This is a genomic window from Pseudomonas sp. Ag1 (genome assembly GCF_000278565.1).
Taxonomy (GTDB): Bacteria; Pseudomonadota; Gammaproteobacteria; order Pseudomonadales; family Pseudomonadaceae; genus Aquipseudomonas.
In genome coordinates this window covers 1-56,230 of the sequence record NZ_AKVH01000082.1, presented here as the reverse complement: position 1 = coordinate 56,230, position 56,230 = coordinate 1, and the positions used below count along the sequence as shown (strand labels likewise).

56 protein-coding genes and 2 pseudogenes (1 of these 58 cut by a window edge) are annotated in these 56,230 nt (G+C 61.4%); 31 read left to right on the top strand and 27 right to left on the bottom strand.

Features of this window, described 5'->3' with window-relative positions:
- The 9 genes from nuoH to A462_RS24325 all read left to right on the top strand — a co-directional run.
- A protein-coding gene (gene nuoH, locus A462_RS24285; protein WP_003219563.1) for an NADH-quinone oxidoreductase subunit NuoH crosses the window boundary here: on the top strand, positions 1–30 show its final stretch. 978 nt of this gene lie to the left of the window's left edge; only the last 30 of its 1,008 coding nucleotides appear in the window; its start codon lies off the left edge, out of view; it ends in the stop codon at positions 28–30.
- 11 nt (positions 31–41) lie between these two features.
- Positions 42–590, top strand: a complete 549-nt coding sequence (nuoI, locus tag A462_RS24290) for an NADH-quinone oxidoreductase subunit NuoI (protein WP_003174725.1) — start codon at positions 42–44, stop codon at positions 588–590.
- Positions 591–599: 9 nt separating this feature from the next.
- On the top strand, positions 600–1,103 hold the full coding sequence (gene nuoJ / locus A462_RS24295; protein ID WP_003219561.1) for an NADH-quinone oxidoreductase subunit J: 504 nt from the start codon (positions 600–602) through the stop codon (positions 1,101–1,103).
- Between the two features lie 2 nt (positions 1,104–1,105).
- A complete protein-coding gene (gene nuoK / locus A462_RS24300) occupies positions 1,106–1,414 on the top strand; it encodes an NADH-quinone oxidoreductase subunit NuoK (RefSeq protein ID WP_003219560.1) in 309 nt (102 codons plus the stop codon).
- Complete coding sequence (nuoL, locus tag A462_RS24305; RefSeq protein WP_003219559.1) at positions 1,411–3,264, top strand: NADH-quinone oxidoreductase subunit L; 1,854 nt, start codon at positions 1,411–1,413, stop codon at positions 3,262–3,264. The genes nuoK and nuoL overlap by 4 nt, the downstream gene beginning before the upstream one ends.
- Before the next feature lie 49 nt (positions 3,265–3,313).
- Entirely contained in the window at positions 3,314–4,846 is a 1,533-nt protein-coding gene (gene nuoM / locus A462_RS24310) for an NADH-quinone oxidoreductase subunit M (RefSeq protein ID WP_003219558.1), read from the top strand.
- A gap of 7 nt (positions 4,847–4,853) precedes the next feature.
- The gene (gene nuoN / locus A462_RS24315; RefSeq protein WP_003219557.1) at positions 4,854–6,317 is read left to right on the top strand and encodes an NADH-quinone oxidoreductase subunit NuoN; all 1,464 of its coding nucleotides are present in this window, start codon (positions 4,854–4,856) and stop codon (positions 6,315–6,317) included.
- 238 nt (positions 6,318–6,555) lie between these two features.
- Positions 6,556–6,906 carry a toxin gene (locus A462_RS24320; protein WP_032899042.1) on the top strand — a complete coding sequence of 117 codons (351 nt, stop codon included), beginning with the start codon at positions 6,556–6,558 and terminating at the stop codon, positions 6,904–6,906.
- Positions 6,896–7,210, top strand: coding sequence for a helix-turn-helix domain-containing protein (locus A462_RS24325; protein ID WP_003219555.1), 315 nt, complete (start codon positions 6,896–6,898; stop codon positions 7,208–7,210). The genes A462_RS24320 and A462_RS24325 overlap by 11 nt, the downstream gene beginning before the upstream one ends.
- Positions 7,211–7,269: 59 nt before the next feature.
- Here A462_RS24325 and A462_RS35200 read toward each other — a convergent pair whose 3' ends face one another.
- The 3 genes and pseudogenes from A462_RS35200 to A462_RS24335 form a co-directional block, all read right to left on the bottom strand.
- Positions 7,270–8,025 carry a methyl-accepting chemotaxis protein gene (locus A462_RS35200; protein WP_371132964.1) on the bottom strand — a complete coding sequence of 252 codons (756 nt, stop codon included), beginning with the start codon at positions 8,023–8,025 and terminating at the stop codon, positions 7,270–7,272.
- A gap of 102 nt (positions 8,026–8,127) precedes the next feature.
- Positions 8,128–8,949: pseudogene (locus A462_RS35195) on the bottom strand (cache domain-containing protein); the annotation flags it as partial.
- Between the two features lie 70 nt (positions 8,950–9,019).
- Positions 9,020–10,339: a Na+/H+ antiporter family protein gene (locus A462_RS24335; protein WP_161635727.1), complete on the bottom strand. Its 1,320-nt coding sequence runs from the start codon at positions 10,337–10,339 to the stop codon at positions 9,020–9,022.
- Positions 10,340–10,772: 433 nt separating this feature from the next.
- Between A462_RS24335 and A462_RS35190 the strand changes: the two are divergent.
- Positions 10,773–12,062, top strand: a pseudogene (locus tag A462_RS35190) (HAMP domain-containing protein); the annotation flags it as partial.
- A 102-nt stretch (positions 12,063–12,164) separates the two neighbouring features.
- A complete protein-coding gene (locus tag A462_RS35185; RefSeq protein WP_371132963.1) occupies positions 12,165–12,920 on the top strand; it encodes a methyl-accepting chemotaxis protein in 756 nt (251 codons plus the stop codon).
- 89 nt (positions 12,921–13,009) lie between these two features.
- Here the strand turns inward: A462_RS35185 and A462_RS24345 are convergent, their stop codons facing one another.
- From A462_RS24345 to A462_RS24360, 4 genes are read right to left on the bottom strand one after another with little or no spacing between them, the layout of a single operon-like run.
- Positions 13,010–14,326 carry a sensor histidine kinase gene (locus A462_RS24345; RefSeq protein WP_008432791.1) on the bottom strand — a complete coding sequence of 439 codons (1,317 nt, stop codon included), beginning with the start codon at positions 14,324–14,326 and terminating at the stop codon, positions 13,010–13,012.
- On the bottom strand, positions 14,323–14,991 hold the full coding sequence (locus A462_RS24350; protein ID WP_003219550.1) for a response regulator transcription factor: 669 nt from the start codon (positions 14,989–14,991) through the stop codon (positions 14,323–14,325). Before A462_RS24350 ends, A462_RS24345 begins: the two co-directional genes overlap by 4 nt.
- Positions 14,991–15,314 carry a PepSY domain-containing protein gene (locus tag A462_RS24355; RefSeq protein ID WP_008432790.1) on the bottom strand — a complete coding sequence of 108 codons (324 nt, stop codon included), beginning with the start codon at positions 15,312–15,314 and terminating at the stop codon, positions 14,991–14,993. The genes A462_RS24350 and A462_RS24355 overlap by 1 nt, the downstream gene beginning before the upstream one ends.
- Entirely contained in the window at positions 15,314–15,622 is a 309-nt protein-coding gene (locus A462_RS24360; protein ID WP_008432789.1) for a PepSY domain-containing protein, read from the bottom strand. The genes A462_RS24355 and A462_RS24360 overlap by 1 nt, the downstream gene beginning before the upstream one ends.
- Positions 15,623–15,781: 159 nt before the next feature.
- Between A462_RS24360 and A462_RS24365 the strand changes: the two genes are divergently transcribed.
- The 7 genes from A462_RS24365 (at position 15,782) to codA (ending at position 22,521) form a co-directional block, all read left to right on the top strand.
- Positions 15,782–16,861, top strand: a complete 1,080-nt coding sequence (locus A462_RS24365) for a hypothetical protein (RefSeq protein WP_003219547.1) — start codon at positions 15,782–15,784, stop codon at positions 16,859–16,861.
- 180 nt (positions 16,862–17,041) lie between these two features.
- Positions 17,042–17,398 carry a 6-carboxytetrahydropterin synthase QueD gene (gene queD / locus A462_RS24370; RefSeq protein WP_003190259.1) on the top strand — a complete coding sequence of 119 codons (357 nt, stop codon included), beginning with the start codon at positions 17,042–17,044 and terminating at the stop codon, positions 17,396–17,398.
- Positions 17,399–17,487: 89 nt separating this feature from the next.
- Positions 17,488–17,940: a GNAT family N-acetyltransferase gene (locus tag A462_RS24375; RefSeq protein ID WP_008432780.1), complete on the top strand. Its 453-nt coding sequence runs from the start codon at positions 17,488–17,490 to the stop codon at positions 17,938–17,940.
- Positions 17,941–17,950: 10 nt separating this feature from the next.
- Positions 17,951–18,574 carry an NUDIX hydrolase gene (locus tag A462_RS24380; protein WP_008432778.1) on the top strand — a complete coding sequence of 208 codons (624 nt, stop codon included), beginning with the start codon at positions 17,951–17,953 and terminating at the stop codon, positions 18,572–18,574.
- Positions 18,575–18,775: 201 nt separating this feature from the next.
- Complete coding sequence (gene codB, locus A462_RS24385; RefSeq protein WP_003219542.1) at positions 18,776–20,044, top strand: cytosine permease; 1,269 nt, start codon at positions 18,776–18,778, stop codon at positions 20,042–20,044.
- Positions 20,041–21,258 carry a PucR family transcriptional regulator gene (locus A462_RS24390; RefSeq protein WP_003219540.1) on the top strand — a complete coding sequence of 406 codons (1,218 nt, stop codon included), beginning with the start codon at positions 20,041–20,043 and terminating at the stop codon, positions 21,256–21,258. The genes codB and A462_RS24390 overlap by 4 nt, the downstream gene beginning before the upstream one ends.
- A gap of 27 nt (positions 21,259–21,285) precedes the next feature.
- Positions 21,286–22,521, top strand: coding sequence for a cytosine deaminase (codA, locus tag A462_RS24395; protein WP_008432776.1), 1,236 nt, complete (start codon positions 21,286–21,288; stop codon positions 22,519–22,521).
- A gap of 2 nt (positions 22,522–22,523) precedes the next feature.
- Here codA and A462_RS0132345 read toward each other — a convergent pair whose 3' ends face one another.
- From A462_RS0132345 to A462_RS24420, 6 genes are all read right to left on the bottom strand, one after another.
- Positions 22,524–24,674: a lipase family protein gene (locus tag A462_RS0132345; protein ID WP_032899041.1), complete on the bottom strand. Its 2,151-nt coding sequence runs from the start codon at positions 24,672–24,674 to the stop codon at positions 22,524–22,526.
- An 11-nt stretch (positions 24,675–24,685) separates the two neighbouring features.
- Complete coding sequence (locus A462_RS24400) at positions 24,686–25,480, bottom strand: hypothetical protein (protein WP_008432772.1); 795 nt, start codon at positions 25,478–25,480, stop codon at positions 24,686–24,688.
- The gene (locus A462_RS24405; protein WP_008432771.1) at positions 25,473–26,315 is read right to left on the bottom strand and encodes a DUF4123 domain-containing protein; all 843 of its coding nucleotides are present in this window, start codon (positions 26,313–26,315) and stop codon (positions 25,473–25,475) included. The genes A462_RS24400 and A462_RS24405 overlap by 8 nt, the downstream gene beginning before the upstream one ends.
- Positions 26,315–28,357: a type VI secretion system Vgr family protein gene (locus A462_RS24410; RefSeq protein ID WP_032899039.1), complete on the bottom strand. Its 2,043-nt coding sequence runs from the start codon at positions 28,355–28,357 to the stop codon at positions 26,315–26,317. The genes A462_RS24405 and A462_RS24410 overlap by 1 nt, the downstream gene beginning before the upstream one ends.
- 311 nt (positions 28,358–28,668) lie before the next feature.
- Positions 28,669–29,658, bottom strand: coding sequence for a diaminopimelate epimerase (locus A462_RS24415; RefSeq protein WP_008432769.1), 990 nt, complete (start codon positions 29,656–29,658; stop codon positions 28,669–28,671).
- Positions 29,655–30,416 carry a FadR/GntR family transcriptional regulator gene (locus A462_RS24420; RefSeq protein ID WP_008432767.1) on the bottom strand — a complete coding sequence of 254 codons (762 nt, stop codon included), beginning with the start codon at positions 30,414–30,416 and terminating at the stop codon, positions 29,655–29,657. Before A462_RS24420 ends, A462_RS24415 begins: the two co-directional genes overlap by 4 nt.
- Positions 30,417–30,650: 234 nt before the next feature.
- Here A462_RS24420 and A462_RS24425 point away from each other — a divergent pair, with 234 nt between their 5' ends.
- From A462_RS24425 to A462_RS24455, 7 genes are read left to right on the top strand one after another with little or no spacing between them, the layout of a single operon-like run.
- Complete coding sequence (locus A462_RS24425; RefSeq protein ID WP_008432765.1) at positions 30,651–31,391, top strand: SDR family oxidoreductase; 741 nt, start codon at positions 30,651–30,653, stop codon at positions 31,389–31,391.
- A gap of 28 nt (positions 31,392–31,419) precedes the next feature.
- A complete protein-coding gene (locus A462_RS24430; protein WP_008432763.1) occupies positions 31,420–32,265 on the top strand; it encodes an ureidoglycolate lyase in 846 nt (281 codons plus the stop codon).
- A gap of 20 nt (positions 32,266–32,285) precedes the next feature.
- Positions 32,286–33,563: an L-fuconate dehydratase gene (locus A462_RS24435; RefSeq protein WP_008432761.1), complete on the top strand. Its 1,278-nt coding sequence runs from the start codon at positions 32,286–32,288 to the stop codon at positions 33,561–33,563.
- Between the two features lie 37 nt (positions 33,564–33,600).
- A complete protein-coding gene (locus A462_RS24440) occupies positions 33,601–34,461 on the top strand; it encodes an amidohydrolase family protein (RefSeq protein WP_032899036.1) in 861 nt (286 codons plus the stop codon).
- Complete coding sequence (locus A462_RS24445) at positions 34,458–35,231, top strand: SDR family oxidoreductase (protein WP_003219518.1); 774 nt, start codon at positions 34,458–34,460, stop codon at positions 35,229–35,231. The genes A462_RS24440 and A462_RS24445 overlap by 4 nt, the downstream gene beginning before the upstream one ends.
- The gene (locus A462_RS24450; protein WP_008432755.1) at positions 35,228–35,575 is read left to right on the top strand and encodes an L-rhamnose mutarotase; all 348 of its coding nucleotides are present in this window, start codon (positions 35,228–35,230) and stop codon (positions 35,573–35,575) included. Before A462_RS24445 ends, A462_RS24450 begins: the two co-directional genes overlap by 4 nt.
- 51 nt (positions 35,576–35,626) lie before the next feature.
- On the top strand, positions 35,627–36,847 hold the full coding sequence (locus A462_RS24455; protein ID WP_008432753.1) for a sugar MFS transporter: 1,221 nt from the start codon (positions 35,627–35,629) through the stop codon (positions 36,845–36,847).
- On the opposite strand, the gene A462_RS24460 is transcribed toward A462_RS24455, so the two are convergent.
- Positions 36,789–37,610, bottom strand: a complete 822-nt coding sequence (locus A462_RS24460) for an AraC family transcriptional regulator (RefSeq protein ID WP_032899034.1) — start codon at positions 37,608–37,610, stop codon at positions 36,789–36,791. The two genes, A462_RS24455 and A462_RS24460, sit on opposite strands and share 59 nt — an antisense overlap.
- Before the next feature lie 92 nt (positions 37,611–37,702).
- Between A462_RS24460 and A462_RS24465 the strand changes: the two genes are divergently transcribed.
- Both A462_RS24465 and A462_RS24470 read left to right on the top strand, forming a co-directional pair.
- A complete protein-coding gene (locus A462_RS24465; RefSeq protein WP_008432748.1) occupies positions 37,703–37,948 on the top strand; it encodes a hypothetical protein in 246 nt (81 codons plus the stop codon).
- A gap of 278 nt (positions 37,949–38,226) precedes the next feature.
- Positions 38,227–39,378: an MFS transporter gene (locus A462_RS24470; protein WP_008432746.1), complete on the top strand. Its 1,152-nt coding sequence runs from the start codon at positions 38,227–38,229 to the stop codon at positions 39,376–39,378.
- 46 nt (positions 39,379–39,424) lie between these two features.
- On the opposite strand, the gene A462_RS24475 is transcribed toward A462_RS24470, so the two are convergent.
- From A462_RS24475 to A462_RS24500, 6 genes are all read right to left on the bottom strand, one after another.
- Complete coding sequence (locus A462_RS24475; protein ID WP_008432744.1) at positions 39,425–40,039, bottom strand: hypothetical protein; 615 nt, start codon at positions 40,037–40,039, stop codon at positions 39,425–39,427.
- A 497-nt stretch (positions 40,040–40,536) separates the two neighbouring features.
- Positions 40,537–40,881: a hypothetical protein gene (locus A462_RS34820; RefSeq protein ID WP_238544218.1), complete on the bottom strand. Its 345-nt coding sequence runs from the start codon at positions 40,879–40,881 to the stop codon at positions 40,537–40,539.
- An 84-nt stretch (positions 40,882–40,965) separates the two neighbouring features.
- Positions 40,966–41,937, bottom strand: a complete 972-nt coding sequence (locus A462_RS24485) for a hypothetical protein (RefSeq protein WP_008432741.1) — start codon at positions 41,935–41,937, stop codon at positions 40,966–40,968.
- Positions 41,938–42,159: 222 nt separating this feature from the next.
- Positions 42,160–44,565: a TonB-dependent siderophore receptor gene (locus tag A462_RS24490; protein ID WP_008432739.1), complete on the bottom strand. Its 2,406-nt coding sequence runs from the start codon at positions 44,563–44,565 to the stop codon at positions 42,160–42,162.
- A gap of 96 nt (positions 44,566–44,661) precedes the next feature.
- Positions 44,662–45,636, bottom strand: a complete 975-nt coding sequence (locus tag A462_RS24495; protein WP_008432738.1) for a FecR family protein — start codon at positions 45,634–45,636, stop codon at positions 44,662–44,664.
- A 32-nt stretch (positions 45,637–45,668) separates the two neighbouring features.
- Positions 45,669–46,169 (bottom strand): sigma-70 family RNA polymerase sigma factor, encoded by a 501-nt coding sequence (locus tag A462_RS24500; RefSeq protein ID WP_003219490.1) that lies wholly within the window; start codon positions 46,167–46,169, stop codon positions 45,669–45,671.
- Between the two features lie 147 nt (positions 46,170–46,316).
- Here A462_RS24500 and A462_RS24505 point away from each other — a divergent pair, with 147 nt between their 5' ends.
- Positions 46,317–46,874 carry a GNAT family N-acetyltransferase gene (locus tag A462_RS24505; RefSeq protein ID WP_008432737.1) on the top strand — a complete coding sequence of 186 codons (558 nt, stop codon included), beginning with the start codon at positions 46,317–46,319 and terminating at the stop codon, positions 46,872–46,874.
- On the opposite strand, the gene A462_RS24510 is transcribed toward A462_RS24505, so the two are convergent.
- Positions 46,852–47,736 carry an amino acid metabolite efflux pump gene (locus A462_RS24510; protein ID WP_008432736.1) on the bottom strand — a complete coding sequence of 295 codons (885 nt, stop codon included), beginning with the start codon at positions 47,734–47,736 and terminating at the stop codon, positions 46,852–46,854. The two genes, A462_RS24505 and A462_RS24510, sit on opposite strands and share 23 nt — an antisense overlap.
- Before the next feature lie 115 nt (positions 47,737–47,851).
- Here A462_RS24510 and A462_RS24515 point away from each other — a divergent pair, with 115 nt between their 5' ends.
- From A462_RS24515 to A462_RS24525, 3 genes are all read left to right on the top strand, one after another.
- Entirely contained in the window at positions 47,852–48,631 is a 780-nt protein-coding gene (locus A462_RS24515; RefSeq protein WP_008432735.1) for an AraC family transcriptional regulator, read from the top strand.
- 165 nt (positions 48,632–48,796) lie between these two features.
- The gene (locus tag A462_RS24520; RefSeq protein WP_008432734.1) at positions 48,797–49,768 is read left to right on the top strand and encodes a GlxA family transcriptional regulator; all 972 of its coding nucleotides are present in this window, start codon (positions 48,797–48,799) and stop codon (positions 49,766–49,768) included.
- Positions 49,769–49,840: 72 nt separating this feature from the next.
- Positions 49,841–50,302 (top strand): DUF4440 domain-containing protein, encoded by a 462-nt coding sequence (locus A462_RS24525; protein ID WP_008432732.1) that lies wholly within the window; start codon positions 49,841–49,843, stop codon positions 50,300–50,302.
- 124 nt (positions 50,303–50,426) lie between these two features.
- Here the strand turns inward: A462_RS24525 and A462_RS24530 are convergent, their stop codons facing one another.
- From A462_RS24530 to fmdA, 6 genes are read right to left on the bottom strand one after another with little or no spacing between them, the layout of a single operon-like run.
- Entirely contained in the window at positions 50,427–51,782 is a 1,356-nt protein-coding gene (locus tag A462_RS24530) for an MATE family efflux transporter (protein WP_008432730.1), read from the bottom strand.
- Between the two features lie 22 nt (positions 51,783–51,804).
- Positions 51,805–52,368: a DUF2239 family protein gene (locus A462_RS24535; protein ID WP_008432729.1), complete on the bottom strand. Its 564-nt coding sequence runs from the start codon at positions 52,366–52,368 to the stop codon at positions 51,805–51,807.
- Positions 52,369–52,418: 50 nt separating this feature from the next.
- A complete protein-coding gene (locus A462_RS24540; protein WP_008432728.1) occupies positions 52,419–53,375 on the bottom strand; it encodes an AAA family ATPase in 957 nt (318 codons plus the stop codon).
- 3 nt (positions 53,376–53,378) lie between these two features.
- Positions 53,379–54,422 carry an aliphatic amidase gene (locus A462_RS24545; RefSeq protein WP_003218599.1) on the bottom strand — a complete coding sequence of 348 codons (1,044 nt, stop codon included), beginning with the start codon at positions 54,420–54,422 and terminating at the stop codon, positions 53,379–53,381.
- A gap of 15 nt (positions 54,423–54,437) precedes the next feature.
- The gene (locus A462_RS24550; RefSeq protein WP_008432727.1) at positions 54,438–54,785 is read right to left on the bottom strand and encodes an FmdB family zinc ribbon protein; all 348 of its coding nucleotides are present in this window, start codon (positions 54,783–54,785) and stop codon (positions 54,438–54,440) included.
- 2 nt (positions 54,786–54,787) lie between these two features.
- Positions 54,788–56,017 carry a formamidase gene (fmdA, locus tag A462_RS24555; RefSeq protein WP_008432726.1) on the bottom strand — a complete coding sequence of 410 codons (1,230 nt, stop codon included), beginning with the start codon at positions 56,015–56,017 and terminating at the stop codon, positions 54,788–54,790.
- Between the last annotated feature and the right edge of the window lie 213 nt (positions 56,018–56,230).

Genomic DNA, 56,230 nt, shown 5'->3' with positions numbered 1-56,230 from the left:
TTGAACACGCCAGCGGGCGCGGTTCAGTGAGGATTTGACCCATGTTCAAATATATTGGCGACATCGTTAAGGGTACCGGTACCCAGTTGCGAAGCCTGGTGATGGTGTTCGGTCACGGCTTTCGCAAACGCGACACCCTGCAATACCCGGAAGAAGCGGTGTACCTGCCGCCGCGTTATCGCGGCCGCATTGTCCTGACCCGCGACCCCGACGGCGAAGAGCGCTGTGTGGCCTGCAACCTGTGCGCCGTGGCGTGCCCGGTGGGTTGCATCTCGCTGCAGAAAGCTGAAACCGAAGACGGTCGCTGGTACCCGGACTTCTTCCGCATCAACTTCTCGCGCTGCATTTTCTGCGGCCTCTGCGAGGAAGCTTGCCCGACCACCGCGATCCAGCTGACACCGGATTTCGAGATGGCCGAGTTCAAACGTCAGGACCTGGTGTACGAGAAAGAAGATCTGCTGATCTCTGGTCCCGGTAAAAACCCTGATTACAACTTCTATCGTGTTGCAGGTATGGCCGTTGCCGGTAAGCCGAAAGGCGCCGCACAAAACGAAGCCGAGCCGATCAACGTGAAGAGCTTGCTGCCTTAAGGAAGAAAGATGGAATTCGCTTTCTATTTCGCATCGGGTATTGCAGTGGTGTCCACGCTTCGCGTGATAACCAACACTAACCCTGTGCACGCCCTGCTCTACCTGATCATTTCGCTGATCGCCGTGGCCATGACCTTCTTCAGCCTCGGCGCACCGTTCGCCGGTGTGCTGGAAGTGATCGCCTACGCCGGCGCCATCATGGTGCTGTTCGTGTTTGTGGTGATGATGCTCAACCTGGGGCCGGCGTCTGTCGCCCAGGAACGCGTCTGGCTCAAGCCCGGCATCTGGCTCGGCCCGGTGATCCTCGCAGCCCTGCTGCTGGGTGAACTGCTGTATGTGCTGTTCGCTCACCAGAGCGGCCAGGCCATCGGCCACACCACCGTAGACGCGAAAGCCGTGGGCATCAGCCTGTTCGGCCCGTACCTGCTGGTGGTCGAACTGGCTTCGATGCTGCTGCTCGCTGCAGCCATCACCGCCTTCCACTTGGGCCGCAACGAAGCCAAGGAGCAATGACGATGCCTGCTATCCCTTTGGAGCATGGTCTGGCGGTCGCCGGCATCCTGTTCTGCCTTGGCCTGGTCGGCCTGATGGTTCGCCGCAACATTCTGTTCGTGTTGATGAGCCTGGAAATCATGATGAACGCCGCGGCACTCGCGTTCATCGTGGCCGGTAGCCGTTGGGGCCAGCCGGATGGACAAGTGATGTTCATCCTGGTGATCAGCCTGGCAGCCGCCGAGGCCAGTATTGGCCTGGCGATCCTGCTGCAACTGTATCGTCGCTTCCACACGCTTGATATCGACGCTGCCAGTGAGATGCGCGGATGAACATGATCTTTCTGACTTTCGTATTTCCCCTGATCGGTTTCCTGCTGCTGTCGTTCTCCCGTGGACGCTGGTCGGAAAACCTCTCGGCCCTGGTCGGCGTAGGTTCCATTGGCCTGTCGGCAATTGTCGCCGCCTACGTCATCTGGCAATTCAACGTCGCACCGCCTGAAGGCGGTCACTACACCCTGGTGTTGTGGCAGTGGATGTCGGTGGAGGGCTTCAAGCCCAACTTCGCCCTCTACGTCGACGGCCTGTCGATCACCATGCTCGGCGTGGTGGTGGGTGTGGGCTTCCTGATCCACCTGTTCGCGTCCTGGTACATGCGCGGTGAAGCCGGTTACTCGCGCTTCTTCGCCTACACCAACCTGTTTATCGCCAGCATGCTGTTCCTGGTGCTGGGCGATAACCTGTTGTTCCTGTACTTCGGCTGGGAAGGTGTGGGCCTGTGCTCGTACCTGTTGATCGGTTTCTACTACAGCAACCGCAACAACGGTAACGCCGCACTCAAAGCCTTTATCGTGACCCGGATCGGTGACGTGTTCATGGCCATCGGCCTGTTCATCCTGTTCCAACAGGTGGGCACGCTGAACATCCAGGAACTGCTGGTGCTGGCACCGCAGAAATTCCAGGTCGGCGACTTCTGGATCACCCTGGCGACCCTGATGCTGCTGGGTGGCGCTGTCGGTAAATCCGCACAACTGCCGCTGCAAACCTGGCTGGCGGATGCGATGGCCGGCCCTACCCCGGTTTCGGCACTGATCCACGCCGCAACCATGGTAACCGCCGGTGTCTACCTGATTGCCCGTACCCACGGCCTGTTCACCCTGGCGCCGGAGATTCTGCACCTGGTGGGCCTGGTGGGTGGCGTGACCCTGGTACTGGCAGGTTTTGCTGCCCTGGTTCAAACCGACATCAAGCGTATCCTCGCCTACTCGACCATGAGCCAGATCGGCTACATGTTCCTGGCCCTGGGCGTTGGCGCCTGGGACGGCGCGATCTTCCACCTGATGACCCACGCCTTCTTCAAGGCCCTGCTGTTCCTTGCTTCCGGTGCGGTGATCGTTGCCTGCCACCACGAGCAGAACATCTTCAAGATGGGCGGCCTGTGGAAGAAACTGCCGTTGGCCTACGCCAGCTTCATCGTCGGCGGCGCGGCCTTGTCGGCCCTGCCACTGGTGACCGCAGGTTTCTACTCGAAAGACGAAATCCTCTGGGAAGCCTTTGCCAGCGGTAACCACGGCCTGCTGTACGCCGGCCTGGTAGGTGCGTTCATGACCTCGCTGTACACCTTCCGCCTGATCTTCATCACGTTCCACGGTGAAGCCAAGACTGAAGCCCACGCAGGCCATGGCATTTCCCACTGGCTGCCACTGTCGGTGCTGATCATCCTGTCGACCTTCGTCGGCGCCATGATCACCCCGCCACTGGCCGGTGTTTTGCCGGAAAGCGCCGGCCATGCCGGTGGTGCAGCCAAGCACAGCCTGGAAATCGCCTCGGGCGCCATCGCCATCGCGGGTATCCTGCTGGCGGCCCTGCTGTTCCTCGGCAAGCGCCGCTTCGTCACCGCCATCGCCAACAGTGGCATTGGCCGCTTCCTTTCGGCCTGGTGGTTCGCTGCCTGGGGCTTCGACTGGATCTACGACAAACTGTTCGTCAAACCGTACCTTGCGATCAGCCACGTACTGCGCAAAGACCCGCTCGACCAAACCATCGGTTTGATCCCGCGTGCCGCCAAGGCCGGTCACACCGCCCTGAGCCGCAGCGAGACCGGCCAATTGCGCTGGTATGCAGCTTCCATGGCGGCCGGTGCCGTCCTGGTAATCGGCGCCATCATCGTGGTCGCGGTCTGACTATGCACATTGCGAACTTTGCGAACTTGCGAAAGGAAACGAGCCCGTCATGATTCTGCCCTGGCTAATCCTGATCCCCTTTATCGGCGGCCTGCTCTGCTGGATGGGTGAACGCTTCGGCGCCACCCTCCCCCGCTGGATTGCGTTGCTGACCATGTCCCTGGAACTCGCGCTCGGCCTCTGGCTGTGGGCCCACGGTGACTATTCATTTGCTCCGGCACCGGGTGTCGATCCCACCTTCGCGCTTGAATTCAAGCACGTGTGGATCCAGCGCTTCGGCATCAACGTGCACCTGGCCCTCGACGGCCTGTCGCTGTTGATGATCCTGCTGACCGGCCTGCTGGGTATCCTCTCGGTACTCTGCTCCTGGAAAGAGATCCAGCGTCACGTGGGCTTCTTCCACCTGAACCTGATGTGGATCCTGGGCGGCGTTGTCGGCGTGTTCCTCGCACTCGACCTGTTCATGTTCTTCTTCTTCTGGGAAATGATGCTGGTGCCGATGTACTTCCTCATCGCGCTCTGGGGTCACAGTTCTTCGGACGGCAAGAAAACCCGGATCTACGCGGCGACCAAGTTCTTCATCTTCACCCAGGCTTCCGGCCTGATCATGTTGGTGGCGATCCTGGGCCTGGTACTGGTCAACTTCAACAGCACGGGCGTGATCACGTTCAACTACGCCGACCTGTTGAAAACCAAGATGTCCCTGACCACCGAGTACATCCTGATGCTGGGCTTCTTCATCGCGTTCGCGGTGAAGCTGCCGGTGGTGCCGTTCCACTCCTGGTTGCCTGACGCTCACGCCCAGGCGCCGACTGCGGGTTCCGTCGACCTGGCCGGTATCCTGTTGAAGACGGCGGCCTACGGCCTGCTGCGTTTCGCCCTGCCGCTGTTCCCGAATGCCTCGGCCGAGTTCGCGCCGATCGCCATGACCCTCGGTCTGATCGGGATCTTCTACGGTGCGTTCCTGGCCTTCGCCCAAACCGACATCAAGCGTCTGATTGCCTTCTCGTCCGTTTCCCACATGGGCTTCGTACTGATCGGCATCTACTCCGGCAGCCAACTGGCGCTGCAAGGCGCCGTGATCCAGATGCTGGCGCACGGTGTGTCGGCTGCGGCACTGTTTATCCTCAGCGGCCAACTGTACGAGCGCCTGCACACTCGTGACATGCGCGAGATGGGTGGCGTGTGGTCACGTATCGCCTACCTGCCGGCCATCAGCCTGTTCTTCGCCGCCGCATCCCTGGGCTTGCCGGGTACTGGTAACTTCATCGGCGAGTTCCTGATCCTGATGGGTGCCTTCGTGCATACGCCGTGGGTCAGTGCGATCGCTACGTCTGGCCTGGTGTTCGGTTCGGTCTACTCGCTGATCATGATCCACCGCGCATACTTCGGTCCGGCCAAGTCCGACACCGTGTTGCACGGCATGGACGGTCGCGAACTGATCATGGTGCTCGGCCTTGCGGTACTGCTGGTGTTTATCGGCGTGTACCCGCAACCGTTCCTGGATACTTCTGCCGCAACGATGCATGGCGTGCAGCAGTGGTTCGGCACCGCCTTCTCTCAACTCGCTTCGGCCCGGTAAGAGCGCTATGGAATTCACGATCCAACACTTTATCGCGCTTGCGCCGCTGCTGATCACCAGCCTCACCATCGTGGTGGTGATGCTGGCGATCGCCTGGCGCCGCAATCACTCGCAAACGTTCCTGCTGTCCTGTGCGGGCTTGAACCTGGCCCTGCTGTCGATTATCCCGGCACTCAAGGTCGCGCCACTGGCCGTGACCCCGCTGATGATGGTCGATGACTTCGCGCTGCTGTATATCGCGCTGATCCTGGTTGCCACCCTGGCCTGCGTCACGCTTGCCCACGCCTACCTCGGCGAAGGCGGCACCGGCTACCCGGGCAACCGCGAAGAGCTGTACCTGCTGATCCTGCTGGCTGCGGCCGGTGGTATCGTGCTGGTCAGCGCGCAGCACCTGGCCGGCTTGTTCATCGGCCTGGAACTGCTGTCGATCCCGGTCTACGGCCTGGTGGCGTATGCCTTCTTCAACAAGCGCTCCCTGGAAGCCGGCATCAAGTACATGGTGCTGTCGGCAGCCGGTTCGGCGTTCCTGTTGTTCGGTATGGCCCTGCTCTACGCAGAAGCCGGCAGCCTGAGCTTCAGCGGTATCGGTCACGCCCTGGCAGCCTCCGGCAGCCCTGCGCCAATTGCCCAACTGGGCCTGGCCATGATGCTGATCGGCCTGGCGTTCAAGCTGTCGCTGGTGCCGTTCCACCTGTGGACCCCGGACGTGTACGAAGGCGCCCCGGCGCCGGTGGCTGCTTTCCTGGCTACCGCGTCGAAAGTCGCCGTCTTTGCCGTGATGGTGCGTCTGTTCCAGATCTCTCCTGCGGCCAACACCGGTGTACTCAGCAACGTGCTGACCATCATCGCCATCGCTTCGATCCTGTTCGGCAACCTGCTGGCGCTGACCCAGAACAACCTCAAGCGTCTGCTGGGTTATTCGTCCATCGCGCACTTCGGTTACCTGCTGATCGCCCTGGTGGCGAGCAAGGGCCTGGCGATGGAAGCCATCGGCGTGTACCTGGTCACCTACGTGATCACAAGCCTGGGTGCATTCGGTGTGATCACGCTGATGTCCTCGCCTTACAAAGGCCGCGACGCCGACGCCCTGTACGAATACCGCGGCCTGTTCTGGCGCCGTCCGTACCTGACCGCCGTACTGACCGTGATGATGCTGTCCCTGGCGGGTATCCCGCTGACTGCGGGCTTCATCGGCAAGTTCTACATCGTGGCCACCGGTGTTGAAGCGCACGAATGGTGGTTGGTTGCTTCCCTGGTACTGGGCAGCGCCATCGGCGTTTTCTACTACCTGCGCGTGATGGTGACCTTGTACCTGATCGAGCCAAACCTGCGCCGTGTGGACGCCGAGTTGCACTGGGAACAGAAAGCAGGCGGCGTGATGCTGCTGGCAATCGCCCTGCTGGCGTTCTTCCTGGGTGTGTACCCACAACCGTTGCTCACCCTGGTGCAGCATGCGGTGATGGCGGGTTGATCGCTTAGTTAAACGCAGCAAGCAAAACGGCGCCTTCGGGCGCCGTTTTGCGTTTCTGGCGTATTAATTTGTTGTCTGACACACAAAGGGAATTTTCCTCGTCGAGATGCCTCCCCTTCCGGCATCACCCTGCCTGGGTCGCTCGTATCGTGGTTGCGTTTTAGGAAACATCCCACAGCAGGGTCACTTGACCCACCGCAGATGGGCCACCAAACTATACGCAGGCTACGTACAGAACATGGATGCTCTATTTATCGAATTGCCGGCCTTTGAGCGGCACCGCAGGGATTATCTGAGTGATGAGTTATTTCACGGCTTTCAACAAGAGTTGATGAGAAACCCCCAAGCGGGCAACGTGATAGAGGGAACCGGCGGGTTACGCAAGGTGCGCTTTGTCGACGAGCGACGCAACAAGGGCAAACGGGGTGGCCTGCGAGTCATCTATTACTGGTGGTCGGGCGGTACGCAGTTCTGGCTGTTCACCCTTTATGGCAAACACGAACAGGACGACCTGAGCGCTCAACACAAAACGGCGCTCAAACACCTGCTGGACAGGGAAATCAAAGCGAGAAAATCTTATGAAACGTGACATCTTTTCCGAACTGGTCGAAGGCTTCGACGCGCTGGCAGATGAACGAGAAGGCAAGGTAACGCTGCGCAGCCACAAGGTGCAGTTGAGCAAGCTGGCACCGCTCACTGCCGACGAAGTAGTCGCTGTGCGTCAACAACTCAATCTGTCGCGCTCGGTGTTTGCGATGTACCTGCGCACCAACACCCGGACCCTGGAAAATTGGGAGCAAGGCCGGGCCACACCCAATGCTCAGGCGGCAACCTTGATTCGGCTGGTGTCGAAGTTTCCGGAGACGGTGGAACGTTTGGCGCTGTTGACCTGATCGATCAATCCAGCCAAGCCCGTCGGCAACGGGACGTTGCCGATGGCTCAAGCCTGCAATCAAATCCTGAACTGCCCCACCAACTGACCCAACCGCTGCCCCAGGTCCGCCAGGCTGCGAGAGGTCTCGGCACCCTGTTGGGTTTCATCGGCCACGCTGTCAACCGCCACCGCGATCTGATGCACGCTGCGGTTGATCTCTTCGGCCACGGCGGTTTGTTCTTCCGCCGCGCTGGCGATCTGCGCGTTCATCGAGTTGATGGTGCCGATCAGTTGCGCCATGGTGTCCAGGGACGCTCCGGCTTCGTTGGCCTGGGCGGACGTGCCGTCGCCGGCATCGCTGGAGCGGCGCATGGATTCCACGGCGGCCTCGGTGCCTTTTTGCAAGCGGTCGATCATGCCCTGGATTTCCTGGGTGCTTTGCTGGGTGCGGCTGGCCAGCGCCCGTACTTCGTCGGCGACCACGGCAAACCCACGGCCTGCCTCCCCTGCCCGCGCGGCTTCAATGGCGGCGTTGAGGGCGAGCAAGTTGGTCTGCTCGGCAATCGAGCGGATCACGCCAAGCACGCTGACAATCGACGACACATCCTGCTGCAAGCTGTCCAGGGACACGCCGCTGCTGCGGATGTCGTTCACCAGCGCGTGAATCTGCGCGATGCTGCCATCCACGACTTTTTTCGCGGCCTGGCCTTCGGCGTCGGTTTGCTGCGCAGCGACGGCTGCGCCTTGGGCACTGCGCGCCACTTCATGGGCCGCGGAGGACATTTCGTTGATCGCGGTAGCCACCTGGTCGGTCTCGTGACGCTGGCGCTCCATGGCCTTTTCCGAGCGGTTGGCTTGCTCGGCGACCTGGCTCACCAGGCCGGTAAGCTGGGAGGTCATCTCGGTGATCTGGCGTACCAGGCTGTGGATCTTGTCGACAAAGCGGTTGAAAGAGCCTGCCAGTTCGCCAAGCTCGTCCTGGCTGGTGATGGCCAGGCGGCGGGTCAGGTCACCCTCACCGGCGGCGATGTCGTCGAGGTTGATCTTCATCAGGTGCAACGGCCGCAGGATGGTATTGGCCACCAGCATGCCCACGGCGGCAATCACCAACAGCACCACCACGGCAATGCCGATGATGCTCAGCAGCACACCTTCCATGCGTTTCTCCACCTTGGCCTGAACCTCGGCAACCTGGGCGTCGATGCCGTCCAGGTTCACCGAGGTACCGATCACCATGTCCCACTTGGGCAAGTATTCGGTGTAGCCAAGCTTGGGCACCAGCTCGGTCTGGCCGGGCTGCGTCGAGCTGTATTGCAAGTAGTGGGTGCCGTCCTTGCCGACTTTCACCAGGTCGCGGTTGACGTAGACGCCGTTCGGGTCGCGGTTGTCCTTGAAGCTTTTGCCGACGCCGTCCGGGCTGTTGCCCTTGAACAGGCGAATGGTCTCGGAGTCGTAGCCGAAGAAATAACCATCCTTGCCATAACTGATGTTGGACAGCAGCTTGACCACTTGCGCCCGTGCGGCCGTATCGCCTTGGGCGGCAGCGTCGTACAGCGGCTTGATGGTGGTCATCGCCACCTCGACGTAGCCGCGCAAGGTGGTCTTGGCGTCGTTGAGCAGGTTCTGACGGGTTTCTTCGACCTCGTTGCGGGCCTGCTCCCGAAGGATCCACACCGTGGTCAGGCTGATGATCACGGCAAACAACAACACGGGCAGGACAGCAAGGGACAGTACTTTGGCCTTTAGACTCAGACGCATGGCTCTTCTCTCTTGAGGGACAACTCAAGAGGTTAACGGCTAGTTACAATAAATCTGTAGGACAATCCCGTCAGAGCGTCATCGCGGCAAACCAGCCAAACGCCAGCAGCGGAATGTTGTAGTGCAGGAAGGTTGGTACCACGGTGTCCCAGATATGGTGGTGCTGGCCATCGATGTTCAAACCGGAAGTCGGGCCCAGGGTGGAGTCCGACGCAGGCGAGCCGGCATCACCCAATGCCCCGGCCGTGCCGACGATGCACACGATCGCCAGCGGGCTGAAGCCCAGCTGCACGCACAGCGGCACAAAGATCGCCGCCAGGATCGGCACCGTGGAAAACGACGAGCCGATGCCCATGGTCACCAGCAAGCCCACCAGCAGCATCAGCAGCGCGCCCACACCGCGGCTATGGCCGATAAACGCCGCGGAGGCTTGCACGAGTGTCTGCACTTCACCGGTGGCCTTGAGCACTTCGGCAAAGCCTGACGAGGCGATCATGATGAAGCCGATCATCGCCATCATCTTCATGCCTTCGGTGAACAGGTCATCGGTGTCGCGCCAGCGCACGATGCCCGACACCGAAAAGATCAGGAACCCGGCCAGGGCGCCAATGATCATCGAGTCCAGCCACAGCTGGATAATGAACGCCGCCGCAATGGCCAGGCCGGCCACCAGCAGGGTCAGCGGGTTGTAGTGCACCGCCACCTGCTCGACTCGCTCGATCTTCTCCAGGTCGTACACACGCTTCTTGCGGTAGCTGACAAACACCGCCACCAGCAAACCGACCACCATGCCCAGCGCCGGTAGGCCCATGGCATGGGTGACATTGACCTGGCTGATGTCGACACCGCTCTTGGCCACGTTGGCCAGCAGGATCTGATTCAGGAAGATGTTGCCGAAGCCCACCGGCAGAAACATGTAGGGCGTGATCAGGCCGAAGGTCATGACGCAGGCGATGAGACGGCGGTCCAGCTGCAGTTTGGTCAGCACATATAAAAGCGGCGGTACCAGCAGCGGGATAAACGCGATGTGGATCGGCAGGATGTTCTGCGAGGCGATGGCCACCACCCAGAGCAGACCGATCAGCAGCCATTTGACGTGACTGCCGCCCGTGGCTTCCTGCCGATCCACCAGCAGCAGGGCTTTATCGGCCAGCGCATGAGCCAGGCCGGATTTGGCAATCGCCACGGCGAACGCGCCGAGCAGCGCGTAGGACAACGCCACCGTCGCACCGCCACCCAGGCCGCTGTTGAACGCCTTGAGCGTCGCGTCGATACCCAGGCCGCCGGTCAGGCCACCCACCAGGGCGCCGACAATGATCGCGATCACCACATGCACGCGGGACAAGCTGAGCACCAGCATGGTGCCGACCGCGGCGATTACTGCATTAATCATCGTTACCTCAAGACAGAAAACATGAAAAAAGCACGCACCTGCCCGGGCTGCTGTCGGGAACGGCTGCCGCAAACCAGGTTTTAAGGGAGTTTTATTAGAGGGCGCGCACTTTGCAGCACCCGGCCTGCCTTGTCAAAAAAGTGGGGAGAAGGTTTGTCAGTGGTTAGGGGATTTGTCTGTGGCGAGGGGGCTTGTCCTGTGGCGAGGGGGCTTGTCCTGTGGCGAGGGGGCTTGTCCTGTGGCGAGGGGGCTTGTCCCCCGTTGGAGTGCGCAGCGCTCCCGCTTTTTTTGGGGCCGCTACGCAGCCCAACGGGGGACAAGCCCCCTCGCCACACAAACAGGTTTAAATTGATCGTTTGAATAAAGAAAATTTCCGAGCCGCCGATACAGGCAGATCGTCTCTGTCGTATCGAAAGTTAAGGAAGGCTCCATGTCGCTCAGACAGCTGTCCATTCAATGGAAAATTACCCTGCTGGCCGGTCTTTGCCTGCTGGGCATCGTGACCTTGCTGGTAGGTCTCTCGCTGTACCGCATGGCGCAGAGCTCCGACCTGGTCAAGGCTTCCAGTATGGAAATGCTCGACGAAGCCGCCCAGGCGCGCATCGAAGCCCAGGGTGAGGTCCAGGCCTTGGGCATTCGCCAGCAGTTCATGGACGCCTATCAATACGGCCACGGTTTTTCCCGGCAGGTGTTGTTCCTGCGCGAGCAGGCCGAGAAACGCTTCCTGGATGCCTTCGACCTGCGCGAAGACCTGACCCGCCAGGTCAAGGCCGCGCTGCAGGCCAATCCGGAACTGCTGGGCCTGTCCCTGGTATTCGAGGCCAACGCACTGGATGGCAAGGACGAACTGTTCGCCAACCAGCAAGAGCTGGGCAGCAACGACAAGGGCCGCTTTGCGCTGTACTGGTCCCAGCCGACTGCGGGCAAGCTGACTTCAATGTCGCTGCCCGAAAGCGACATGTCCGACACCAGCGTCGGACCCAGCGGCGAAAAAGCCAACGCCTGGTTCACCTGCCCGCGCACCACACTCAAGCCCTGCGTGATCGAGCCGTACTTCTATGTGATCGATGGGCAAAAGGTGCTGATGACCAGCATCGTCTTCCCGCTGATGGTCAACGGCAAAGTCATCGCCTCGCTGTCGGTGGACATCAACCTCAACAGCCTGCAAGCCGTCAGCCAGGGCGCCAGCCAGAAACTCTACGACGGCCAGACCAGCGTCAGCATCATCAGCCCGGTGGGCCTGCTGGCCGGCTACAGTCCGGACGCCGGCAAACTCAGCCAGCGCCTGGATGCCGTCGACACCGCCAACGGCGCGCAATTGATCAGTTCGCTTTCCACCAGCACCCAGACCCGCAGCGTGCGCACCGACCACCAACTCAAGGTGCTCGCGCCGTTCCAGCCGATCCCCGATGGCAAGCCGTGGGGCGTGTTGCTGGATGTTCCGGAAAAAGTCCTGGTGGCTCCGGCTGAAGCCCTGAAGTCCAAACTGGACGCCGATAACGCCAAGGGCACTCTGCTGGAACTGAGCCTGGGCCTGCTGGCAGCAATCGTCGGCCTGTTGCTGGTGTGGCTGATGGCCCGCAGCGTGACCCGGCCGATCCTCGGCGTGGCACGCATGCTGGAAGACATTGCCAGTGGCGAAGGTGACCTGACCCGTCGCCTGGCCTACGACAAACACGACGAACTCGGCGAGTTGGCCGGCTGGTTCAACCGCTTCCTCGACAAGCTGCAGCCGATCATTGCCCAGGTCAAACGCTCAGTGCAGGACGCCCGTGGCACCGCCGACCAGTCGGCCGCCATCGCCACTGAAACCAGTGCCGGCATGGAGCAGCAATACCGTCAGGTCGACCAGGTGGCCACCGCCTCCCACGAGATGAGCGCCACCGCCCAGGACGTCGCCCGCAGTGCAGCGCAAGCCGCCCAGGCGGCCCGCGATGCCGATCAGGCGACGCGTGAAGGTTTGACCGTGATCGACCGCACCACCACCAGCATCGGCCACCTGGCGGCGGATATGAGCACCGCGATGACCCAGGTTGAAGGACTGGCGGCCAACAGCGAGAAGATCGGCTCGGTACTGGAAGTGATTCGTGCAATCGCCGAGCAGACCAATCTGCTGGCACTGAACGCCGCTATCGAGGCCGCCCGTGCGGGTGAAGCCGGTCGTGGTTTTGCGGTGGTCGCCGATGAAGTGCGCAACCTGGCGCGACGTACCCAGGAGTCGGTGGAGGAAACCCGCCTGGTGATCGAGCAACTGCAAAGCGGTACCCAGGAAGTGGTCGGTTCCATGAGCAACAGCCATCGCCAGGCCCAGGGCAGCGTCGAACAAGTGGGCCAGGCCGTGACCGCCTTGCGCCAGATCGGCGATGCGGTAACGGTAATCAGCGACATGAACCTGCAGATCGCCAGCGCCGCCGAAGAGCAAAGTGCGGTGGCCGAGGAGATCAACAACAACGTGGCGACGATTCGGGATGTGACGGAGTCGTTGTCCGAACAGGCGAATGAATCGGCGCGGGTCAGCCAGGCGTTGAACAGCCTGGCGAATCAGCAGCAGGGCCTGATGGATCAGTTCAGGGTTTGATGAGCTGCTGGATACTCCGGCAATCAGCCCGAGTATCCCGTAGCAGCTGTCGAGCCTCGGCGAGGCTCGACAGCTGCTACGGTTTGTTTTCAATGGCGGCGTGGCAGGTCGATGATGACCTTTAACCCGCCCAGCTCGCTCTCCTGCAACAGAAGCACCCCGCCCCACACCTCGACAATATCCCGCACGATCCCCAGCCCCAGACCATGCCCGTCAGTCTGCTCATCCAACCGCGTGCCTCGGCTGAACACCTGATCACGCTGGCTCTCGGGAATCCCCGGCCCGTCATCTTCGACAGCCAACCGAAAGCCTTCCGGGGTTTCGCCGATGCTCAACACAATCTCCGCATCCGCCCATTTGCACGCGTTGTCCAGCAGGTTGCCCAACAGTTCCAGCAGGTCTTCGCGGTCCCACGGCAATTGCAAACCGGGCGGCACGCGGTAACTCAAATCCAGGTGTTCGCCGTGGATCATGTTCAGGGTCGCGAGCAACCCCGGTAATTCGCCGTCGCAATCGAACAAGGCACCCGGCAGTGTCTCTCCGGCCAGGCGGGCACGATTGAGTTCACGATTAAGCCGTTGCTGCACCTGCTCCAACTGTTCCCGCAGCAGCTTGCTCAGTTGCGGATGGTCCTTGAGCTGTTCACTGGATGCCACGCTCAACAACACCGCCAACGGGGTTTTCAAGGCATGGCCGAGATTGCCCAGGGCATTGCGCGAGCGCTTGAGGCTGTCTTCGGTGTGGGCCAGCAGATGGTTGATCTGCGCCACCAGCGGCTCCAACTCCACCGGCACTTGGGTATCCAGTTGCGAGCGCTGGCCCTGCTGCAGTTGGGCGATCTGGTTGCGTGCGGTCTCCAGCGGGCGCAAGGCGCGGCGCACGGTGACCCGTTGCAGAATCAGGATCAGCAACAGCGCCGCCAGCCCCAGCACCAGGCCGATCTGGCGCATCAGCCGAAAGCTTTCTCTGACGGGTGTGTAGTCCTGGGCCACGCTGATGGAAATCGACTGGCCAAACCGTTTGTAGTCCGAACGCAGTACCAGCAACTGCTGGCCTTCCGGCCCCAACTGCAGGTTGCCCTTGAGCCCGGCGTGGGGCAACTGCGGCAGTTCCTGGTCCCACAGCGAGCGGGAACGCCAATGGGTGTCGGCAAAATCGATACGGAAATAGTGCCCGGAAAACGGACGCTGGTACGCAGGAGACAACCGCTGCTCATCCAGTTGCACACCCGCCGGCCCGCGCACCAGCGCCACCAGCAGGTTCTCGCTGTCGTTGCGCAAGCCGGACTCCAGGTAACGTTGCAGGCCCATTTCGAACAGCCACAGGCTGGTCTGCGCCAGCACCAGGCCGACGATCACCATCACACTGATCAGCCCCAGGCTCAGGCGCCGCTGGATCGACTTCATGCCGGGCTGGCACCAAACCGGTAACCCTGGCCGCGCCGGGTCTCGATCACGCTGCGGCCCAATTTGCGGCGCAGGTGGTTGACGTGGACCTCCAACACATTGGAGTCACGCTCGGTCTCGCCATCGTACAAATGTTCGGCCAGGTGACTTTTTGAAAGGATTTGCTCGGGGTGCAGCATGAAGTAACGCAGCAGCCGAAACTCGGCCGCGGTCAGCTGGATCTCCTCGCCATCACGCATCACACACTGGCGACCCTCATCCAGGTGCAAGCCGGCAGCCTGCAAGGTGGGCTGATTGGCGTGGCCATGGGAACGACGCAGCAAGGCCTGGATACGCAGGTGCAGCTCTTCGGGATGGAACGGTTTGCTGAGGTAGTCGTCGGCCCCGGCCTTGAGCCCTTCGATGCGCTCGGCCCAGGAGTCGCGGGCAGTGAGGATCAGCACCGGCGTGGCCAGGCCGGCGGCACGCCATTGCGTCAACACCTCAAGCCCGGGCAAACCCGGCAGGCCGAGGTCAAGGATGATCAGGTCGTAGGGTTCGCTGCGCCCCTGATACACCGCATCGCGCCCATCCGCCAGCCAGTCGACGGCATAGCCCTGGCGATTGAGCCCGGCCATCAACTCATCGGCCAGGGGTACGTGGTCTTCCACCAGCAGCAGGCGCATCAGTCGTCTTCCTTGTCTTTGAGCAGTTGACCGGTGTTGGCATCGAGTTCGATCTCGCGCACCACGCCTTCCACCGTCAATAGTTCGATTTCATAGATATAGCGCACAGGGCGATCCTTGTGCTCTTCAAGCTCGGCGTCCAGCAGCTTGGCGCCCGGGTAGCGCTCGAAAGCCGGGCCCAGCAGATGCTCAAGCGGCGCGATCACACCCTCCTGGCGCAGGCGAAGCGCCTCGTCCTGGCCCAGGTCACGAGCGGCCAGGCCTGAGCAAAATGCCAGGAGCACCAGCGCCACTTGAACGCTGGTGCGTAGATTTACCTTCATTACGTATCCTGATGATCCTTGAGGACGGCGCCGGTGACGGCGTCCAATTCCAGGTCCCACTCGACGCCCTGGGCGTCGCGCAGTTCAACCTGATAAAGGTACTTGCCGTATTCCTCTTCAAGCTCGGTTTCATGCACGGTGGCGCCGGGATGTTTGGCCAGTGCGATAGCATTGAGCTTCTCGAAAGACACAATGGTACCAGCGTCGCGCAACTTCAGTGCTTCGTCCGGCCCCAGGTCGCGAGCCTGGGCGACGCCTGCGGTGAGGGCGATGATACTGCTGGCGATCAAGGCTGTGAGGGTTTTCATGGTGAGTCTCCGTTTCGGGATATTTTGCCTACGGGGCTCACGGTACTGGATCCAACTTAACTGAAACTGAATTGCCACCATGGCAATTCTCTGCGAGACCTTTGCCTGCAACCGGGCAAGATTTTCTATACTGCCCTGCTCGCGGTAAATGAGACCGGTATGACTGCTATCCATATGAAGTTCCCCGCCTTGACCCTCAAGGCCGGTAAACGCGCTTTTGCACGCATTCGTGAGCAGGGGCTTGCGCCTGCGGACGTCGGCATCCTTCCCGGCGCTGCCGGCGGGCCCAAGGCGCTGGGCATCCAGGGTCTGGACCTGGCGCTGTTTGGTGACTGGCTGCCCCGGGCGCCCCGCGAGCGTGCGCTGATCGGCGCCTCGATAGGCTCCTGGCGGTTTGCCAGTGCGTGCCTGCCCGACCCGGTGCAAGGCCTGCTCGACCTGGGCCGGCTGTACAACGCACAAAGCTTTGCCAAAGGCGTGACCATGGCCGAAGTCAGCCAGAGCTGCGTGCGCATGCTCGATGACTTGCTGGCCGGCCGCGATGCCCGCGTGCTCGACAACCCGCACTACCGGCTGAACATCATGGTGGTCAAAAGCCATGGCCTGCTCGCCGACGATCATCGCGGTCGGCTTGGTTTGGGGTTGTCCTCGGTGATCGCCGACAACCTGAGGGGCCGCGCGCGGTTGTCCCGGCACTTCGAACGGCTGATCGTCCACGACCCACGCCAGGCGCCACCGCTGCATGCGCTCAAGGATTTCCCGTCGCGCTTCCTTGATCTGGAACTGGGCAACCTGCGCCAGGCCTTGCTGGCGTCGGGTTCGATCCCCATGGTGATGCAAGGCGTACGCGACCTGCCGGGTGCAGGCCAAGGCACTTACCGCGATGGCGGCCTGCTGGACTATCACCTCGACCTGCCCTACCACGGCGATGACATCGTGCTGTACCCGCACTTCACCGACCGGGTCATTCCCGGCTGGTTCGACAAAGGCTTGCCGTGGCGCCGCGCTAATCAACAGGGTTTGCAGGATGTCCTGCTGCTGGCGCCGTCGAAGGAATACCTGGCGCGACTGCCCCACGGCAAACTGCCGGACCGCAGTGACTTCAAGCGCTTCATGGGGGATGACCCGGGCCGCAACAAGTACTGGCAAACCGCAATGAGCGAAAGCCAGCGGCTGGGGGATGAGTTTCTGCAACTGGCCGACAATGGCCAATTGGGCGAACGCCTGCTGGCTCTCTAGCGCCCTCTCCGTAGCAGCTGTCGAGCCCAAGCGAGGCTGCGTCGGCAGCACCTCGGTTTGTCAGACAAATCGCAAACGCAGCCTCGCCATGGCTCGACAGCTGCTACGCGGTATGCGCGCGGCCGCGACAAACTGTTAAACTCGCCGCCTGCCAGACACCTCACCGAGCTGAAAAACCCTGTGGAAATCTTCAAAGAGTTTACCTTCGAGTCCGCCCACCGCCTGCCCCACGTTCCGGAAGGCCACAAATGCGGGCGCCTGCATGGCCATTCGTTCAAGGTGGCGATCCACCTCAGCGGCGACCTCGACCCGCACACCGGCTGGATCCGTGACTTCTCGGAGATCAAGGCGATTTTCAAGCCGCTCTACGAACGCCTCGACCACAACTACCTCAACGACATCCCGGGCCTCGAAAACCCCACCAGCGAAGTGCTGGCCAAGTGGATCTGGAATGAACTGAAACCGCTGTTGCCGGAACTCAGCGCGATTCGCATCCATGAGACCTGCACCAGCGGCTGCATCTATCGCGGCGAATAAGCCGGCGATGTAAAAAACCACCCTTGCGGTGGTTTTTTTATGCCGGAGACTCCCTTACAGTCGTGGCCTCTTGTACAGGAAGCGCTGCGATGCCAACCCATATCCGCCCCGCTACCGGCGACGATATCGCCGCTATTGAAGCGATCGTCCACGCCGCCTACTCCCCTTACATCCAGCGAATCGGGCGCAAGCCAGGGCCGATGCTGGATGACTATCGCCAGCAGGTCGCTGCCGAACGGGTGCATGTGCTGGAGAGTGCGGGCCAGGTCCGCGGCTTTGTCGTACTGATTCATCACGATGAGTACCTGCTGCTGGATAACCTGGCCGTCGACCCCGGCGCCCAGGGCTTGGGTTACGGGCGCCTGTTGCTGGGCTTCGCGGAACGCCAGGCCAGGCATGGCTCCATCCGTCTCTACACCAATGAAGCGATGACCGAAAACATCGCGCTGTACACCCGCAAAGGCTATGTGGAAACCCACCGGGCCGAGGAGAACGGCCTGCGTCGGGTCTACATGCAAAAAGACCTCACCGCCTCGCACTGAAGGAGCTCCCATGGAAAACACCTGGCTGGCCCAGGCCAAGCGCCTGCAAGCATTGGCCTCCACGGGGCTGCACTTCTGCACCGATGACTTCGAGCGCGAGCGCCTCGAGGAAATCGCCCAGATTGCCCACAGCATGCTGGCGCAATTGGGCGAAGTACCGCTGGAGCGCATCACCGGGCTGGTGCCGGATTTTGCCAAACGTTATTCGACGCCCATGATTGATGTGCGGGGCGCAGTGATTGACGGTGACCGGATCCTGTTGGTCCGCGAGCTCACGGATGGCTGCTGGGCATTGCCCGGCGGTTATGCGGATATTGGTTTGTCGGCGGCTGAAAACATCGTCAAGGAAATTCGCGAAGAGGCCGGGCTGACGGTCACGGCCAAGGCGCTGTACAGCGTCACCCACAAGGCCAAAGGCTTGTACCGGCCGGATATCCGGGACTTCTACAAACTCTACTTTCTGTGCGAACGGGTTGATCAACTGGCGCCGGCGGCCGGTTTCGAAACCACCGAAGTTGGCTTCTTCAGTCTGGACGATCTGCCGCCGCTGTCCCGTGGCCGCACCATTGAAAGCGACCTTGAGGCCGCTTTTGCCTTTCATCGCGGGCAGACCACTCACACCCTGTTCGATTGAATAACGGGTGATCCAATTTGTATCACCCTGCACCGCTTTCGCGCCTGAGTGGGCAGAAAGACCAATCCGGCCTGCGTGTTTCCCCTGTTTGGCTATAAATACTGTGCAACCTGCACAGTCCTGACCGTGCGCCCGTCACTGCCTCGCACTTGGCACGACGGGTGCAATAGGCCTGCGTCACTCATTCAGGGAGAACGGCACATGACGCAGAACGAACCGGGCAATGACTACCCTCTCAGCGAGGTGCCCATGCATGCCCGCAAAGGCCTGGCCTCCACCGCCATGGTGCTGCTGGGCTTTACCTTTTTTACCGCGACCATGTTCGCCGGCGGCAAGCTGGGGGTGGCCTTCAGCTTTACCCAGATGCTCGGCGTCGTGGCCCTGGGTAACCTGCTGTTGGGTATCTACGCCGCAGGCCTGGGTTACATCGCGTTCAAGAGCGGTTTGAATTCAGTATTGATGGGGCGTTTCTGCTTCGGTGAAGTGGGCAGCAAGCTGAGCGACTTGATTCTCGGTTTTACCCAGATCGGCTGGTACGCCTGGGGCACCGCCACCGCAGCCGTAGTACTGGGCAAGTATTTCGAGTTGAGCCAGGGCAGCGTACTCGGGCTGATGGTGCTGTTTGGCATGGTGTTCTGCGCGACGGCCTACGTGGGCTATCGCGGGTTGGAGATTCTGTCCTACATCGCCGTGCCGGCCATGGGTATTTTGTTGTTTCTGTCGATGTGGGTCGCCACCGTCAAGGTCGGCGGGCTCGATGGACTGCTGGCAGTGGTGCCGACCGGTGAGCTGGACATGTCCACGGCTATCACGCTGGTGTTCGGCACCTTTGTCAGCGGCGCGACCCAGGCCACCAACTGGACGCGGTTCTCACGCTCGGCCAGGGTCGCGGTGCTGGCCAGCCTGATCGGCTTCTTTATCGGCAACGGCTTGATGGTGTTGATCGGTGCCTATGGCGCCATCGTCTACCAGCAGCCCGACGTGGTCGAAGTGTTGCTGCTGCAAGGCTTCGCCATGGCGGCCATGGCGATGCTGTTGCTGAATATCTGGAGCACCCAGGACAACACCATCTACAACTTCGCCGTCGCCGGCTGCAACCTGCTGCGCACCAAGCGCCGCAAAACGGTGACCCTGGCCGGTGCGGTGATCGGCACCCTGCTGGCGTTGCTGGGCATGTACGACATGCTGGTGCCCTACCTGATCCTGCTGGGCACGGTGATCCCACCGATTGGCGGGGTGATCATGGCGGATTTCTTCTATCGCTACCGCGGCCACTATCCGCGCCTGGCCGATACACGCCTGCCGGCCTTCAACTGGCCAGGGCTGATCGCCTATGCCGTGGGTACGGTGCTGGCCTTTCATTCACCCTGGGTGGCGCCGTTGGTGGGGATCGTGGCGGCGTCCCTGACCTACATCGTGCTGACCAGCGTATTGCGGGTGCGGGCACCTTTGGCTGACGTCCAGGCATGAGCCTGACAGTCGCCGATGTGCTGGCCTTGCCCGGCCTTGAATCGATGTGCCTGCGGGCCGGGGAAGCCGGCCTGGAGAACACGGTGCGCTGGCCCTATGTCGCAGAAAACAGCGGCATTGCCGAATGGGTGCTGGGGGGCGAACTGGTGTTCGTCACCGGTATCAATCACCCACGGGACGAGGCCAATCTGTTGGTGCTGCTGGACGAAGCCTGTCAGCGCCAGGTCGCCGGCCTGGTGATCCTCACGGGGCCGGACTATATCCAGGCGATTCCCCAGCGTTTGCTGGAAGCGGCGCAAGCGGCGGGCATGCCGCTGATCGAACAGCCTTACTCGTTGAAGATGGTACTGGTGACCCAGGCCATCGGTTCGGCGTTGATCCAGTCGCAGCAGTTGGGGCGCTCGCGACACGATGTGCTGGAGCGCCTGCTGGCCGGTGATTATCAATCCCTGGATTTGCTGCTGCACCGCGCTGCGCAGTTGGACATGCCGCTGGCCGGCCATTGGCAACTCGTCCAGTTGCAACTGGACGGCAGCGACGCGCTGTTTGCCCAAGGTGAGGCGCCAGTGGTCGAGACGCAGCTTGCCCGACAACACGATGCTATTACCCGCCGTCTGCGCCAGTTTGCTGCGCAGCATCCGTCGCGCCTGCCCGTGCTGGGGCGTGCCGGACAATGGACGTTGTTGCTGCCTGCGATAGACGCGGGTGCAGCATTGGCCAACCGTCAGTTGTTGGCGGGTTGGTTGAAGGCACTGAATCTGCGCCTGGCACCGTTGAAACTGTTTATCGGCCTGAGTGCTGCCGCGCACCCACCCGCGCGCCTGGCCCAGGCCCTGGATGAGGCGCGCCAGGCATTGGCCGCTGCGCGACGGTTCAGTGAACGCGCCGGGCTGTGTGTCTACGATGAGTTGGGCGTGCTCAAGCTGCTCAGTGGCGTACGTGATCGCGCCCTGCTCGATCAGTTCCTCAACGAACGCCTGGGGCCGCTGCTGCGCCACGACCTGCACCATGGCCCAAGCCTGATGCCGACCCTGGAGGCCTGGTTCCACGAGAATGGTAACCTTGTGGCCGCAGCCCAACGGCTGGCGGTTCACCGCAACACCCTGACGCACCGCGTCCAGCGTATCGAAGCCCTGTGCGGGCTGACGCTGGACAATGCTTATGACCGCCTGGACATCGGCATCGCGCTGATGATCTGGCGGCTGTCTGCCTGACTGTTTTTTGCCAAGAGGAACTTGCCCATGCACATCATCAACGCCCGCCTGCGCAACCGTGAAGGCCTGCATGATCTGCACCTGGAACACGGCCGGATCGCCAGCATCACCCAACAAGGCGCGGCCCCCCTGGCAGGCCCCGACGACCTGGACGCCGCCGGCAACCTGGTGGTCCCGCCTTTCGTCGAGCCGCACATTCACCTCGATGCCACCCTGACCGCCGGCGAGCCGCGCTGGAACATGAGCGGCACCCTGTTTGAAGGCATCGAGTGCTGGGGCGAGCGCAAGGCCACCATCACCCTGGAAGACACCAAGACCCGCTCCAAAAAAACCATCCAGACCCTGGCCGCCCATGGCATCCAGCATGTGCGCACCCATGTCGACATCACCGACCCGGACCTCACCGCGCTCAAGGCCATGCTTGAAGTACGCGAGGAAAGCGGCCACCTGATCGACCTGCAAATCGTCGCGTTCCCCCAGGAAGGCATCGAGTCCTACCGCAATGGCCGCGAGCTGATGGAAGAGGCCATTCGCCTGGGAGCCGACGTGATCGGCGGCATCCCGCACTTTGAATACACCCGTGACCAAGGGGTGAGTTCGGTGAAGTTCCTGATGGACCTGGCCGAACGCACCGGTTGCCTGGTCGATGTGCACTGCGACGAAACCGACGACCCACACTCGCGCTTTCTTGAAGTGCTGGCCGAAGAAGCCCGCAGCCGTGACATGGGCGCCCGCGTGACCGCCAGCCACACCACGGCCATGGGCTCCTACGACAATGCTTACTGCGCCAAACTCTTCCGCCTGCTGGGGCATTCGGGCATCAGCTTTGTCTCCTGCCCTACCGAAAGCATCCACTTGCAGGGCCGCTTCGACACTTTCCCCAAACGCCGCGGCGTGACCCGGGTCAACGAACTGCTGGAGGCTGGCATGAACGTCTGCTTCGGCCAGGACTCCATCGTCGACCCTTGGTATCCCTTGGGTAACGGCAACATTTTGCGGGTGCTGGAAGCCGGGTTGCATATCTGCCACATGCTTGGCTACCGCAACCTGCAAAGTGCCCTCGACCTGGTCACCGACAACAGCGCCCGGGCGATGGCCCTGGGGGATTGTTATGGCCTGGAACCGGGACGCCCGGCGAACCTGTTGATCCTGTCTGCAGACAGCGACTATGAAGTGATTCGCAGCCAGGGCTTGCCGTTGTATTCGATTCGCGCGGGCAAAGTGTTGATGAAACGCCGGCCGGCGCAGGTGGAGTTTTTGTAGGCTCATACAATTGAATCTATATCGAGGGTTTGTGGCTTTCCCCAGCCATCATCCGATTGTGGCGGGATGCTCGCCACTTGGGTGAGTACGCGATTTTGCGGGTGAGCGAACCAGCGTTTCAGGCTGGATTGCAGGGTTGGGGATGAAGCGTGGCTGCCGTAGACGTCGCGGGCCTGGAGGCGGCGCCAGCGGAGGGTTGCCAGGCGGTCGCGACTGTCTTTCAGCCGGTCGACTTCCTGGCTCAAGGGGTCGTGGTGTTCGTAGCCACGCTGGTTGGCAGGGCGATGCAGATCCAGTTTCTTTCGTTGCTCCCGTAGCTGGTGCTGCATGGTGAATAGGGCTTCGTCGATCAGTTCAAACTCACGGGCAGTTACGAGGGTGCCATGGGTGTCGAGTGTTTGTTGCCAGCGGCGCAACGTGGCCCAGGCGGCGGGGATGTAGCTGACGACCATGGAGTGATGGGCACTCTGAACAAGCTGTTTGATGAGGTTGGCGCGATCCGGCATATCGCCATTGAGCCTCAATGCGCGTTTGCAGGCTGCGTCCTCAATGGATTCACAGCCAGGGGTCCACAAAACGGAGGACCGTGTACCGTCCGGTAGGAGTATCGGCATGAAGTGCTGCTGCGCGCCGTGATGCTGGTAAGGGTTGCCGGTCAGCCGTACCAGGCCCAAGGCAAACAGCAGGCCCCCGGGCGCAGGGTTACTGAATAGCACCACGGCGCCAGGAATCCAGATTTTGGCGGTGGTGTTCATCCAGGGCGCAGGCACACTCGGGACAGGGTCACTGTGATTGACGATGCGGTGGTGCACCAGAGCGGAGGCACCGTCGGTGAATTCGGAGTCGGCAGCTCGGGGGGCTCCGTAGGTGTATAGGAGGATGTTGTAGTGGGTATCTTCGGTTCGACGTAATCCCTCAGCCAGTAACAAGGCAATCGCACCGCCGAGGCTGTGCCCGCAAATCACGATGCGCTGCCCTGTATAAAATTGGTCAAGGTAGCGCCGTACAAAATCATGCATGGCTTGATAAGCCTGGTAAAAGCCTTCATGAGCCTTGCCGACACCATCAATGAAATTCACTTGATGGGCATTTACATCCCTCAGTATGTCGACTCCGCTGGCCGTGCCCCTTACGGCAATAATGATCACTTCATCGTGATGACTGATAAATGCCTGAGTATCAGTGCCATCCTTTTCGTCGTCGAAAAAGTGCAGACGTGCTGGATGTTCCTGCTCTTCACCCAACTCGGAGCGATTTTGCTGATACAACTCAGGATCGAAGGGCAAAATTTCGAAACGCAGGGAATACGGTACCTCTTCCAATAACGGATAAAAGTGTTGTACTTGCTTAGCATCGACCTTCCAGGGTTCCTGATAGCCCGATAGTCTGTCGGCAAAGAAATGACCGACGCTAGGGTCCCGTTGAAAGCTGACTTGGTCTATGGGTTTTGCTGGGGGCTCCTGTCCAAAATCGCAATAGCTCAACGTGGACATAAGCGCCAACTGATAGAGGTTCAAGGCACAGAATTGATCCTCGATGGACAGCATAGGGCGCAGTGCTCGCAATGGGCGAACCTCAAGTACTGTGTGCCGGTTGGGAAATAAAACGACACCAACCAACGTCGGCTGGGGTGGCCCGAATCCAAGGTCGGCCATCATTTTTAGTGCATGTCGCGGGGGCCGATGAGTACGGGATACGATGCGTGGCAAGTGAGCGGCGTATCGGACCAGATCACGTACTTCGACCTGATAGAACAGGTCCGTCTGATTTTTCGAAAGGCTTCGTTCGACACGCTGGCCATCGGCCCGGAGAAAGCGGGTTTGTTCCGCACGAACCTGGAGCTCGGTGATGGGTAGCTTGTAAGCCAGACGCGTCATCAAATCGGTATAAGGCTTTTCTGAACCGGAGTAGTGTTCATCCAACTTAATGACGAGCGGACCACAGTAAAAATCATCTCGCCTGGCAAAGCCCTCACCATCCAAACGACCGAAGTACTCACACCCCGCACTGTCATAAAATGTGTAAGGCAGACCGCCGTAGGCCTTTCCGTCCCCAAACTCATCTACTAAGCAGAAACTTGCCCAATGTCCTCTTAACGAACAAGCAGGTGCCTTGTCGCTAAAAAACGGTTGCTTCCATGCATCCTGTTTCATGAATAAGCCTCCTATTCTGTACACGTTGGATAGACGTCGCATACGCGTCCATCCGGCATTTTGATAGCTTTGAAATCAGTAGTATTCCCACGGCAATACGCAAACACATCGTCCAAGCTTTCCCCCATACAACGTCTCCAGCCTCCCGGAACGGCAACCCAGTTGTCGTCTACAGCGGGTAGCTCCTCGCTTGCTACTGCCAGCACCATCCTCAGTGTTTTCCCCTCTAACTGATCCCGTTGTACAAAGCCTCCTGCTCGTGACTTACTCGGCTGTCCAATGGCGTCCAACGAATTACACATAAGGATTTTCCTGATCGCATGCAGCGGTCCGATCGTCCTGAAAAACCACTGACACCGCCCCCATAACTCCTGAACACCCGGCTCAGGCATTCCGGCCATACCCTCTTCCAACCGATCCCGCACATTAATAATTGCGAAATCCCCCCCGACATCCGCCGACCGCTCCCCCCACTTCGCGTACATATCAAACGTAATACTGCGTAACACCAACGGGCACCCATCCACCACTTCCGTCAGTGGTACTTCAAAGCTCACCCGATTGGCGACCGGCTTGCCGAGGGTTTCAAAAACCTTGTCCTCCGGCCGCTTGCCCCGGCGTTTGGGTAATGTGCAGTTCTCACCCGTTGCCGGTCGATAAGCCGCATCACTCTTGAAGCGAAAATTCGCCGGCAAATCGACTTCCAGGGTGAAACTATCCGCCGGTTTCATCGCACAGCCAGAAACAGCCAGCCCGCCACAAACGAACAGCCCTCGCCACACGCCCGACATAAATCCCCTACGCATCCTGCTGCTCCCGCTCCACCCGACGCCACTCCCCAACCACCCGCTGAAAATGATCCTCTGCCACTTCCCCCTGCATCGGTTGCCATCGAACAAGCACGTCCCCAGTGGCCTCCACCAAGCGCCGCACCACCAAAAACTCCAGCTGTTCCGGCCTGTCCCATTGCCAGGCCCGCGCTTGCTCCAGCACCTGCGCCAACCAGATTCTCGGGTCTTGAAACTCAACCAGTGCGCTCAACGCCTCGCTGTACTCGGCCAGCAGGTAACGCAGGATATTGGCTTGCAGAATCACTCCCGCCTGGGGATTCGGCACCTCCAGCCACGGCGCAGGATCGGGTACCGGATACCCCCCCGGAGCCGGGTTATCGACACAACTCCAACGCTCACCCTGCCAGTAACACACGCCGATCAGCGGCCCGAGAAAAACAGGCCAGTCCCGAGCAGGCAGGTGAACCAAGGCCCGCGCCAAGGTGCGGTTATCGTGGAAGCGGTACAGCGCCTGACTGCCCGCCGCTCCCACTACCAACCTGTCGCGCCAGTGCCGGGTAACACCCGATAAATCATCACCCGGCAGGCTGCCCAACCAGCCCCAATTACGCTGAGGGTTTTGCAACAAACCCACCAATGCGGGCTCGTTGACATGGTCGAGCAACAGGAGCATCGGTCCATCCGCCGCCATTTCCGATGCGACGGTTTCACCATAGAGGCTGCGATACTCAGCGACCGTGCGTGTCGCCAGCAGTACCCCACGCGCATCGCTTTCACCCTGTAGAACCAGGCACAGCCGGCGCCCTGCCTGCTGCTGTTCAGCCATCCACTGGCCAGGCGCGATCGCCATCAAGCCGCCCTCCCGGTGGATTCGCACAGGCCTTCACGGCAGCGCTCGCACACTGGACAGAAGTCCGCATCCAGTCTTCTGGCCAGCTCCATGACTGCGCCCTGGATAACCGAAACCTTCGGCCCATCCGCTGCAAATGCGGACGCAGCAGCCACGTCACCCGGTCCAACTGGGCTGGCTGTTCGAGTCCCGTCAGGCACACCGCCCAACGTGATCGGCCGACTGCTGAAAATCCCTCCGGCCTGAATCAGCAAATGCTCACCACCGGCCTTGAAGCTCAACTGCGCACCGGCATCGATAACCAGGTTGGCACCGGCCTTCAAATGGACCTGTTGCCCCGCTTCGATCACCAGGGTCTGGCCGACAAGGGTCTGGCTGTTGCCCTGCACGTGCAAGTGATCATCAGCCCCAAGCCGAACCTTGCGGTCGCCGGCGATGCTGCGGTGTTCCTCGCCTCCCAGGGTGGTGGCACTCAAGCCGTGGATGGTTTCCCGACGTTCGCCCACCACCTCCAGCCGACTGTCGTGGCCGACCTGCTGCTCCAGATCGCGTTGGGCGCGCAGGTAGATGAGTTCCTGGCCGCTGCGGTCCTCGAGGTGCAGCTCGTTGGCCCCCGTCCCGCCCGGCGAACTGCGGCTGCGTAGCACACTGCGGGTCTTGTGTTGGGGCAACGGATAGGCAACAGGCTGCAAGGTATTGGGCAGGCAACCATTGATCACTGGCCGATCTGGATCACCTTCCAGGAACGTCACCAGTACCTCCATGCCCACACGCGGGATCATCACCGCGCCATAGCTGTCACCCGCCCATCCGGACGCCACACGCACCCAGCAGCTGCTCTTGTCGTCGTGCTGGTCCAGGCGGTCCCAATGAAAGCGAATTTTCACCCGGCCGTGAGCGTCGCAATGCACGTCTTCACCCTCGGGCCCGGTGACGGTTGCGGTCTGGCTGCCACTGATACGCGGTTTGACGTGCTTGAGCGGCGGGCGGTAAGCGGCGCGCCAGGGCGTTGCGGTAAATCGATTGCGGTAGCCGTGGAATGCCTCGACATCCACCACCGCCTCCTCCAGCACCTGCGGTTGATAGCCTTCGTGACGCACGCCGGTGATCAGCCACAAGTCATTACAGGTGCGGTCCGGATGGCCGCGCAGTTCCAGGAAATGCCCGCTGCGCAAAGCCGGCTGGTCACTGCGGCCCAGGGCCCGATGACGGTCGCGTTGATGACGTTCCAGGCCACGCCGGGCCAACTGCGAACCTCGCAGATGCCCCGTGAATCCCGCAGGGTATTGATAGTCTTCAAGTGCCGGGAAAGATCCGGCCTGCTCCTGCAAGCGCAGCGACGGATGTTCGAAGTCGTAGTCACGCCGAACAACCTGAGCACTGCGCGTGGCCAGGCGCACATCGAAACGCTGGATCACCAGCGTTTCGGCAGCCGGGCCCCCGGCCGGGCAGTAGCGTTGCGCCGGCAAACGACGAAACACCGTCTGGTCATCACCCAACACCAGTACATGGGCGTCTGCACTGTGGCGAAAGTGGTAGTGAATGCCCTCTTCCTCGCACAGCCGCTGGATAAAGTGCAGGTCGGTTTCCGCGTATTGCACACAGAACGTACGCGGTGGGTAAACCACCGGCCCCAGTTCGAAGGTATAGGCATCAGCAAGGATGCCGTGCTGCTCAAGCACTGCCGCGATAATTTGCGGCACGCTGCGCTGCTGGAAAATCCGCTGGTCGCAACGATGAGCCAGGTACGCCACGCGCGGCGCAAGGGTGAGGTGGTAGCGGGTCAGCCGCTGCCCCGGGCCTTCCCGGCCAATGCTGTAGATTTGCCCGTGCAGGCCTTCACCGGGCTCGCCAAAATCCAGATAGGCCGGTTGGTGAAGCAACTTCTCCAGATCCAGGCTGGGGTTTTCACTGACCCACTGCACTTCAATAAAAAAAGGCTGGTCAATCGTTTCGCTGCCTTTAAAAGCCAGCACCTGAAATGCCTGGTTCATTCCTGCAACGACCAGTTTGAAACGTGACGAAACAAGCGTATTGAACATCCGTTGTTACCCGCCATTCATTGTCGAGCTGAAATAACTTCTCCCGTAAAACGCAGATAAAGCCACTCAATTCGAAGCCGATAAAAAGTGCCTGAACCCCAGGAATACTAGCGATTTCAGGCGAAATTCGGCCGCCTCAAAATAAAAAAGAAGATTCGTACATTGATATTGGAAGGGTCTTTTATAAATACAGAAATGCAGTTAAACAGCCAGTACTGACTAACGAGAATACTCTTACACCACCATTCACCAGAGCTGCTTATTTATAGAGAAACAGCTGACAAAGATGATTAAGCCCGCCACTGCCTTTTTCAAACTTCCTGCAGCCGCGCAGTCCCGAACAGGCTAACGCTCAGCAACTCACCCGGCTCTGCTTGCAACCGTACGGGTGCGGTACCGCCCGGCATCACCACCGCCACCTGACCCGCCGTCACCCATCCTACAGACCAGGCGGCGCATGCCACCGCACTGGCGCTGGTCCCGGAGGACGCCGTGGGCCCCTCACCACGCTCAAACACCCGCGCGATCACGCGATTGCCTGAATCCCGGGCGACCCATTGCAGGTTGACCCCGGAAATACAAGGTTGGCCGGCCCCGGCAGGTGATGCGAAAGCAATCGCCCTCAGCGGATCGAACCAGGCTGATCGATGCAACTGGGCGTTGTCCGGCAACGCTGACGCGTCCTGTACCAGCGTCACACAATGCGGGTTGCCCACACGCACAAACTGGCTGTGATTCCACTCGGGGTTGAGCGCAGCCAGTGGCGAAACATGGCTCACCTCAGTTCCCTCAAGCGAGACCGCGCCCACACCAACAGCCCCTACCGCCAAAGGCCCGAACTCGGGACGCCCCAGCGTCAGCCAAAAGCCCTGCACCTGTTCGTACTCCGCCGGCTCAACCCGCGTAACCACCGGCGACAGTGCGTCTGTCTTGTCGTGATGCACCCGCAACTCACAGCCTTGCGCCATCAATCCCTGGTCGGTCAACGACTGGGCGAAGATCGTCAGGCCATTGCCACTGCGTTCGGCCAGGGAACCGTCGGTGTTGACGATCAACAGGTCAAAAGGCGGCGCGGCCTGGAACGGCCCCACCAACAAGCCGTCACAGCGATGCGCCTTGGCCTCTGCCGGGCGCGGCAACTCATCCCAACCGCACTCGGCGGCAATCGCCGCCAATGCCCAAACACCTCGGGTGCCAGCGGCCAAGTCGGCACGGTCCGGCACGTCGATACCCTTGCTGCGTAAATGCTCCGGGCTCACTACGCCGTAGATATTGCCGCGGGCGTCATAGAAAACGCTCATTGCGCTGTCCGCATGAAAATCCGTACCACCTCTTCCAGGTGCTTGCGCATCGCCTGTCGCGCACCCTCCACGTCTCGCAATTCCAGTGCATCAAGGATCTTGCGGTGCTCGTCTTCCGAGCGATGGGGCATGTCGTCCGAGGTGTAATGCGCCTGCAACCGCTGGAACATGCTGCCGTAACGATGCCCCAGCAAATGCGCAATCATCAACGCATACGCCGGATTGCCCGAGGCCTGGGCGATGCGAATGTGAAACAGGCGATCGCCCGGATGGGTATGGGAGCCGTCGCGGTTGTCCTGCACATTACGCTCGAAGGCCTCGCGGATCCCCGCCAGCTCTTCGTCGGTGGCATGTTTGGCGGCCAGGGCGGCGGCTTCCGGCTCAATCAGGCGACGGGCCTGGAGCAGGGAAAACGGTGGAATCTCGGCATTGAAGTCGACGTGCAGGTTGAGTTCCGGATCGAACTCTTTCCATTGATCCCGGGTGGCCTGGGCCATCACCGGTTCCTGGCTGACTGTCGGTTGCACGGGTTCACACACCAGCACGCCGTTGCCCACCCGCACGTCTACCAGGCCGATCACCTCCAGGGCAATCATCGCCTCACGCACGGAAGCGCGACTCACGCCCAGCAGTTTGGCAAGTTCACGCTCAGCGGGAAGTCGACTGCCCGGCGGAAATTCTCCGCTGTCGATCAACGCCCGCAACTGGTCGGCAATCTGTCGATAAAGACGTTGGTTATCAATCACTTGAAATGGCATCTAGGCTCAGCTCGATTCATGCACAGCACGGTCAAAGCGATCAACCCGCAAAAAAGCCGCTTGTTGACCGGGATGACCCATGCTAAAAATTGGATCAATGGCCTGACCATTGGATCGTTTCCAGTGTGCTGATCATAGCAAACCCACCAGGGTTCGCTATGCCGCAGATGCAGGTGTTTCACGCCCTCAATGGCCTGACCATTGAGCCAATAACAATAATCAAGGGAGTCTGTCATGGACCTCACCGGTAAACGCGTGCTGATCACCGCCGCCGCCCAGGGCATTGGCCGCGCCAGCGTCGAAGCCTATCTGGCGGCAGGGGCCGAAGTGATTGCAGCCGACATCAATCAACAGGCGCTCGCTGACTTGTCGGGCGCGCAAACGGTCTTGCTCGACGTCACCGACGCCAGCGCTATTCAACGCCTTGCTGCCGAGATCGGCCCGCTCGATGTGCTGTTCAACTGCGCAGGCGTGGTGCATGCCGGCAATATCCTCGAATGCCCGGAAAGCGACTGGACGTTTGCCCTGGACCTGAACGTCACCGCCATGTACCGCATGATCCGCGCGTTTCTGCCGGGGATGCTGGCGGCGGGCGGCGGCTCGATCATCAACATGTCGTCGGTGGCCTCCAGCCTCAAGGGCGTGCCCAACCGCTTTGCCTATTGCGCCAGCAAGGCGGCCGTCATCGGCCTGACAAAATCCGTCGCGGCCGACTTTGTCACCCAACGCATCCGCTGCAACGCTATCTGCCCGGGCACCGTGGAGTCGCCTTCGCTGCAGCAGCGCATCGTCGAACAAGCCCGCCATGAAGGCCGTCAACAGGACGAGGTGTACGCCGCCTTCACCGCGCGCCAGCCGATGGGACGCCTGGGCACGCCCCAGGAAATTGCCCAGCTGGCGCTGTACCTTGGCTCCGATGCCAGCGCGTTTACCACCGGCACCACCCAGATCATTGACGGCGGCTGGAGCAACTGACCGCCCACTTCCAATAAGAGGATTGCTCATGAAATTGCTGCGCTATGGTGAAAAAGGTCAGGAACGCCCGGCCCTGCTGGACGCTGATGGACGTCTGCGTGACTTGTCCGCTCACATCAGTGATATCGCCGGTGACGCCCTGCTCCCGCACAACCTCGCTCGCCTGCAAGAACTCGACCCCGCGAGCCTGCCCCTGGTACCGGGCAATCCGCGTTTGGGCGCCTGTGTCGGCCAGGTAGGCAAATTCATCTGCATCGGCCTGAACTACGCCGATCACGCTGCCGAAACCGGCGCCCCCATCCCTGACGAACCGATCATCTTCAACAAGTGGACCAGCGCCATCGTCGGCCCCAACGACACCATCGAAATCCCCCGCCACTCCACCAAGACCGACTGGGAAGTGGAGTTGGGCGTGGTGATCGGCCAGGGTGGCCGCTACATCGAGGAAAGCCAGGCCATGCAGCACGTGGCCGGCTACTGCGTGATCAACGATGTCTCCGAGCGCGAGTTCCAGCTGGAACGCGGCGGCACCTGGGACAAGGGCAAGGGCTGCGACACCTTCGGCCCGCTCGGCCCCTGGCTGGTCAGCCGCGATGAGATCGCCGACCCGCACCAACTGTCGATCTGGCTGGAAGTCGACGGCCACCGCTACCAGAACGGCAACACCCGCACGATGATTTTCCAGATCCCCAAACTGATCAGCTACCTCAGCCAGTTCATGAGCCTGCAACCGGGGGATGTGATTTCCACCGGCACCCCGCCCGGTGTCGGCCTGGGGATCAAGCCCACGCCGGTCTACCTCAAGCCCGGGCAAAAAATCCGCCTGGGTATCGAAGGCCTCGGCGAACAGAACCAGACCACGGTCGACGCCTGACAAGAGACTAGGAGCCGTTCATGACTACCATTACCGCGATTCGCGTCGAAGATATCCGCTTTCCTACGTCCCAGTCCCTGGACGGTTCCGACGCCATGAACCCGGACCCGGACTACTCGGCCGCCTATGTGATTTTGCAGACCGACAACCCGGCCCTTGAAGGCCATGGCCTGACCTTCACCATCGGCCGTGGCAACGAGATTTGCTGCGCGGCGATCCAGGCCATGCAGCCGCTGCTGGTGGGCTTGACCCTGGAATGGATCGCCGAAGACATGGGCCGCTTCTGGCGGCATGTCACCAGTGACAGCCAGTTGCGCTGGATCGGCCCGGACAAGGGCGCAATCCACCTGGCCACCGGCGCGATCGTCAATGCCGCGTGGGACTTGTGGGCCAAGGCCGAAGGCAAACCCCTGTGGCGCCTGGTCGCCGACATGAGCCCGGAACAGCTGGTGCGCTGCATCGATTTCCGCTACATCACCGACTGCATCACCTCCAGCGAAGCCCTGGCCTTGCTGCGCCAACGCGCCGAAGGCAAGGCTGAACGCCTGGCCGACCTGCAAGCCAACGGCTACCCCTGCTACACCACCTCCGCCGGCTGGCTCGGTTACGGCGACGAAAAGCTGCGCAGGCTGTGCCAGGAAGCGGTGGATGCCGGCTTCAACCACGTAAAGCTCAAGGTCGGCCACGACTTGCAGGATGACCTGCGGCGCGTACGCATCGCCCGCGAGGTATTGGGCCCGGACCGCCAATTGATGATTGACGCCAACCAGGTGTGGGAAGTCGACACCGCCATCGATTGGGTGCGCGAATTGGCGTTTGCCAAGCCGTGGTTCATCGAGGAACCCACCAGCCCCGACGATATCGAGGGCCATCGCAAGATTCGCCTGGGCGTGGCGCCGGTCAAGGTCGCCACCGGCGAAATGTGCCAGAACCGGATCATCTTCAAGCAATTGATCATGCGCGAAGCCATCGACGTGGTGCAGATTGACGCCTGCCGCCTGGGCGGGGTCAACGAGGTGCTGGCGGTGATGCTGATGGCGGCCAAATATGGCCTGCCCGTGTGCCCGCATGCCGGCGGTGTCGGGCTTTGCGAGTACGTGCAGCACCTGTCGATGATCGACTACCTGTGCATTGCCGGCACCCACGAAGGCCGGGTGATCGAGTATGTCGACCATTTGCACGAGCATTTCGAGGAACCTTGCGTGGTGCGCGGTGCGGCCTATCTGCCGCCGAAGGCGCCGGGCTTTTCGATCCAGATGAAAGCCGCGTCCCGGGAGCAATACCGCCACCGGCCGTGAGCTGAACCGCAATTTGAATGGACGGAGCACAATAACAATGTCGTCCCCATCACCTTTGAGGCTCGATGCGCACCAGCATTTCTGGCGCTACCGGGCCGCTGATTATCCGTGGATCGGTACGGCTGAGGCTGACCTGCGGCGGGACTTTCTCCCACAGGACTTGCGGCCGTTGCTCGACGCTGCCGACCTGGATGGCTGCATTGCCGTGCAAGCCCGCGCCGGTGAGCAGGAAACCGACGCGCTGCTGGAAATGGCGCGGCAGCACCCATGGATACTCGGCGTCGTCGGCTGGGTCGACCTGTGCGACCCACGCCTGGAACAGCACCTGGAACAGTGGCGCGACGCACCGGGACTCAAGGGCTTTCGGCATCAGATTCAGGATGAGCCTTCGCCTGCCAGCTTTATGGCCGACGCCAGGTTCTCCTGTGGCCTGCAGCACCTGCAGCAACAAGGCTACGTCTACGAGGTGCTGATCCGCTGCGCCGACCTCGACGCCGCGACAGCCCTGTGCCAGCGCCACGACCGGCATCATCTGGTGCTGGACCACCTGGGCAAGCCGGACATCGCCAACGGCCCCGTCGGTTGGGCCGAACACCTGGCGCCACTGGCCGCCCTGCCCCACGTCAGTTGCAAGCTGTCGGGCCTGCTCACCGAAGCCGGGCCCGAGCAACGCAACGCCCGAGCCCTGCGCCCCTACATCGAACTGGCGCTGGAATTGTTCGGCGCCGAGCGCCTGATGTTCGGTTCGGACTGGCCGGTGTGCCTGCTGGCCGGGGAATACCAGGGCACCTGCCAATTGCTGCAACAGACCCTCGGCCCACTGTCGCCCGATGAACAGCAGGCCATCTGGGGCGGCACGGCCCAGCGGGTCTATCACCTTGAAGGAAACTGCCCATGAATCTGCATTTGCAGGACCGCGTGATCATCGTCACCGGCGGCGGCTCGGGGATTGGCGCCGCCATTTCCCTGGGATTGATTGCCGAAGGCGCAATCCCGGTAATTTTCGGCCATCAACCGTTGTCGCCGGCCTTCGCGGCCGAGCTTGAGCAGCACGGTCAAAGCCACTTCATCCGTGTCGAGTTGCGCGATGAGGACGCCTGCCGCGCAGCCGTCAACGAAGTGTTGCGACGTTTCGGACGCATCGACGGCCTGGTGAACAACGCCGGGGTCAACGACGGCGTGGGCCTGGATGCGGGCCGTGCAGCGTTCGTCGAATCCCTGGAAAAGAACCTGATTCATTACTACTTGATGACCCACTTGTGCCTCGATGCCCTCAAGGCCAGCCGCGGGGCAATCGTGAATATCAGCTCCAAGACGGCCCTCACCGGCCAGGGCGGTACCAGCGGTTATACCGCCGCAAAAGGTGCGCAGCTGTCACTGACCCGGGAATGGGCCGCCTCCTTGCTGGAGTTCGGCATCCGGGTCAATGCCGTGGTGCCCGCCGAGGTGCTGACGCCGCTGTATCAACGCTGGATCGACGGCTTCGACAACCCCGAGGCCAAGCTCGCCGCCATCGTCGAAAAAATCCCCTTGGGCAAACGGATGACCACTCCCGAGGAAATTGCCGACAGCGTGCTGTTCCTGCTCTCACCCCGCGCCTCCCACACCACCGGACAGTGGCTGGTGGTGGATGGAGGCTACACCCACCTCGACCGGGCGCTGACATGAGCGGCCAACGTTACTGCCTGGCGCTGGACCTGATCGACGATGCGGCATTGATCGCCGAGTACCAGCAGCTGCATCGACGCATCTGGCCTGCCGTGGCAGAGCATCTGCGCAGCCAGCAAATCCTGGAAATGCAGATCTGGCGCCTGGGCACGCGGCTGTTCATGGTCATGGACACCGCGGCCGGGTTCAGCTTCGAAGGGCTGGACCACGCTGCACGCGCCAACCCCGACGTGCAAGCCTGGGAAACCCTGATGTGGCGCTTCCAGGCCCCCACGCCGTGGACTGACCCCGGCAGCAAATGGCAGCCTCTGGAGCAGATTTTCTGCCTTACCGACCAACCCTGATACCCGCTGCATCGCACGCCTTGATCCCATAAAAACAACAGGAGAAGCGTCATGTTAAGCAAAGATACACACCTGCCAGGCACCCGTGCCGTGCCGACCTATCGCTGGGCGCTGATGCTGGTGACCAGTCTGTTTTTCCTCTGGGGCTTGTCCTACGGTTTGCTCGACGTACTGAACAAGCACTTCCAGGAAGTCCTGCACGTCAGCAAGGCCCAGTCCGGGCTGTTGCAAAGCGCCTATTTCGGCGCGTACTTCCTGATTGCCCTGCCGGCCGGGTTGTTGATGGACCGCCACGGCTACAAGGCCGGGATCCTGCTGGGCCTGTGCCTGTATGCGACGGGCGCGCTGCTGTTCATGCCGGCGGCTGCGGCGGCGAGCTTTCCGTTTTTCCTGTTCGCGCTGTTTGTCATCGCCTGCGGCCTGGGCTGCCTGGAGACCGCTGCCAACCCCTATGCCACGGTGCTGGGCGAACCCCAGGGCGCCGAGCGGCGGTTGAACCTGGCGCAATCATTCAATGGCCTTGGCCAGTTCTTCGGCCCGCTGATTGGCGGCGCGATGTTCTTCAGCGCCGGCAGCACACCGGCCTCGGACATGAGTTCGTTGCAGACCACCTACGTGGTGATCGCGGTCCTGGTACTGCTGGTGGCGCTGCTGATCGCCCGCACGCCGCTGCCGGATTTGCGCGCGCAGGAACAGGCACTGCAACCGACGGCCGGCAAGGGTCTGTGGCAGCACCGGGAGTTCGTCGGTGGGGTGATCACGCAGTTTTTCTATGTGGCGGCCCAGGTCGGAGTCGGCGCATTTTTCATCAACTACGTCACCGAGCATTGGGCACAGATGGGCAATCAGCAAGCCGCCTACCTGCTGTCGATCGCAATGCTGGCCTTCATGTTCGGGCGCTTTTTCAGTACCTGGCTGATGGGCCGGGTCAGCGCGCAGAAGCTGCTGCTGATTTATGCGCTGATCAATATCGCGTTGTGCGGCCTGGTGGTGATCGGCCTGGAAGGTATCTCGGTGATCGCGCTGATCGCGGTGTTCTTCTTCATGTCGATCATGTTCCCGACGCTGTTCGCCATGGGCGTGAAGAACCTCGGGCCGCACACCAAGCGCGGCAGTTCGTTCATGATCATGGCGATCGTCGGCGGCGCCCTGATGCCCTACTTGATGGGCAAGGTGGCGGACAACAGCACAGTGGCGCTGGCTTACCTGTTGCCTATGGGGTGTTTCGTGATTGTGGCGGTGTATGCCCGTAGTCGCTTGCGCCATCCGTGAAGTACCGCCCCGGCGTCGTCCCGAACGTACGCCGGAACATCGCAATAAAGGCACTGACGTTTTCATAACCCAGGTCCAGCGCAACCCGGGTCACGGGTGCATGCGCCGCCAGCAACTCCAGGGCGCGCAACAATCGCGCGCGCTGGCGCCACTGGCTGAAGGTGAACCCGGTCTCGGCAATAAACCGCCGGGCCAGGGTGCGCGGCGAGACACCGGCCCACTGCGCCCAGTGTTCCAGCAGGCGGTTGTCGTCGGGACTGTCGGCCAGCGCCTGGGCGATGCGCAACAGGCGCGGGTCCCGGGGCAGCGGCAAGCCGAATGGTTCCTGGGGCAACCCGGCGATTTCATCAAGGATCACCTGGGCGATCCGTGACTGTGGCGGCTCGAGCAGCAGCTGGCTCCAGGTTGCCGCGCGCCTGACGGCTTCCAGCAACAAGGCCGACGTGGCGATAACGCACGTCTGTCGGGGCAGCCCTGCACATGCCTGGGGTTCGACATACACACTCCAGCCATCAAACGGCCCGTGGGAACGCAAGGCATGGGAACAATCGGGGGCAATCCACACCGCATGGGTGGCCGGTACTACCCAATGCTGGTGCGCCGCCTGCACCGACAACAACCCGCGCTGGGCTCCGAGCAATTGCCCGCGGGCATGCTGATGAAGGGCCGTGGTGCGTGCTACCGGACTGCTGCGCAACGTCGCCACCAGCAACGGACCGCCGGTCGCATTGGCGAGCTGGGCTGAAACGAGTGTTGACGGCATATGGCAGCTTTACCGTATTGAATGACCAGGATAAGGCAGTGTAGCCATTTGCGCACGCCCAGACTGCGGATTCATTCATTGAGGGCTCCGCCATGCGTGCAGAAGACGTACTTCCCGACCATCTCGACCAAGGCCAATTCAATGGCGTGACCGTGCGCAAGGGCACGGTGGGCGCATTCCTCGCCAACGCCAGAACCTGGTGCGATCCGGCCACCCCGGACGAGCAGCGCTTGCTGGCCGAACAGGACATCCTGCAAGCCCTCCCCGCCCTGCAGGCCCTGGGCTTGTTTGAAGTGTTGCAGGTGCGGGATGGCAAACTGGCGCGGCTGCTGAAGTGAGAGGATCGGCCTGGAAGGTGGTAATCCGTCGCTGGAAGCCCGGGGTTCACCAGTTCTCGCGGGGATTACGCACCTTCCAGGCCACCTCGCACCTCAAGTGGTTACTTGTCCTACGAACTGATAGTGGTTGGAAAGGCCCGTCGCGTTCCATGATCCTGGAAAAAATGTTTGGCCCTGTGTTCAGGCATGCCAAGGGAACCCGGCTCGCTCGATACGGCCTGATGTGCAAGGATGTTGCGCTGCACATCGTTCGTTGAACGCAAAACCAAGGATTTTTCATGACCGCCATCAGCACCCCAGCGCCCGTGGTACCCGGGCGGCTGGAACAAATGTCGACCCGCATCGCGTTTTTCATCGCCGGCTTCGGCATCGCCGCCTGGGCACCACTGGTGCCTTATGCCAAGGCCCGCGCCCAACTCAATGAGGGCACCCTCGGCCTTTTGCTGTTGTGCCTGGGGGTGGGCTCGATGATCGCGATGCCGGTCGCCGGGGCCCTGGCGTCGCGCTACGGTATCCGGCGAGTGGCCACCGGCGGCACCCTCCTGATCTGCCTGGGCCTGCCGATGCTGGCCACCGTCACCTCGATTCCGTTGCTGATGGCCGCGCTGTTTGTGTTTGGTGCCGGCCTGGGCACGGTGGACTCCACGGTCAACCTGCAAGCGGTGATGGTCGAACGGGCCAGCGGCAAGACCATGATGTCGGGCTTCCACGGGCTGTTCAGCCTGGGCGGGATCGTCGGAGCGGCAGGTGTCAGCGGGCTGCTGGGGTTGGGCTGGTCGCCGTTGCAGGCCACCCTCGCCGTGATCGTCGTCATCGTAGTGGCCTTGCTCAAGGCCGGGCCACACCTGCTGCCTTACGGCAGTGAAAGCTCCGGGCCGGCCTTTGCCGTGCCCCACGGCGTGGTGCTGTTTATCGGCTGCCTGTGCTGCATCGTGTTTCTTGCCGAAGGCGCCGTGCTGGACTGGAGCGCGGTGTTCCTGAGCGCCGAGCGCGGCCTTGACGAGGCCTATGCGGGCCTTGGCTACGCAGCCTTTGCCTTGACCATGACCGTCGGGCGCCTTACCGGCGACAGGATAGTTCGCCGCCTGGGCGCAACCCGGGTGATTGTATTCGGCGGCGCGCTCGCCGCCGGCGGCATGCTGTTGGCGACGCTATTACCTGCGTGGGAAACCGCCCTGCTGGGGTATGCATTGGTCGGTGCCGGGTGTTCGAACATCGTACCGGTGCTGTACACCGCCGTCGGCAAGCAGACCGTCATGCCGGAACACATTGCCGTGCCCGCCATCACCACCCTGGGCTACACCGGCATTCTCGCCGGCCCTGCGGTGATCGGCTTCATCGCCCATGGCAGCAGCTTGAGCACTGCCTTTGTGCTGATTGCCGTACTGCTGATCGGTGTGGCGATCAGCGGGAAAATACTGCGGGTCTGACCACCCAGCCCCATCACGCCTCGTACATTGAGGCGTCAACCCGGGGTCATTTGGCTTTCTGGAGTTCCAGCCAGCGATCAAGGGTTTTGTTGCTGAGCCAGCCCGCCTGGTGATGGCTGCCGAAAATTCGCCGACCGCTGTCGGCGGTGTTTTCCAGCGACCGCAACAAGCCCGGCCGGTCCACAAGGTTTTTCGCCATATACACCTGCTGTTCGTCGTATTTCTTCTTCGGTAGCCCCGTGGCCGGGTCCAGTACAACTTGGCCATGGCTGTCGAGCTCATCCGGGTCTTTGCTCATCATCGCCAGCACCTCGATATTGACGTAGCAGATCTGCTCGAAAAACCCCATGCGGTCCCGCGACCGGTCCCGTAACTCGGTGAACATTTCCTTGAACAGACGGACGAGATCGGCATTGTTTTTTGTGTGGAAAGGGTCCGGGCTGAAGGCACTGGGATCGCTGTTGCCGAACACGACGTTCTCGGCCTGTGCCAGGCTTTCGCGGGTGATGTAGCCGTCCTGGTCGAGGATCGCATCGATCAGGCGCGGACGCTGGATGATCGCCTTGGCAAGCAGGATAGCGCTGTCGGCCTCTCGGCTGGCACCGAGCTTTTTACTGGCGATTCGTTGCAGTGAAGACAGCTTCAGTCCGTCAGTTCTCATGGAGTTTTTTCAGCATGGCAAATTGGGCGTTCGCCGCGCTCACCAAATCGCTGTCCGGCAAACGAATGTAGGGATTGGGCCCGCGGAGGCGGCTGGCCACTTCGTTCTGAAGCCCCAGGTGTTGCAGCAGACTCCTGCAGTGACTCTCCCCCCGCAAAGGAGGCCGATAGCCTGATGAGCGGACAGGCGCCCCGCCGGATTGATGGCTGTGCTTTCGCGCAGCCTCACCGGGTTCACTTGAAGCGGCGTGAATTGCCCGTGTACCGCCGTCCAGTGCCGGGGCAATACAGGGTGTAGCACCGAGGTGCTGGCAGACCGACCCGCCGTTGATTGTCATGATTCATCTCCACCATTTTCCGGTTCCACATTGACCTGGTCATCATCCCGGCAATCGCCGTATCGCTCAGGTGAAAACAGGCCAAAGGTGTGTGGTGTGCCGGTGGCAATGGTTCCGAGATAGAGCAGCGTTCCAATGACAACATGTAAAAACCGAAGAATCAGTCGGCTTTTCGAGACCCTGGCGAGGTCGGTTTTGTCTCCTGCCAAAGGTCTTTGATCGCTGCGACCATAGCGCCCATCACCGCGCGCAACGGGCGTAACCCAGGCGCGTGGGAGGCAGGCAACTGCCCGTGCGGCAACATGCCTTTGATGAAGTCGTCAGCCGCCGGGGCCTGGAATGTGTGCTGCCCGGTGAAGTTCTTCACTCGCCGGGCTTCGGCGCCCTCTTCGCACCGTTTGCCCGGTGCGGCAACGGGGGGCGGTTGCAGGGTATCGCTGCCCGTCGGCGCAAGACAGGCTGGCTGATAGCCAGGATTTTGCGATCCACACGAAGGTGTAGCCATGTCTGAGCCCTGGCTGAGAGTTTGAAAGCAGCGGATTGAGCAAGGCAGGTCATCACGCCGCGAGAGGGTCGCGGCGTGATCGAGCTAAAACAAGTTCAGAGAGAGGTGGCGCAGGGCGGCTCTGCCGATCTTGCCGTCATACCGGTCAAGAGAGTCCATCAGCGTTAACAGGCTTGAGCGCTGAGTGACTTCCTTGGCCAACTCGATGAGCCGCTGTTGCTTTGGGTCGCTCGACGACGATGCGGCCAATTTTTTCAAATCTTTGATACTGATGGAGCGGCTCCAGATACCCTTCAGGGCGTCGAAGTCCTTCAACATCTGTTCGGCGAGCTGTTTGTCGGTCTTGTACTTCAAGGCGTTGCCGGAGTCGAGCACGGCGTTGAGGTCCCGCCGGGAGATTCGACCATCCAGATCACCGGTCCTGCCGGCTCGGTCAAAGGCTTGTATTACGTCTGGGCGTCGCAGCAGTTCCCGGGCCAACAGAATGTTCTCATTACGGTCCTGGTCGTTGGTCAACCGTCTGCCCGCCATCTCCTCCAGGCTTTGTTTTGTGATGAAGGGCTGGCCCGGCACCGTGAACGCATCAAATTTGTTCTTGAGGAGGTTCCCCAGTTGATCGGGGGTTTGCCTCGAAAAGTGTGGGTCCGGGCGACCGTATCCCGGGTCAGGCTTGCAGGGGGTCGGACGGCAGTGTCCGGGAAGAGGCCTGAGTGGAATGGAAGGGTCAGGACGACCATAACCGGGGTGAGGCCGGAACGGATTGAACAGCTTGTGCAGAAAGTCCTGAAGCTGTCCAATCAGCCCGCCCAGGAACGAGTTTGCATAGGACGCCCGGAATGAGTTGTTGGCGGCACCATGGGGATCCATCGTGCTCTGCGTCGTCGTCCAATTCGAATATCCCGGGCCGATCCCATTCTGTGGCACGTTGAAGCTGATGTGGATCGACCCCTGCCCGGAGCGTGAGCGTGACTGCGTCGATGTGGCGGCATCAGTATGCGGCTGCGCGGCGTTATCAGAGGGGTTGGCAACAGTTGAGTTGGATAAGGTTACCGACATAGGCATCTCCAGTTCGGCGTATTGACACGATTCACTCCCGGCTCAAAGACACCTCGGCGATACAAGGTATCCCATGGAAAGTGGGCACCTCCTTGTGTGGTAGACCTGTCGGATTCAGTTCCTGCGGACGCAGAAAATCGTTAGAAAAAGAGTAGGAAGAAGGGCTATGGCGAGGGGGCTTGCGCCCCCTCGTCACTGTCGATACCTGGGATCAGGCACGCATCAGAAGCCCACGCTGGCCTGCACGAAGAACGTGCGCGGTTCACCCAGGTAGATCCCGGAGTTGTTGTCGCTGGAGCGGGTGTAGTGTTCCTGGTTGAACACGTTTTTTACCCCGACGCCCAGCTTCAGGTTCGACAGTTGCGCACCGAAGTCATAACCGCTGCGCACGTTGACCGAGACGTAGCCGGGAATATCCCCGTACTGGCCATCAGCAGTCGGCTGGGTGATGTAGGTGGTACCGGTGCCCGGCGCACGCTGGCCGGACTGGGCATAGACGTCCAGGTTGTGGGTCCAGTGGTTGATGTCGTAACGCAGCCCCAGGGTGGCCACTTCACGGGAGTACAGCGGCAAGTCGCGGCCCTTGAAGGCAACGTCGCCTTCGGAGGTGGCCCTGGTGTAGGTGAAGCCGGCGTTGGCGGTCAGGCCGTCCAGGCGCGGGTCGAGGTTCGACAGGTCGTAATGGGCCGACGCTTCGATGCCCTCGTGCCTGGTAGCGCCGAGGTTGGTCCAGCCCACATCGTTGCTGACGTATTGCAACTCGTCCGAGAAGTCGATGTAGAACAACGTCACTTCGCCGCCCCAGACGTTGTCGTTGTAGCGGGTACCGATTTCGTAGGTCTTGGCTTTTTCCGGGTTCAGGCCGTTCGCGGTCTGGTCGCCGTTACCGCCCTGGCCCAGTTGGAAGTATTGCAGGCTGCCGAAGGAGGTTTCGTAGTTGGCGAACAGCTTCCAGGCATCGGAGACGTGGTACATCACGCTCAGGGCCGGCAACGGTTCGTTGTTGTGGATCTCGCGGCGCTTCTCCTGAACCGTGGCGCCATTGAGGCCTACCACCGGACGGTCGTGCCATTCGGTGCGAATCTGCTCAAAGCGAATGCCCGGGGTGACGGTCCATTTGCCGATATCAATCTTGTTGTCGATATAGAACGAGTTGGCCTCGGTGCCACCGGTACGGTCCTGGTACACGTGGCCGTCACTCTGGCCCACGGGCGTCGGCACGTTGTTGACCAGCGCCAGGCTGGTGGCCTGCTCGTGCATGCCTTCCTTGAGGTAGCGATAACCGACGCTGACTTCCTGGGTGCTCGGCCCCAGGTCAAATACATGGGACACACGCGGCTCGATGCCGAAGGTGTAGTAGGTGCGCGGGTAGGAACCCAGGGTCTTCAGGTCGCGGTTGGCGATGTTGCTGCCGCGGAAACTGTCGGAGTAGTAGGTCAGCACTTCAGCCTGGGTGCGGTCGTCGATCTGCCGGATGTACTTGAAGGACATATCCTTGCGCCGGCCATTGAAGTTGTCCCAGTCACGTACCGATTGATACGGGTTGGCGTCGTACTGCTTCTGGGTCAGGCCGCCGGGCATGTCGGCGCTGGCGTCGTAGTAGTGGAAATTCAGCGAGAAATCGTCTTGATCGGTCGGCGCCCAGTGGGTCTTGAAGATCACGTCGTCGATGTCGTTGGAGTTGTTGCGGTCGCGGTAACCATCGCCCTTGGTCCCGGAATACAGCAACGCAGCACCGATACCGTTGTCGGCGGTGCCGCCGATGAAGGCGTTTTCAATGTGTTTCCAGCCGCCGTGGGCCGCGGTTTCCAGGGTGGTGCCGACTTCGCCGGAGAATTTTTCCGGGATGGCCCGGGTGACGAAGTTGATCACGCCGCCGACGTTCTGTGGTCCATAACGTACGGAGCCTGCGCCACGCACCACGTCGATGCTGTCGAGGTTGCCGGAGGAAATCGGCGCCATCGACAACTGCGGCTGGCCGTAGGGTGCAAACGCTGCCGGTACGCCGTCGATCAATACCGTGGAGCGTGGCGACAGACGCGAGGTCAGGCCGCGTACCCCGACGTTGAGGGAAATATCACTGCCACCGGTGCCGTTGGCCTCCTGTACCTGCACCCCGGGAATGCGCCGCAGCACGTCACCGACGTTCATCGCGCCCTGCTCCACCATGGCTTCACGGCGCACCACGGTGCGCGCGCCCGGGTGGTTCTGCACCACTTGGGCATTCGCGTCGCCGAGCCAGTCGCCAACCACCTTGATGTCGGTGGCACCCAACTCCAGCGGCGAACCGGCTTCGCCGGTGCCCTTGCCCAGCGGGCGCAGGGTCACGGAGCCCGCATCGATCTGGTAATCCAGGCCGCTGCCCTGCAGCAACTGGCGCAGCGCTTGTTCGGGCGACAGGTTGCCGTCGACGGCCGGGGCTTGTTTGCCGGCCACCATGTCGGGGCTGAAGAACACTTGCAGCGACGTCTGCTGACCCAATTGGCTCAAGGCCGAACCCAGGGACTGGGCCTGGATATGAATGCCATCGTCAGCATAGGCCGCCGGCAGTGCGGCGCTGACGGCCAGCGCCAGGGCGAGGGGTGCCCAGCGGGATGATTTATTGTTTTTCATGGCGAGTTTTTTCACGTCGAACGTAGTCCTGTGATCGCAAGAGAGTGCGGCTGTTAATGCAAACCAGTTGCAGTTGCACAAGAAGACGAAGAACTCGAAAAAAACCTGAATCTATCGCGAAATTATTTCCTGGCTACCGTCCGGCAAGGTGCGCAAGGCCACCGGAAGAATGTGCGGCAAGGCCTTGAGCAAGGCGTCGGTGTCGGTGGATTTGAACACGCTGGTCAAGCGCAGGTTGCTCACCGCGGGCGCGCTGACCCGCAAAGGTTGCTCGCGGTAACGTGAGACCTCCCGAGCCACTTCGCCGAGAGTGGCGTTGTTGAACACCAGCTTGCCGGTGCGCCAGGCCGTGAGCTCTTCAGGGTTGACGGCGTAGGCAGCCGCCACCTGGCCCCGGGTATCCACATGGGTGCCCCGACCGGCCGTGAGCATCACGATGTCATCGGATGAGCGCCCTTGCACTTTGACCGTACCGGCCTCGACCACCACGCGGGTCTGGTCGTCATCGCGGCGCACGTCGAAACGCGTACCGGTGACCGTCACCTGCCCTGCCCCGGCGTCCACCACGAAGGGCCGGCTGGTGTCGTGCTCGACGCTGAACATGGCCTCGCCCTGCTTGAGCTCGATGCCGCGCTGGCCTTTTACATAGTGCACGGCCACCACGCTGCGGCTGTTCAAGTCCATCAGTGAGCCGTCGGGCAACGCCACCTGCCGGCGCTCCCCCAACGCAGTGCGGAACTCGGCGTTGTACGTCGCCGGATGATCCAGGCCACTGAACAACCCCAGGCCCAGGGCCACCGCCAGCACACTTGCAGCCACTGCATAACGCAGCACGGGCCGGCGCTTCGCGCGCGGTTGCGGGGCATCGCACAACGCCTGCAAGCGCGCCTTGGGCACCAGGTCGGTGGCACTCCACAAACCTTGCAGCACATCAAATTCGTACTGGTGCTCGGCATGCTCTGCACGCCAGGCATCAAAACGCTCGCGTTCTTCTGCGCTCAATGGGCTGTCCTGCACACGCACAAACCATTGCGCCGCCTCGTCGCGGGCCGTCGCACTGCCGCAGGCACACTCACGGGTATCCATCATGGAAGATCCTGTTTCAAAGCGGGCATTGGTCATGGTGCCATCGCATCCAGGCGGTCACGTAGATGCCGCAGGGTGCGGATCATATACTTTTCCACCATGTTTTTAGACAGGCCCAGGCGTTCGGCGATTTCCTGCTGGGTCAGGCCCTCGATTTTCTGCCAGATGAAAATCTTGCGGCAATTGAGCGGCAGCTCGGCCAGGGCTCGCTCGATGGAATCCGCCAGCTGGATCGCGTGCATGAAATGCTCCGGGTCGCCACTGTGGGGCGAACTCTGATCAAAGGCTTCCAGGGCCATCGCCTCCCGCCGGTCCTCGCGGCGATAGGCGTCAACGGCGATATTGCGCGCCGTTTGATGCAGATAGGCGCGAGGTTGCTCAACCTTGGTGGCGCTGGATTCAAGCACCCGCACAAAAGTGTCGTGGGCCAGGTCTTCGGCCTGCTGACGGTTTCTCAGGCGGCGCGTCCAGGTCCCGATCAACTCTTCGTAGTGCTCGAAAAAGCCTGTTCTGCGGGGCGGCTGAGGAGTCATCAAGGAAGCACTGGGGAGGCGGGGTGTGAATAGTAATGCTTCCTATTAAGTGGAGCAATTGCTTGCCGTCGTCCTCTTTCCTCGACCCTTGTACAACCCGCCCAATCCCGGCAGCATTCGCCCGTGACTTTCACGGACGAGCACCTTATGACCCTGCCCTTTTTCGCCCCCGTACTTCTCACCACCGAACGCCTGGGCCTGCGCCCTCCCCATCAGGATGACTGGCGCGCGCTGTTTGCCATTTGGTCCGACCCCGAGGCCATGCGCTACTTTTCCTTTCCCACCATGACCCGCGCCGAGCAAGCCGTTGAACGCTTCGGCCAATTGATGGAGGCATCGATTGCCGGTGAAGACCTGGTGTGCATGGTGGAGTTGCTGGCCACCGGCGAGGTGATCGGCAGTTGCGACCTGTTCAATGTCGACGAGCAATGCCGCCGCGCTGAAATCGGCTTTACCCTGGGCCGCCAGCATTGGGGCAAGGGCTACATGAGCGAAGCCGCCCGCGCCGTGATCGACCATGGGTTCAACACCGCCGGGCTGCGCCGCCTTGAAGCCGACATTGACCCACGCAACCTGGGCTCCGCGAAGCTGCTTGAGCGCCTGGGTTTCGTCCGCGAAGGCTTGCTGCGCGAGCGCTGGGTGGTCGGCGACGAGATCTCGGACAGCGCGCTGTATGGCCTGCTCAAGCGTGACCGTCCTGCCTGACCCACAACGGGCGCCCCTTCTTCAGGCCGACGATCAGGGCCAAGAGGATCAAGCCCATGGCCTGCCACTGCGAAACCCCGGGGCGCTCACCCAGGATCAGCATTGAGCTGACGATGCCGAACACCGGGATCAGCAGTGACAGGGGCGCCACCCGGGCAACCGGGTACTCGCGCAACAGCAGGTTCCAGCCCCAGTAACAAAAGTGCGTCGCGCCATACACCTGGAACGCCAGCGAGAACAACGCCACGCCGTTCAGTTGAGCAGGCAAAGCGATAAAGGCTTGCGAGCCATCCAGCAGCCACGTCAACAGCACCAGCGGCAACGGCGCAAACAGGCTGGCCCAGACTACGAAGGCAAAGATCTCCCGCACCCCGGAGACCTTGATGATGATATTGCCGATGCTCCAGGCCAACGCGCTGAACAGCACCAAGGCAAACCCCAGCATCGTGGCCGTGCCCTGCACACTCAACAGCATGCCCACCAGGCCCATGGCCGCCAGCGCCACGCTGATCAATTGCGGCACGGACAGGCTTTCACGAAACAGCAGCACGCCCCAGCCCATGGTGAAAAATGCGCTGAACTGGATCAGCAACGACGCGCTGCCGGGCGGCACGCCCATGGCGATCCCGAGGTTGATCAAGGCCCACATCGCCACCCCGAATATCAAGCCATAGGCCGCCAGCCACTTCACCGCGACCTGGGGCCGGCGCACCAGGAACACCCAGGGCAACGCCGCCAGGGTGAACCGCAGGGCCGTCAGCAACAGCGGGTTGATCTCGGCCAGGCCGAGTTTGGTAATGGGGAAATTGAGTCCCCACACAGCCGTCACCAGGACGGCCAGTAACAGGTGTTTTTGCTTCATCGTGACGGGTCCATTGACTCGGTGGCACGACAGGAGGCCGTGCATCCGACAGATTTTTTCGTAAACCGCGATGGCCCGCCTGCGATTGTGGGTCAACAAAGGCTAGAATCAGGCCATGCCCGATATTCATCCCTACGAAAACACCCCGCGCGACGTGGTCGTGACCGCCATCGACTATGCCGACGGCGAGCTGTTCCCCGCCCACGCGCACCCGCGAGGCCAGTTGGCCTATGCCAGCCAGGGTGTCATTACCGTCTACAGCGCCACCGGTAACTGGGTGGTGCCGCCCCGCCGCGCGATCTGGGTGCCGCCGCATGTGTCCCACGCAATGCTGATGCGCGGGCCGGTGACGATGCTCAACACCTACATTCGCCCGCAGGCGGCGCGGCGGCTGGAGTTGCCGCAACAGTGCCAGGTGCTGGATGTGTCGCCGCTGCTTGGGCAGTTGCTGGAGAAGGCCGTCGAGGTACCTGCGCGTTACGCGATGGGTGGCCGCGACAGCTATTTGATGGGCTTGCTGCTGCACGAGATCGCCCGGATGCCGGTGCTGCCGCTGTGTGCGCCGTTGCCGGCCGAGCCTCGATTGGCGAAGGCCTGCGAAGAGTTTCTGGCTGGGCCTTCGTTGGAGGTCAGCATTGATGCCATGGCCTTCGGCGCGGGGATGAGCCGCCGGACGTTTACCCGGCAGTTTCGTCAAGCCACGGGTATCAGTTACCTGCAGTGGCGCCAGCAAGCCTGCCTGCTGGCGGGGATTGTGCGGCTGGGCAATGGGGAACCGGTGACCAGGGTGGCGCTGGATTTGGGGTATAGCAGCCCGAGTGCGTTTGCGACGGTGTTCAAGCGTGTGTTGGGTGAGGTGCCGAGTCGTTATTTCAGCAACGAGTTGCGACGCTGATTGAGACCGGTGGGGGGATTTGTGGATGGATTGGTCCGGGGTATTTACCCGTTGCTGCGGTAACGGCGTCAATGACTTTACCGACGCGGTACTACGGGAAAAAATCCGCTTCAGGTAATCTGTCTGTCACCTTGATTGACAGATCAGACGGTTTTGGAGCGCCTCATGCAACGCATTGGTTTCATCACCTTTTCCGGTTTCGGCGTCATGAGTTTCTCTGCACTGTCAGTTTTCGAGAGTGCCAATAATGCATTGGGTAAAACCCATTACGACGTACGTCTGATCTCGGAGCACGGCGGGCCGGTACGCAGTTCACTCGGCGTGGTGGTGCAGACTGAAGCCTTCGGCAAGACTGCATTCGACACGGTGATCATCGGTGGCGGCAATGACCGCGAATTCACGCCCGGCTTGCTGGATTACCTGCGTCAGGCTGCCAGAAATAGCCGACGCCTGGCCGCCACCTGCTCCGGAACCTTCTTCCTGGCCCAAGCCGGTTTGCTTGACGGTATGCGAGCGACCACCCACTGGTTTTTCGCGGCAGAATTCCGCAAACGCTACCCCAAGGTGCGGCTGGAAGAGGAGCGTTTGTTTATCGTCGACGGTTCGCTATGGACAAGCGCCGGCATGACCGCTGGCATCGACCAAGCCCTGGCGATGGTCGAAGCCGATCTTGGCGCGACGGTAGCGCGGGCGGTATCGAAAACCTTCATCCTGCAAAACCGCCGTGCCGGGGGGCAGCCACAGTCCTCGGCACTGCTGGACATGGAACAGAAGACCGACCGTATCCAGACTGCCATAGCCTATGCGCGCAATAACCTGCATCGCAGCCTGAGCCTCGACGAACTGGCCGAAGCAGCCCATTTAAGCCTGCGCCAATTCAGCAGGGCGTTTCGAGCACAGACCGGCGTATCCCCAGCCAAAGCCATTGAAAAGCTGCGGATCGAAACAGCCTTGGTGCTGATCCAGGACGGCCGTCATCCTATCGAAGGCATTGCCCGCCAGACCGGCTTTGGCGACAGCGAACGCATGCGAAGGGCATTTATCCGCGAATTCGGCAAACCGCCGCAGGTGATGCGGCGCACGGCAAGAAGCCGGTCGGAAACGGCGGCATCGGGAATGTCCAGAAACGAGGGTTAAATGGCCTTTGCTTCGCCCTGCCCGAGCCTAGGCTAAACCTCAGGTCACTCAACCCGATTCCCGAGGAACTCCATGAAACCTTATGCCCTGGCCTTCGGCGCCTTGCTCAGCCTGCTTAGCGCCACCACAAGCTTCGCCGCAGCCAAAGAGGATGACGCTCGCGCCTTCTTCACCCGGTTTGTCGCCGCTCAAAACGCCCACGACCTCACCCAGATCAAGGCAATGCTCTGGGACTCGCCAAAAATGCTCTGGTACGCCCGAGGTGGCGAAAACTGGGGGCCGGATGCGGTGGTCAGCAAGCTCAAGGTGTACTACCAGGGCGCCTGGCAACTTAAGCCCGACATGAGCCACTTCAGCGTGGTGCTGGTGGCCGATAACGTTGCGCAACTGATGGTGCCGATCACCTTCACCCGTAGCCACGCCGGTGAAACACCTACCGACAGCACCTTCCTGATCAGCCAGACGCTGGTCATGGGCAAGGATGGCTGGCGTGTAGCGAGCATCATGCCGATCGCCGATACCAACTTCAAATAAGCCGATGTCCGAAAACGAGACCTTGGCGCAAACGCTTACGCGTCTTAGCGTTGCGTCATCAATCTGATAGTCCTGGATGGCCGGTACCTATATGACGAATAGGTACCCGCGCCACCCCACACACTCACACCAACCGCTTGATCTGCTTATGCCGCCAAACCAACCGGTAATACGCCGTCTGCAACCCCAACATCGCCAGATACGTCACCGGAAACGCCATCCACACCCCTTCCAGCCCAAACCGCGCATTCAGCAGATACGCCACCGGCAACTCTACCCCCAACACGCAAACGATCGAGATCCCCACCGGCACCAGCACCACCCCGCTGGCCCGCATGATCCCGCCCACCAAGGCCTGGAAACCGAACACCAGGATGCTCCAGAGCATGATATGCAGCAGGTGCTCGGCCTTGACCCGCGCATCCACGTCGGTAATGAACAACCCCAACAGCCAGTGCGACAACACATACCCCAGCACTATCAACCCACCCGTCAGGCACAGGTTGATCAAAATCCCCGTACGCAGGATCGGCCCGATCCGCTCCAGGCGCCCCGCCCCGATCGCCTGCGCCCCCAGAATCGACGCCGTGATCGCAATCGACAACGCCGGAAACTGCACATAGTTGACGATCTGCGTCACCGCCCCATACGCCGCCGTCGCCTGGGAACCATGGCTGTTGACCAGCGCCAGAATCACCAGCTCCGACAACGACAGCACCACCATCTGCAACCCGGTGGGCAACCCGATACGCAGGACCTTGCCCAGGATCACCCGATCCAGCCGCAGCGCCGCCATCAACTGGCGATCCGGCGCCATCACGTGGTTTTTATGGCGCAGGCGCAGCACCAGGAACGTCATCGCCAGGGCATTACCCACCAACCCCGCCACCACCGCGCTCTGGATACCCATCGGCGGCAGGCCCAGCCAGCCCTTGATCAGCGCAGGGGTCAGCACCAGGCCCACGGTGGTCGACACCATCAGCGCCAATAAGGGCGACACCGTGTCACTCACGCCCCGCAGCAGTTGGGTGAACAGGATGAACACCAGCAACAGCGGCATGATCAGCATCATCATCTGCGCATAACCCACCGCGTCATCCAGCACATCCACCGGTGTGCCCAGGGCCTGCATTGCCGGGCGCGCAAACACGCTGCCCAGCACCGCCGCGATCACCCCGATCAGGGCGCCGAGGGTCAGGGTGGCGCCGGTGATCGACTTGACCATCGAGGTTTCCTGCGCGCCCCACGCCTGGCCGATCAGCACCGAAGCACCCGCCCCCAGGCCGATCACCAGGGCGATAAAGAAAAACACGATGGGGAACATCCCCGACACCGCCGCCAACGCCTGGGTGCCGAGCATCTGCCCGACATAGATCCCGTTCAGCGTGCCGGAAAAGCTCTGGAGGAAATTGGACAGCACCATGGGTGCCAGAAAGATCAGGTAGATCTGCCACAACGGTCGTTGCTGGGTGACTTCCATGAAGGTTCGGATCTCAATGCAATTAGGCAGGGAAAGCGTTGCGTGACAACCAGGCCAGGTACAACTTCACATCCACCGGCCAGTGCGCGATCTTGTTGGAAAATTCCGCGCCGTCCTGGGCAAACAACGCCCGCGAGGCTTCTTCAAAACCTGGCAGGTCGCCGCCGATGGCGCTCATGAAACGATAGCTGGACTCCTTCGCCTGGCGCCGCTCATCGTGCTCGGCATGGGCGTTGCGCGCTTCGTCCACCAACCGGCGCAAGGCCGCCGAGGCGCCGCCGCGTTGTTGTCCCAGCCACTCCCAGTGCCTCGGCAGCAAGGTCACTTCACGGGCGACCACCCCCAGCTTCGGACGGCCTACAGTAGGTGACGCCGGCACGTCGGCCTCCGTCACCGCGACGGTCGGTTGCTGCGGTGCGTAACCGGCGGGCCAGGGATAGTCGACTTGAACACCGCTAGCGTCATCAAACACCAGCAAGCTGCCCGTCGCCAGGTCGAGGCTTTTCAGGTTTTTGGCGACGTCGGCATAAGAGCCGGCAGCCACGCGTTGGTGGCCAAGGAAGGCGGTGCAGTGTGATGCGCTCATGACTTTTACCCGGATTATTTTGTTTTACCCGGATCATATTAGTCTGAAATTTATTGAATGCAAGCCGCTTGTTGCGAAACCACCAAACGATCACTGTCGACAGTCGCGCCCATGGGGCCCACACCCGGGTCGCGCAATACGCATTCGGCAATCGCCGGCTCCAGCTCCACCCGCAATCGGCGGCCCAAGGCGCGGGCGCCGAACCCTACGTCATGGTCGCGGCACAGCCAGGCACGTGCCGATTCATCCAGCACCAATGATCGGTGCTGCGCCGCCAGGCGTTGATTGAGTTTGCCGAGTTCCACCTTGAGCAGCGCCTCAAGCCACTGATGGTCGATGGGCTCGAACATCAGGATACGATCGATGCGATTGAGAAATTCCGGTTCGAAGTGGCGGTGCAAGGCGTCCTCCAACACCCCCGCTTCACCGCGCCCCCACCAGCGCAACGGGGCAAAGCGTTGCCGGTGCCGACGCGCCTGCTGGGCGCCGATATTGCTGGTCATGAAGATCAGGCTGTTGCGAAAGTCCAGCGTACGAGCGCCGCCCGCCAGCGTCAGCTGGCCGTTTTCAAGGATGCCCAGCAGGCTGCGCACCACTTCCTGGCTGGCTTTCTCCAACTCGTCGAACAGCACGATACCAGGGCGGCTGTAGCTACCCTGGATCAGTTCGCTGTTGAACAGGCTGATGCCCTCCTTGCTGCCGACATAACCCGGCGGTGCACCGGTGAGTGCGGCGGCATAATGCTCCTGGGCCAGGGTGTGCATGTCGATACGGCAGAACCCGTCGGCACGCCCGTGCAACGCCTGCGCCAGCAGCCGGACGATTTCCGTCTTGCCGACCCCGGTAGGCCCCATGAACAGGTTGACGCTCAACGGCCGCTCACGCTCACCGATATCGGCCTTGACCACCTTGAGCAACCCTTCCATTTGGGCCAGGGCTGCGTCCTGGCCAACGATACGGCTGCGCAGCAAGGCCATGACCTGGGCCGGTTCAAAAGTAAACCGCATGCCTCAACCCGCCGTTTTTTCTTTACCGCCATGGGGCAACTGCCCCACCGGGCATTCGGCGACACCGACGGTGCTGCGGGTGAAGGCCTCGACATTCTCTTGGGCCTTTTGCGCGTCCAGCACCCAGGTGCGATAGAACTCGAATGGGCAATCCGCCACGCCCTTGTCCCCATCGCCCGAGGCATGCATGCCGGTGTAGCCACGGTGCAGCAGCTTGAACAGATGGTTCTGCGACTGGTCGTTGGCCCGTGCATCGCGGATCTGCGACACCGACAGCTGGGCGTACTGAATGCCCATCTCTTCCTCGCCGCACTCGCCCAGGGTACGGCCATCGAAGCCGATGATCGCCGAGTGCCCGAAGTACGAATACACCCCGTCGAACCCCGCCGCATTCGCCACCGCCACGTAGCAGTTATTGGCCCAGGCCATGCTCTTGGACATCTGCACCTGCTGCTCCTTGGCCGGGTACATATAGCCCTGGCAGCGCACGATCAGCTCGGCGCCTTTCATCGCACAGTCACGCCAGATCTCCGGGTAGTTGCCGTCGTCGCAGATGATCAGGCTGACCTTCATGCCCTTGGGCCCGTCGCATACGTAGGTGCGATCGCCCGGGTACCAGCCCTCGATCGGGCACCACGGAATGCATTTGCGGTAACGCTGGACGATCTCGCCGAGGTTATTGATCAGCACCAGCGTGTTGTACGGCGCCTTGTGCGGGTGCTCCTCGTGGCGTTCACCGGTCAGGGAAAACACGCCCCAGGTATTGGCCTGGCGACAGGCCGCGGAGAAAATCGCCGTCTCCTCGCCGGGAATACTCGCAGCGGTCGCCATCATCTCGTCGTGGTCGTACATGATCCCCATGGTGCTGTATTCGGGGAACACCACCAGGTCCATGCCGGGCAAACCCTGCTTCATGCCGACAATAATCTCGGCAATCTTCTTCGCGTTATCGATGACCTCGGCCTTGCTGTGCAGGCGCGGCATCTTGTAGTTCACGACAGCAACGCCGACCGTATCCGGGCTGCTGGAAATGTCGCCATGGCGCATTGCAAATCTCCTCGGTCAGTGACTGATCATCCAGGGCCGTGGCCCGGTCCTGGTCTTGAGCCCCAGCGGGTTGGCCTTGCTCGGCACCACCGGCTTGCTGGTGCCACAGCAACTGCAGCCCGCCGGGTGCTTGCGCGCTGCCTGATATTCGCCGACGGTTTGCGGCGCATGGGCGCTGCGCTCGTTACCGGCTATGGCCTTGCGCTGATTGGCCGACAGCGTGGTCAGCGCCGGCGCCGACAGCAGCAACTGCCCGCCCGGGCCGTCGCAATACGGACATTGGCTGGGTTCGTGACGCTGGGCCATGGGCCGCAGCATCGTGAAGGTGCCGCAGGACTCACAGGCATATTCGTAGGTCGGCATGGCTACAGGTCCGGAGCGATGGGCAGGTCGATGCTGCCGTCGAGGAATTGGGTCGGGCCGCTGGCATTGGGGTTGATGTCGAACTCGAAGATTTCAGTCGGCAGCCACAACGTCGCGCAGGCGTTGGGGATGTCCACCACGCCGCTGATATGCCCCTGCACCGGCGCCGAGCCGAGCAACGCATAACCCTGGGCCGGTGAGTAGCCGAACTTGGTCAGGTAGTTGATCGCATTCAGGCAGGCCTGGCGGTAAGCGACATTGACGTCCAGGTAATGCTGCTGGCCCTGTTCGTCGACGGAGATGCCTTCGAAGATCAGGTAGTTCTTGTAGTTCGGGGTGATCGGGCTTGGCTTGAACACCGGGTTCTTGATCCCGTATTTGGCCATGCCGCCCTTGATCAGCTCGACCTTCATGTGCACCCAGCCGGCCATTTCGATGGCGCCGCAAAAGGTGATTTCGCCGTCGCCCTGGCTGAAGTGCAAGTCGCCCACCGACAGGCCGGCGCCGTTGACGTACACCGGGAAATAGATCTTCGAGCCGCGGGACAAATCCTTGATATCGCAGTTGCCGCCATGCTCACGGGGCGGCACGGTGCGGGCACCGGTGGCGGCGGCATCATCACGGGCCGAGCCCTTGAGTTTGCCCATGTGCGCGGTGGAGGCCAGCGGGGCGTTGGCCAGGGGTGGGACGCGGGTCGGGTTGGTGTCGATCAGTTCCTGCTCGCGACGATTCCAGTCGGCGAGCATCACCGGGTCGGGCAGGCAGCCGATCAGGCCGGGGTGGATCAGGCCCGCAAAATTGACGCCCGGGATGTGCCGGGAGCTGGTGAACATGCCCTTGAAATCCCAGATGGCTTTTTGCGCGCTGGGGAAGTGATCGGTGAGAAAGCCGCCGCCGTTCTGGCGCGAGAAGAAGCCGTTGAAGCCCCACTGGGAGTCGGCCTTGGCGCCGATGTCGAGCAGGTCGACCACCAGCAAGTCGCCGGGTTCGGCGCCGTGTACGCCCACCGGACCGGAGAGGTAATGCACGGTGGAGAGGTCGACGTCGCGCACGTCGCTGGCGTCGTCGTTGTTCTTGATGGCGCCGGCGGTCCAGTCGTAGGTTTCGAGGATGAAGTCATCGCCGGGTTTGACCCAGCAAGCCATCGGGATGTCCGGGTGCCAACGGTTGTGGATCTGTTCGTTTTCGGTGACGGGTTGGTTGAGGTCGACTTTGATCAGGGTGTCGGTCATCGAGGTGCTCCCGGAGGGTGGGTTGGCTGTCGGGAGCAGTCTCACGGGGATGGGGTTGGGCGGGGAATACGTTGGATGACGTATGCGTCTTTGGGGTTGGGGGGCATATCCGTTTTTTGGGTGATGGCTGATATCGGTTCCGCTCTTACAGCGGCTCACTTTTGAAAAGCGCAAAAGTAAGCAAAACGCTCTTGCCCCACCACTCGGCACCTC

Coding starts and splice junctions, on each gene's coding strand:
- nuoI (WP_003174725.1), top strand. CDS start 42: ATGTTCAAATATATTGGCGACATCGTTAAGGGTACCGGTACCCAGTTG.
- nuoJ (WP_003219561.1), top strand. CDS start 600: ATGGAATTCGCTTTCTATTTCGCATCGGGTATTGCAGTGGTGTCCACG.
- nuoK (WP_003219560.1), top strand. CDS start 1,106: ATGCCTGCTATCCCTTTGGAGCATGGTCTGGCGGTCGCCGGCATCCTG.
- nuoL (WP_003219559.1), top strand. CDS start 1,411: ATGAACATGATCTTTCTGACTTTCGTATTTCCCCTGATCGGTTTCCTG.
- nuoM (WP_003219558.1), top strand. CDS start 3,314: ATGATTCTGCCCTGGCTAATCCTGATCCCCTTTATCGGCGGCCTGCTC.
- nuoN (WP_003219557.1), top strand. CDS start 4,854: ATGGAATTCACGATCCAACACTTTATCGCGCTTGCGCCGCTGCTGATC.
- A462_RS24320 (WP_032899042.1), top strand. CDS start 6,556: ATGGATGCTCTATTTATCGAATTGCCGGCCTTTGAGCGGCACCGCAGG.
- A462_RS24325 (WP_003219555.1), top strand. CDS start 6,896: ATGAAACGTGACATCTTTTCCGAACTGGTCGAAGGCTTCGACGCGCTG.
- A462_RS35200 (WP_371132964.1), bottom strand. CDS start 8,025: ATGGAGCGCCAGCGTCACGAGACCGACCAGGTGGCTACCGCGATCAAC.
- A462_RS35185 (WP_371132963.1), top strand. CDS start 12,165: ATGGAGCAGCAATACCGTCAGGTCGACCAGGTGGCCACCGCCTCCCAC.
- A462_RS24345 (WP_008432791.1), bottom strand. CDS start 14,326: ATGAAGTCGATCCAGCGGCGCCTGAGCCTGGGGCTGATCAGTGTGATG.
- A462_RS24350 (WP_003219550.1), bottom strand. CDS start 14,991: ATGCGCCTGCTGCTGGTGGAAGACCACGTACCCCTGGCCGATGAGTTG.
- A462_RS24355 (WP_008432790.1), bottom strand. CDS start 15,314: ATGAAGGTAAATCTACGCACCAGCGTTCAAGTGGCGCTGGTGCTCCTG.
- A462_RS24360 (WP_008432789.1), bottom strand. CDS start 15,622: ATGAAAACCCTCACAGCCTTGATCGCCAGCAGTATCATCGCCCTCACC.
- A462_RS24365 (WP_003219547.1), top strand. CDS start 15,782: ATGACTGCTATCCATATGAAGTTCCCCGCCTTGACCCTCAAGGCCGGT.
- A462_RS24375 (WP_008432780.1), top strand. CDS start 17,488: ATGCCAACCCATATCCGCCCCGCTACCGGCGACGATATCGCCGCTATT.
- A462_RS24380 (WP_008432778.1), top strand. CDS start 17,951: ATGGAAAACACCTGGCTGGCCCAGGCCAAGCGCCTGCAAGCATTGGCC.
- codB (WP_003219542.1), top strand. CDS start 18,776: ATGACGCAGAACGAACCGGGCAATGACTACCCTCTCAGCGAGGTGCCC.
- A462_RS24390 (WP_003219540.1), top strand. CDS start 20,041: ATGAGCCTGACAGTCGCCGATGTGCTGGCCTTGCCCGGCCTTGAATCG.
- codA (WP_008432776.1), top strand. CDS start 21,286: ATGCACATCATCAACGCCCGCCTGCGCAACCGTGAAGGCCTGCATGAT.
- A462_RS0132345 (WP_032899041.1), bottom strand. CDS start 24,674: ATGAAACAGGATGCATGGAAGCAACCGTTTTTTAGCGACAAGGCACCT.
- A462_RS24400 (WP_008432772.1), bottom strand. CDS start 25,480: ATGCGTAGGGGATTTATGTCGGGCGTGTGGCGAGGGCTGTTCGTTTGT.
- A462_RS24405 (WP_008432771.1), bottom strand. CDS start 26,315: ATGGCGATCGCGCCTGGCCAGTGGATGGCTGAACAGCAGCAGGCAGGG.
- A462_RS24410 (WP_032899039.1), bottom strand. CDS start 28,357: ATGTTCAATACGCTTGTTTCGTCACGTTTCAAACTGGTCGTTGCAGGA.
- A462_RS24415 (WP_008432769.1), bottom strand. CDS start 29,658: ATGAGCGTTTTCTATGACGCCCGCGGCAATATCTACGGCGTAGTGAGC.
- A462_RS24420 (WP_008432767.1), bottom strand. CDS start 30,416: ATGCCATTTCAAGTGATTGATAACCAACGTCTTTATCGACAGATTGCC.
- A462_RS24425 (WP_008432765.1), top strand. CDS start 30,651: ATGGACCTCACCGGTAAACGCGTGCTGATCACCGCCGCCGCCCAGGGC.
- A462_RS24430 (WP_008432763.1), top strand. CDS start 31,420: ATGAAATTGCTGCGCTATGGTGAAAAAGGTCAGGAACGCCCGGCCCTG.
- A462_RS24435 (WP_008432761.1), top strand. CDS start 32,286: ATGACTACCATTACCGCGATTCGCGTCGAAGATATCCGCTTTCCTACG.
- A462_RS24440 (WP_032899036.1), top strand. CDS start 33,601: ATGTCGTCCCCATCACCTTTGAGGCTCGATGCGCACCAGCATTTCTGG.
- A462_RS24445 (WP_003219518.1), top strand. CDS start 34,458: ATGAATCTGCATTTGCAGGACCGCGTGATCATCGTCACCGGCGGCGGC.
- A462_RS24450 (WP_008432755.1), top strand. CDS start 35,228: ATGAGCGGCCAACGTTACTGCCTGGCGCTGGACCTGATCGACGATGCG.
- A462_RS24455 (WP_008432753.1), top strand. CDS start 35,627: ATGTTAAGCAAAGATACACACCTGCCAGGCACCCGTGCCGTGCCGACC.
- A462_RS24460 (WP_032899034.1), bottom strand. CDS start 37,610: ATGCCGTCAACACTCGTTTCAGCCCAGCTCGCCAATGCGACCGGCGGT.
- A462_RS24465 (WP_008432748.1), top strand. CDS start 37,703: ATGCGTGCAGAAGACGTACTTCCCGACCATCTCGACCAAGGCCAATTC.
- A462_RS24470 (WP_008432746.1), top strand. CDS start 38,227: ATGACCGCCATCAGCACCCCAGCGCCCGTGGTACCCGGGCGGCTGGAA.
- A462_RS24475 (WP_008432744.1), bottom strand. CDS start 40,039: ATGAGAACTGACGGACTGAAGCTGTCTTCACTGCAACGAATCGCCAGT.
- A462_RS34820 (WP_238544218.1), bottom strand. CDS start 40,881: ATGGCTACACCTTCGTGTGGATCGCAAAATCCTGGCTATCAGCCAGCC.
- A462_RS24485 (WP_008432741.1), bottom strand. CDS start 41,937: ATGTCGGTAACCTTATCCAACTCAACTGTTGCCAACCCCTCTGATAAC.
- A462_RS24495 (WP_008432738.1), bottom strand. CDS start 45,636: ATGGATACCCGTGAGTGTGCCTGCGGCAGTGCGACGGCCCGCGACGAG.
- A462_RS24500 (WP_003219490.1), bottom strand. CDS start 46,169: ATGACTCCTCAGCCGCCCCGCAGAACAGGCTTTTTCGAGCACTACGAA.
- A462_RS24505 (WP_008432737.1), top strand. CDS start 46,317: ATGACCCTGCCCTTTTTCGCCCCCGTACTTCTCACCACCGAACGCCTG.
- A462_RS24510 (WP_008432736.1), bottom strand. CDS start 47,736: ATGAAGCAAAAACACCTGTTACTGGCCGTCCTGGTGACGGCTGTGTGG.
- A462_RS24515 (WP_008432735.1), top strand. CDS start 47,852: ATGCCCGATATTCATCCCTACGAAAACACCCCGCGCGACGTGGTCGTG.
- A462_RS24520 (WP_008432734.1), top strand. CDS start 48,797: ATGCAACGCATTGGTTTCATCACCTTTTCCGGTTTCGGCGTCATGAGT.
- A462_RS24525 (WP_008432732.1), top strand. CDS start 49,841: ATGAAACCTTATGCCCTGGCCTTCGGCGCCTTGCTCAGCCTGCTTAGC.
- A462_RS24530 (WP_008432730.1), bottom strand. CDS start 51,782: ATGGAAGTCACCCAGCAACGACCGTTGTGGCAGATCTACCTGATCTTT.
- A462_RS24535 (WP_008432729.1), bottom strand. CDS start 52,368: ATGAGCGCATCACACTGCACCGCCTTCCTTGGCCACCAACGCGTGGCT.
- A462_RS24540 (WP_008432728.1), bottom strand. CDS start 53,375: ATGCGGTTTACTTTTGAACCGGCCCAGGTCATGGCCTTGCTGCGCAGC.
- A462_RS24545 (WP_003218599.1), bottom strand. CDS start 54,422: ATGCGCCATGGCGACATTTCCAGCAGCCCGGATACGGTCGGCGTTGCT.
- A462_RS24550 (WP_008432727.1), bottom strand. CDS start 54,785: ATGCCGACCTACGAATATGCCTGTGAGTCCTGCGGCACCTTCACGATG.
- fmdA (WP_008432726.1), bottom strand. CDS start 56,017: ATGACCGACACCCTGATCAAAGTCGACCTCAACCAACCCGTCACCGAA.